This is a genomic window from Alloyangia pacifica, assembly GCF_900116195.1.
GTDB lineage: Bacteria > Pseudomonadota > Alphaproteobacteria > Rhodobacterales > Rhodobacteraceae > Salipiger > Salipiger pacificus.
In genome coordinates, this window is the sequence record NZ_FOZW01000002.1 from 561,580 (window position 1) to 609,269 (window position 47,690).

The window sequence follows — 47,690 nt, forward strand, 5'->3', positions numbered from 1 at the left end:
GGTCTCCCAGTGGCTCAGTGGGCCTTCACTCGCCGCTTACAGTTGCGGGGGCAGCACCGGCATTCCACCGGTTTCCCTCTTAGCGCCGCGCCGGGCCGTCGCCCGACTCGATGAACCGAAAAGCAACTACATCTAGACCATCCCGCCGGGATCACGTCAACATACAGTTACTCTTGACTTCACCTATTCCACCGATCTGCCCAAGGCTGCGGCAGGGCCGCAACGCTGCACCGCGCCGCATCCCTGTCACGCGGGGCGCTGAATGGCCACGGTCAAGGCCATGCATAAACGGCAAGCCGGCTCTGCAGGAATGTAGATTGTTCCCGGGCTGGTGGCTTCCTAGATAGCTCCTGTCGACGCGGCGACGCGTCAAAGGAATTTTCGGGGTCTTTCTCCTCCTCCCTCAGCCCCGGAAATCGGCGGCGGCCCTTCTCCTCCTCCCTTGGGGCCGCCGCATCCTTCCTCCCTTCCCGGATCGTAAGAAAGTGCCGCAGGGCCATGCCGTCTGGCTTTCGACCGCGCGCGCGCATATGCAGGCGTAACGCGCCGTCAATTTTCGTCCCGCAGGAGGTCCGCATGCCCCATATCGTTCTCGTCGCCACCGGCGGCACCATCGCCTCCTACGCCAAGACCGAGGGCGGCGCGGTGACCGCCGGGCTCAGCGGCGATGCCTTGCTCGAAAGCCTGCACGCGCCGCTGCCCGGGATCACCGTCGAGGTCGACAACATCGAGGCGGCGGGCAGCAACGCGCTGACGCTGGAGACGGTCCACAAGCTTTGCCGCCACATCGACGCGCGGCTGGCCGAGCCCGGCGTCGATGGCGTCGTGGTGACGCATGGCACCGACACCATGGAAGAGAGCGCCTTTCTTGCCCGCCTGCTGGTCACATCGGACAAGCCGGTGGTCTTTACCGGCGCGCAGCGCCACGCCGGCCAGCCCGACACCGACGGGCCGCGCAACATGCGCGACGCGCTGCTCACCGCGGCCACGCCCGAGCTGACCGGCGTCGGCCCGGTGATCGTCTTCGAAGGCGACATCCACGGCGCGCGCTACGTGAGCAAGGTGCACAGCTCGCGGGTGGACACCTTCCGCTCCAACGGTCACGGCAAGCTGGGCGAGGTGGACGAGGGCGAGGTGCATCTCTACACCCGCCCCGCGCGTCCGCGGCACATCCTCGACACGCCGTCCCTGGACGCTGACGTGGAACTTGTCGCCATCGGCCTCGGCAGCACGCCGCGCTATCTCGAGTGGTGCGTGGGTAACGGCGTCTCGGGCCTGGTGATCGAGGCCTTCGGCCGGGGCAATGCCCCCAAGGGCTTTGCCGAGGCCACCCGGAAGCTTGTCGCGGCGGGCATCCCGGTGATCCTCGCCACCCGCTGCTCCGAGGGCCGCACTCGCGCCATCTACGGTGCCGACAGCGGCGGCGTGACCATGGTCGAGGCCGGGGCCATCCTTGCCGGGGACCTGAGCGCCGCCAAGGCGCGGCTGCTGCTCGCGGCGCTGCTCCCGCTGCTGCCCGAGGGGGCAGGGCGCATGGAGGCCATCGTCGAGGCGATCACGAAGGTCTGATCGACCGGCCCCGGCGATTTCTCCGGAAATCCCGGGGCCCTGCGGGCAATACCGCGCTGGCTGCCTATCTAGATGGGAACGCAGGCAGAGCAGGACGCCCCATGACCCCCATTCCCGACCGTATCGGCCCGATCCTCTATTTCCGGGCCGCCGAGCCGGACGCGCTGCGCGTCGCCGCACTGGTTGCCCGCCCCGAGGGCGAGACGCCGGGCGACATGGAGGTCGCGGGCACGCCGGTCATTCCGCAGCTGCTTGCCACCTGCGAGGGCCGCGCGGTCTGGCGCTACGACCTGACGCTGCCGCATGGATCGCCCTTCTATGGCTTCGAGGGCGTCGAGCGGCGGGTCGTCACCGAACTGTCAGGTGACCTGCGCATCGCCTTCGTCTCCTGCAACGGCGAGGAGCACGGCGACCTGGGGCGCGATGCCTCCGAGCGCAACGTGATGTGGCAGCGCCTTCTCGGGCAGCACCAGGCTGCGCCCTATGCGCTGATGCTCATGGGCGGCGACCAGATCTATGCCGACGAGGCCACCCACGGTCACCCGCTTACCGAGGACTGGCCGGACCGGGTTCCCGACGCCACGCCCGCGCAGCTCGAAGAGCTTGAAACCCATCTGCGCGCCCGCTTCTTCGAACGCTACCTGCGGACCTTTTCCGCCCCCGGTTTCACCGAGGTCTCGGCCGAGGTCCCGGCGCTCTGCGTCTGGGATGACCACGACATCTGCGACGGCTGGGGCTCGCTCCGGCGCGATGCCACCTCGTCGGCCATCGGGCAGTTGCTGTTCCGCATTGCGCGCGAGACCTACCTGCTGTTCCAGCATGGCGCCACCGAGGCGGACATTCCCGACCTCTTCCTCGACCCAGAGGGCCGCAGCCTGTCGTGGCGTCACGAGCTGCCAGGGCTGACGCTGCTGGCACCCGACCTGCGCTCCGAGCGCGGGCGGCGGCAGGTGATGGGCACGGCGGGCTGGCACGGGGTCGAGACCACCAAGGGCGGCCCGCAGACCTTCGTCGTCTCTTCCGTGCCGCTGCTCGGCCCGCGCCTGTCACTGGTCGAGAGCCTGATGATGGCGATCCCCCGGATGCAGAAATACGAGGACGACCTGCGCGACCAGTGGCAGAGCCATGCCCACCGCGAGGAATGGCGGCGGATGCTCTCGGAGGTGCTGCGCATGCGCAAGGCCGGGCCGATTACCGTGCTGTCGGGCGAGATCCACCTCGCCACACGCGCCGAGATGGGCAGCGGGCCGGAGCAGATCCACCAGCTTGTCGCTTCGGGCATCTCGCACCGCGCGCCGCCGCAGGCCTATGCGCGCTGTCTCGGGGCGCTGGCCGGGCTGGGCGAGGCACCGCTGCCGGGCCGCCCGATCCGCATCCGTCCGTTGCCGGGGCAGGTCACCCGCTACGTCGCCGAGCGCAACTACCTGCGGCTCGAACGGCGCGGCGGTCAGTGGCGCGCGATCTGGGAGCTGGAGGAAAGCGGGCCGACACCTGCGATGGCACTCTGAGCCCCCGCACGCAAATGAGGCATTTCCAACGCATATTTCAGGCAGCGGCAGACTGCCGCACGCGCAACGTAAGCGGGTAAGAATCACCTGACCCCGTCGCCCCCTCTGGCTAGACTGCCCGTGCAGGAGGGACCTCGGCGGCGGCACAGGCGCATGCTCACGACCCGCGCCCGCCGCCCTGCCTTCGTCCCGCGCAAGGATGCTCATCCTATGGGAGAATTGACATGGACGGAAACGACGTTGGAACCGGCGGCAAATGCCCGGTGATGCACGGCGGCCTGACCGAGAGCGGAAATTCGGTGACCAGCTGGTGGCCGAAAAGCCTGAACCTCGACATCCTCAGCCAGCACGATCTCAAGACCAACCCGATGGGGCCGGACTTCAATTACCGTCAAGAGTTTGAAAAACTAGACGTGGAGGCGCTGAAGGATGACCTGCGCGCCCTGATGAAGGACAGCCAGGAGTGGTGGCCTGCAGACTGGGGCTCCTATGTCGGCATGTTCGCCCGTGTCGCCTGGCACGCGGCAGGCTCCTACCGCCTCGCCGATGGTCGTGGTGGCGGCGGCACCGGCAACCAGCGCTTCGCGCCGCTGAACAGCTGGCCGGACAACGTCAACACCGACAAGGGCCGCCGCCTGCTGTGGCCGATCAAGAAGAAGTACGGCAACAAGATCTCCTGGGCCGACCTGATGATCCTCTCGGGCACCATCGCCTACGAGGTCGCCGGCCTGAAGACCTTTGGCTTCGGCTTCGGCCGCGAGGACATCTGGCATCCGGAAAAGGACGTCTACTGGGGCGCCGAGAAGGAATGGCTCGCCGCCTCCGACAACCGCTATGACGACGTGGCCGATCCGGCGACCATGGAGAACCCGCTGGCTGCGGTGCAGATGGGCCTGATCTACGTGAACCCCGAGGGGGTGAACGGCCAGCCCGACCCGCAGAAGACCGCTGAACAGGTCCGCGAGACCTTCAAGCGCATGGCAATGGATGACGAGGAAACCGCGGCGCTCACCGCTGGCGGTCACACCATCGGCAAATGCCACGGCAACGGCCTTGCGGAAAACCTCAGCCCCGATCCCGAAGCCGCCGGCCCCGAGTACCAAGGCATCGGCTGGATGAACACCAAGGGCCGCAGCATCGGCCGTGACACGGTTGTCTCGGGCATCGAGGGCGCCTGGACCTCCAACCCCACGCAATGGGACATGGGCTGGTTCGACATGCTCTTCGGTCACGAGTGGGAGCTGAAGAAATCACCCGCCGGCGCCTGGCAGTGGATGCCCGTGGACATCAAGGAAGAGGACATGCCGGCCGACGTCGAGGACCCCTCGATGAAGACCATGCCGATCATGACCGACGCCGACATGGCGATGAAGGTCGACCCTGCCTACAACGCGATCTGCCAGAAGTTCATGGCCGATCCTGCTTATTTCGCCGACACCTTCGCCCGCGCCTGGTTCAAGCTGACCCACCGCGATCTCGGGCCGAAATCGCGCTATCTCGGCCCGGACGTGCCTGCCGAGGACCTGATCTGGCAGGATCCCATCCCCGCCGGGCCGACCGGATATGACGTCGGCGCGGTCAAGGCGAAGATCGCCGAGAGCGGGCTCAGCCTTGCGGAGATGATCTCCACCGCCTGGGACAGCGCCCGCACCTACCGCGGCTCGGACATGCGCGGCGGTGCCAACGGCGCGCGCATTCGTTTGGCCCCGCAGAAAGACTGGGAGGCCAACGAGCCCGAGCGTCTGGCGAAGGTGCTGTCGGTGCTCGAACCCATCGCCGCCGCGACCAGTGCCTCGCTTGCCGACGTGATCGTGCTGGCCGGCAACCTCGGGGTGGAGCAGGCCGCCAAGGCCGCGGGCCACACGCTGGAGCTGCCCTTTGCGCCGGGTCGCGGTGACGCCACGGACGAGATGACCGACGCCGAGAGCTTCGAGCCGCTCGAGCCGCTGGCCGATGGTTTCCGCAACTGGATGAAGCAGGACTACGTGGTCTCGGCCGAGGAGCTGATGCTCGACCGGGCGCAGCTCATGGGGCTGACGGCGCCCGAGATGGTGGTGCTCTTCGGCGGCATGCGCGCCATGGGCACCAACCACGGCGGCACCGCGCACGGCGTCTTCACCGAGACCGCGGGGGCGCTGACCAACGACGTCTTCGTCAACCTGGTGGACATGGGCTACACTTGGGTGCCCACCGGCGGCGGTCTCTACGAGATCCGCGACCGCAGGACCGGCGAGGTCAAATGGACGGCGACGCGGATGGACCTCGTCTTCGGCTCCAACTCCATCCTGCGCGCCTACGCCGAGGTCTACGCCCAGGACGACAACGCCGAGAAGTTCGTCGCCGATTTTGCAAAGGCCTGGACCAAGGTGATGAACGCCGACCGCTTCGACCTGAAGTGATCCCTATCGCAACATGAGGAAAGGCCCGCACGCTCTTGGCCTGCGGGCCTTTTCCCTGTCCCATCTGCGCGCTTCTTCTCTTTCCAAATACGCCGGGGGTGAATTGGCCACAGGCCAAGAGGGGGCGGAGCCCCCACCTTCACTCCACCTTCACCCAGGCTGCCCGGTCCGCGCCTTCAGGCGGTGCAGAACTTCCTCGACACCGGCTTCGCCTTCGAGCAGCTGCCAGCGTTCCAGCAACGGCTGGCCCGAGTTGCGGCAATGCTGCGCCATGGCCGCGCGTGCAGCCTCGGGATCGCCGGCGGACAGCGCCTCGACGATGGCGACATGTTCGTCGCCGTAGAAGCGCGCGATATCCTCAGAGCTCTGGCGGTTGTTGAGCCGCGTCCACTCCGGATAGCGCTGGCGCGCGTGCCAGAAATCCTCGACCATTGTGACGAAGAGTGAATTGCCGGTGGACCGCGCGATCACCAGGTGAAACTCGCGGTCATGCGCCTCGATCTTGTCAAAGGCCAGCCGGGTATCACACATGCCCTCGATGCAGCGGTTCAGCTGGGCGATCTGCCCCGGCGTGACGGTGCTGGCGGCGATGGCGGCGATCTCGGGCTCGATGACGAAACGCGCCTCGACCAGCTCGTAGAAGCCGGGCAGTCCCAGCGCCTCTTCCTGGGAGCTGGGCAGCGGGTCGGCAACGAAGGCGCCGGCGCCGTAGCGGGTGACCACGTAGCCCATCAACTCGAGCGCGATCATCGCCTCGCGCACCGTGGTGCGGCTGACCCCGAGCCGGGCGACCAGATCCTTGTCCGCGGGCATCTTGGCGCCGGGTGCGAAGTCGCCGGCGCGGATGCGCGCGGCGATCTCCTCGGCCACAAGCCGGTAGCGCGGGGTCTGGACGATCGGGGTCAGCATGGCATGCTCGGTCAAAGCCTCAGGCGGGGGTCTTCGCTTTCGGAAGGTCGTCTTCCATGTAGTAGCGCACGTTCTCTTCGAAGCTCGCGTCGGCTTCAAGCCCAAGCGCCAGCGCCTTGTCGAAGCGGTAGTCGAAGCGCCAGCCGCGCACGATCGCGGCGATCTCCGGCTGCTCTTCCCATTTGATCAGCTTCGCCGGCTCCGGGCCCGCGACCGCGGTAAGCGCGTCGATCATCTGGCGGATCGACAGGCGCTGGCCGGGCATGGTCATGCAGCGCTGCATGCCGAGATCCTCGGCGTCGAGTTCGGCGCCCTTGATCAGGTTCTCAACGCACCGTCGAGGCGAGAGGTAGAAATGCTCCTGCGCCTCGTCCACCGGGCAGATCGCCGGCTCGCCGTTCAGCGGCTCGCGGATGATCGAGGACATGAAGGACGAAGCGGCGCGGTTCGGCTTGCCCGGGCGCACCGAGATGGTCGGCAGGCGGAAACCTCGGCCGTCGACGTAGCCCTTGCGCGAGTAGTCGTTGAGCAGCAGCTCTCCGATCGCCTTCTGCATGCCGTAGGAGGTCTGCGGATTGGGGATGGTGAAATCGGTGATCGGGTCGGGCACCTCGCCGCCGAAGACCGCCAGCGAGGAGGTGAAGACCACGACGGGGCAGGTGCCGAGCGCGCGGCAGCGTTCCAGCACGTTGAGCGTGCCGTCGAGGTTGACCTTCATGCCGGCCTCGAAATCGGCCTCGGCATGGGCCGAGACCACGGCGGCGAAGTGGAAGATCACGTCGGTGTCACCGTCGATCAGCGCGTCGATCGAGGCGCGGTCGGTGATGTCGCAGGCGCGGGTCTCGACGGGGAAGGGGGCCTCGATGGTCTCGGGCGCGGCGATGTCGGCCAGCGTCAGCTTGTCGATGGGCTCGTCGCGCAGGTTGCCGCGCGCCGCGAGGCTTTGGGCGACCTTGCGGCCGATGAAGCCGCCGCCGCCGATGATCAGAACGTTCATCCCGTGTGTCTTTCGTATCTCTGGGGTGGGAGCGGGCGGCCCCTTCGGGTCGCCCGCCTCGGGTCACTGGGTGCGGGTCAGCTGTCGCTGTCCTGGCCGAGACCGATGCGTTTCAGGAAGGCCTTGTGGCTTTCTACCATCGTCTTGGCTTCCGGGGACTTTTCGGCCCAGACATCCCAGCGGCTGATCGCGGCCTTGCGGAAGGCGGCACGATCCTCTGCGGACCAGTCGTAGATCGTCACGCCTTTCTCAGGCAGCGCGGTCAGCGCCTCGCCGTTCTGCACGATGGTGCGCATCATCAGGTTCATCGCGAGGGTGTCCATCGCCGAGTGCAGGATCGCCTGCTGTGCCGGCTCGAGCCCGTCCCAAACGGTCTTGTTGCAGGCGAGGTGGTCCGAACTCATCGAGTGGAAGCCGGGGAAGGTGGTGTGCTTGGCGATGTCGTAGATGCCAAGGCCGACGTTGTTGGCCAGCGTCGAGGCATCGGCGCCGTCGATGATCTCTGTCTCGAGCGCTGTGAAGATCTCGGTGAAGTCCATCACGACCGGGGTCGCGCCCAGCTCGGCGAAGATCTCCGATTCCATGCCCGGCGGTGAACGGAACTTCCAGCCTTTCAGGTCCTCGATGCCGGCGATGGGCGCGGTGGAGTTCATCGACTCCTGTCCGCCGAGATAGGCGCCGACGAATTCCATGCCGTTGGCGTTGTAGAGTTCGTTGATCGCTTCGCGGCCGCCGCCCTGCGAGATCCAGCTCAGGTATTGCAGCGGCGTGTCGTAGCCGCCCATGGTGTCGGCGACGAACTGGAACGCCGGGTTGAGGCCGGTCTGGTAGCTGGCGTTTGTCATGTCGCAATCGAGGATGCCGGTGGCTGCCGCGCCGAAGGTCTCGGCCGAGGCAACGACGGCGGAGCTGTAGAACATCTCGATGTCGAGCGAGCCGCCCGACATGGCTTCCACCTGCTCGACGAACTCCCGGACCAGCTGGCCCGAGACGGATTCCGGCGACTGGTGGGTCTGGATGCGCAGCGTGGTCTGGGCGCTTGCGGCCCCCGCGAGCAGCGTTGCGCCCGCCAGGATGGCGGCGAGTTTCTTGGACATGTTTTCCTCCCTGTGAATCGTCCTCCGACGCCATCGGTAGCAGCTGGATCGCCCGATTGCCAGACAATCCGGCAAAGTGCCTCGGGAAGGGACATCCAGTCGCGCCGAGGCGATGCCTTCACAGGCCCGTCAGCAGGCCGCCTAAATACTTGACTGGAAAAGTCGGCTATCCTACGCAAGGGCCGACTGCGCCCCGTCGCAGAGCCACGGCGCCTTGGGTTGCCCAAGGGGCCGAGCCAGCTCATCGACATTTCGCGCGCGCTGCGGCCCGCGCCCTCAAAGGAGGACTTCCATGTCCGTTGTCACGGCACTCCGCTCCGGTGTCTGCGCCCTCGCATTTTCCACCCTGATGGCCGGCGCGGCCTTCAGCGAGCCCTTCACCGGTCTCGCGAAGGGGTTCGAAGGCCAGATGATCGCAGAGGGTCTGAACCGCGCGCCGATCACGGCAGGCAGCACCGCCGAGGTCCGCGGCAAGGGCTTCGTGCCCGGACAGACCGTCACCCTGCGCCAGAACGGCGTGGTGCTGAACGAGGGCGCACCGGTCACCGCCGACGAGAAGGGGGAATTCCGCACCGAGGTCGCGATTCCCGAAGGCGCCGAGCCCGGGCTTTATCCGGTGGTCGCCGAGGTCGCTGACCCGGCCTACGCGATGACGCTCGAGCTGAAGGTCTCGCCGGTGCTCGCCGACAGCGGCGCGCTGGAGGTCACCTCGCAGAAGCTGGCGCCGGGTCTCTACCAGGTCGCGCAGACCGCGGACGCGCTCTATGTCACCTCCGCCGTCGGACGGCCGCCGGTGACCGAGAGCAAGCTGATGAAACTCGATCCGCAGACGCTGGAAATCCTTGCGGAAGTCACCCCTGAAGAAGCCCCCGACCGGCCCGATGGGCGCGATGGCGGCGTCTTCGCTGTCTATGGCGTGGGCGTGGACGCGCAGGGGCAGGTCTGGGTGACCAACACCCGGCAGGACACGGTTGCAGTCTATTCGGCGGACGATCTGTCGCTGATCAAGCAGTTCGCACAGGGTGACGTGCCGCACCCGCGCGACGCACTGGCGCATGACGGCAAGGTCTATGTGACCGCCACCTTCGAGCCGACCATCCATGTCTTTGACGCGGCAACGCTCGAGGAACTGGCTCCGATCGAACTCAGCTCGGGCAAGCGCGGCGAACGCTTCGGCACCGCAAGCATGCACATCGACGAGGCCAGCGACACGCTCTACGTGGTCAGCCTCGACACCGACGAGGTGGCGACGGTCGACCTGACCACGGGTGAGGAAACCTCGGTCTACGCGCTGCCGCTCTCCAAGCGCACCATCGGTGTGGGCTATGACGCCAAGACCAACCGCATCTTCACTGCCGGCGTGAACACCGACAACGTGCTGATCGTGGATGCCGCCACCGGCGAGACGCTGCATGACGTTCCGGTCGGGGCAAACCCGCTGAACATCGCCTTCGACGCGACGAACGATCTCGCATGGGTCGCGGTGCGCGGATCGGATTCGTTGGTCGCGGTGTCGCCCGACGGCGAGGTGGTGGCCAAGACCCAGATCGGCAGCTTCCCGAACCATCTGATCGCCGCGGCAGACGGCGGTGTCTACGTGGTGAACAAGGCGCGGGGCGCCGAGGACGCGAGCGGCGATCACATCAGCCACGTGACGCTCAAGCCCTGAGGCACGTCGGGCAGGGCGGGCGGGCGCTTGGGCCCGCCGCGACAGGGGCCTGCCCGGCGAAGCTTCCGGGGGAGACGGCAGCGCGATTTGCGCTGCCGTTTTCCGTTGGTGTCAGCCGGTTCTGACGCGCCGTGCCCAGAGGTGGGTCAGCAGCATCACCACCAGCCAGCCGACGAAGAGCAGCGGCTGCCCGGCGAAGGCCAGCGGCAAGGCTGCGAGGCCATAGAAGATCGGAACCAGGTCCGAGGAGGACCAACCGTCGCGCAGCAAGTCGGGCAGAAGCCCTGCGGCGCTGCCGAAGAGGCCGGCGACCAGCGTGGCGATCACCGCGCCGAGAAAGCCGAGCACAAAGCCGCCAAGCCCGCTGCGGCCGAACATGCCCGCCAGCAACCAGCCGGCCAACGCCCCGCCGATCGCCATGGCGAGCAGGTAGCGCAGCATCAGGCCTTTTGGCAGGTCCGCCCAGGTCAATCCGCCCTGGGCGATCACATCCTCGGCCATGAAGGCAGCGATGAGCAGCACCCCGATCAGGGCCATCATCAGGGTCGTGACGTATTTCGGAGAGCGCCGGTGTCGTGCCATGGCAAAAATCCTCACCTTGTCAAAGTCGGTCTTGGTCAAATGCTGTCGCGGTCAAATCTGCGCCTTGGCCGTCTGGCGAGGCCCGGAAAAAGCGGGCAGGGCGGGTCGGTCTGCAATCGGTGCCGAGCCTAGCACAGCAAATCCGGCACGTCGCCCCCGCTGCGCGCATGCATCGCATTGGCACCCCTTGGCAAATCTGCGCCGACGCCGGAGAGCGTCAGCTTGCCCGCTCCGGATCCTTGGGCCATCATTGCAATGACGGATGATCCCCGCTCGGAGGGTGCCGGGACCCGTCCGGGCCGCGCTCCCGGCGCGACCTCATCCGCAAGGAGTAGCCAGATGCGCAAAGACCACCCGACGTTTCGACGTCTCGCCAGGCCGCTTGGCCTCATCGCCCTGATCGCCAGCCTCGGAGGAGCGCCCGCCATGGCCGAAACGGTGGACATGCCCGTCGTCGTCCGCATCGCCGAGGACGCAAGCCTGCCGCCCGAGGCCATGCTGGAGGTCGAACTGCTCGACGTCTCGCGCGCGGATGCTCCGGCGAAGGTCATCGCGGCGCACCGCTATCGGATCGAGACGCTGCCGGCCATCATCAAGCTGCCTTACGACGACGCCGGCATCGATCCCCGCATGAGCTACGTGGTCTCCGCCAAGGTCCGCGCGGGCGAGACCGTTCTGCTGCGCACCACCACCGCCTATCCCGCGATCACCCGCGACGCGCCGGAGCGCCCCGAGATCACGCTCGAGCAGACCGGCACCATGCCGGTTGCGGACATGCCGAGGATCACCGGCGTCGAATGGGCCGCCTTCGAAATCGGTGGTCGCATGCTGGTGACCGAGGACCCGCCCAGCATGACCTTCGGCGAGGACGGCAAGTTCGCGATGTACGGTGGTTGCAACCGCTTCACCGGACAGGCCGAGATCGGTGACGGGACGCTGACCATTCTGCAGCCGCTGGCCGGCACCCGCCGCGCCTGTCCCGAGCCGCGCATGAACCTCGACAAGGCGATGGTGGCGGCGCTGGAAAAAACCACAGGATTCGTGCGTTACGGCACAAACCTGAGCCTTACCAACGACGCGGGTGTCACCGTCCTGCGGCTGAGAGAGCGGCCCGAGTAGGCCGCCGCAGCACAGCGCCACCGCCCGGGCCAAGTCTCGAGGCTCCGTTGCGTCAATTTCGCCTCGGGGTCTCAAACCGCGGCACGCACTCCCTATATCTGCGGGACCGGCGACTCCGCGCTTTCTTCTCCCGACCGAACCTGTCAGGGAGGCGCGGACCGCCCCGAGGAGGCCGCGAAAAGTCCCGCATGGAAAAGATCACCCTGACCGAGCGCCCCGGCTGGCGCGAGAAGGCCGAGGAGCTCGGCTTCACTTTCGCCGACATGCATGGCGAACCCTACTGGGACGAAAGCTCGGCCTATCGTTTCACCCTGCGTGAGATCGAGGATGACATCGAGGACCCGGCGACCGAGTTGCACGGCATGTGCCGCGCCGCCGCCGCCGAGATCGTGCAGAGCGAGGAGCTGCTGACCCGGCTCGGCATCCCGCAGGCGCATTGGGACCTCGTGTCCGACAGCTGGCAGCGCGGCGATCCCGAGATCTACGGGCGCTTCGATTTTGCCTATGACGGGCAGGGGCCTGCCAAGCTGCTGGAATACAACGCCGATACGCCGACATCTCTTTACGAGAGCGCGTCCTTCCAATGGCTCTGGCTCGAAGACCAGATCGAGGCCGGAGTGCTGCGCGATGGCGACGACCAGTTCAACGGCATCCACGAGGCGCTGGTCGAGCGCTTCCGCGCGCTGTTCGCGCCGGGCACCGACCTGCACTTCGCGGCGGCAGGTGGCAACGCCGAGGATTACGGCACCGTCGAAGCCATGGGCTGGGCCGCGCGCGAGGCAGAGCTCGGTGCGCACTACAGCGATCTCGAGAAGATCGGGATTAGCACCGATGGCCAATTCCTCGACGCCGAGGACCGGGTGATCGGCACGCTGTTCAAGCTCTACCCTTGGGAAGACCTTTTGCGCGACGACTATGCGCAGCACCTGCGCACCGCAGGCTGCCTGATGCTCGAGCCCGCGTGGAAGGCCGTGGTGTCGAACAAGGGGCTGCTGCCTGTGCTCTGGCGCATGTTCGAGGGGCACCCGAACCTGCTGCCTGCCTTCTTCGAGGACGAGGTTTCTGAGGCGCTGGCGGGACGCGGAGCCGTTCCCGAGGCGTTCGCCCGCGCGGCGGATGCCTTCGCTGCCGGGCATGTCAGCAAGCCGATCTTTTCCCGCGAGGGCGCCTCGGTTCGGATCTTCGAAAACGGCAACCTGCTGGAAGCCGCGCCGGATGCAGGCTACGAGGAACATCCGCGCGTGGTGCAGGCCTACCAACCGCTGCCGCTCTTCGACGGGTTCCGCCCGGTGGTCGGTGCCTGGGTGATCGGAGACGCTTGCGCCGGGATTGGCATGCGTGAGGACCGCGCCCGCATCACGCAGGACCTGTCGCGGTTCAAGCCGCACTTCATTCGCGACTGACAGTCGAGACATTTGGGAGAACACGATGCGTAAACGTTCCAGAACCGTCGCACTGGCGATTGTCGGCGCCGCGTCCTTCAGCCTTGCGGGCTGCCGTGAAGAACAGGTCGACGCGCAGGCGTTCCCCGATCTCGAAAGCTGCCGAAGTGCCGCGCTCACGGGGGGCATGTTCTCGGCCCGGGATTGCGACGCGGCCTTCGCCGAGGCCGAGACGCTGCACGTGGAATCCGCGCCGCGCTACGACAGCCTGCAGGTCTGCGAGGAGCAGCACGGCGAAGGCGCCTGCGGCAGCGAGGCCCAGCAGGTGCAGGGCGGCTCGGGCGGCATCTTTATGCCGCTGCTGGCTGGCTACCTGATCGGCAACATGCTCGGCGGTCGTTCGGGTCTCGCGGCGTCTCAACCGCTCTATCGGACGCCCGACGGACGTTTCACCAATGCGACCGGTGCCAGCACCTATTCGAGCAATTCCGGGCGCGCGAAATTGGGTGCGAGCATGTTCTCGAAACCGCCGACCACCGCCGGCAAACCGCCAATGAGCCGGGCGGCAGTGGCCTCGCGCGGGGGATTCGGGCGTACTGGCGCGGCACGGGGCAGCTTTGGCGGCTGAATTTGCGCGAGACCGCCGCTGAACAATTGGATCGCCTTGGTTGGGCGTCGGAATTGGAAGTGAGATTACCGAATAGTTGCCGAATGTTAACGAACTGACTTAAAGTCAAAACTCATTGTTCACGCAATTGTTCGCCATATCGCGAAAAATTCGCTAACCTGAAGATGTTGCCCCTACGTTAACGCGCGGCCCTCGGAAGTTTTTCTTTACTTGGCGTCAGGTTGTGTTAGCGCCAGCGAGCGCAAACTTAGAGCGAACACTTTCAGGAAGGGAGGCGCATGGATCACAAGCCCAAAGAACCCGAAGAAGGCCACGTCATTTCATCGGGTGGCGGTTTCGTGATTGCATGTCTTTCGGGAATTATCGGTGTTCTAGCGGGAGTTGTGCTCTGGAATTCAGGCGCACATCCGGTGATCGCGGTGCTGGTTTACATGGCCATTCCCGCGATCATGATCCTTGCGCTCTACGTCCTGTCCATGCGCAATGCAAAGGCCCAACGCGCAGTTTCCGAGAAGGACGAGGTCGCGATCAAACCGCGCCACGGCAGCGGACAAGTCTGAAACGCTGCTCAGAGATGCGGGCTCGAGTGCAAGGTCCGTAAGCCAGGCTGGGAAGGCGATCCCGAGTGCTCGGAAGAAGCGGTCCACGGCCCAGAGGAGTGATGATCCATTTCTAAGTGGACGCTCCACACACAAATCCTGGCATCCTGTTCGTCGTCGAGGCCATGGAGCGGCAACGCTCGGATTCTCAACTCGCCGACCTATTAAATTAACATAATCATACTTATACGCTCTGCGAGCGGATTGCTCCAGATGCCCCGCAGCCCGTCGTATCGCAGGTTTTGCACGCCAGCATTTCCGCGCTATCTGCTAGGATGAGCCCGACCTTCATTCAGAGGACAAGATGGACCGCCGGCCCACCTCAAGCCCTTCGACGCCCCGTTCCGGAGGCTTGCGCGTCCTGTGGCTGACGCTGGGCGGACTCGCGCTTTTTGCAGGGACGATTGGTATCGTCCTGCCGCTGCTGCCGACCACACCCTTCGTGATCCTCGCGGCCTTCGCGTTCTCGAAGAGCTCGCCAAGGCTTCATGACTATCTCACCCGGCACCCGAGGTTCGGGCCGATGATCGCCGACTGGCGGAGCCACGGTGCGATCGCGCCACGCTACAAGGCTTTGGCCGTAAGCATGATGATCGCCGCCATGGCACTCAGCCTCGTGCTGGCCGTACCGACGCGCGTTCTTCTGATCCAGGCTCTGTGCATGGCCGGAGCTTCTGCCTTTGTGCTGAGCCGGCCCAATGGACCAAGGCGGACGCCCGGAGATTGACCTGGCACGGAGCCGATATTTTCAATTGAACATCGTTCTATTGATGGGCTATTGCGGGACGGACATCCGCAGGACCCAACCGATGACCGCGCTTCGCACCCTAGCCATCCCCCAGACACGCATCCGGCCCCGCCAATTCGCGCGGCCTCTGTCGCGATGAACGACGTACCCGCAACCCGGAGCGGTCGCGCGCCCCGCGGACGGGCTGCGGCGGTCGGCCTGAGCCGCGAGCAGGTTATTTCGGCCGCCATCGCGCAGATCGACGCAAAGGGACTGTCGGCGTTTTCGCTGCGCGAACTGGCACGTGGTCTCGGCGTGTCCCCGGCGGTGATCTACTGGCATGTCGGCGGGTCCAAGGAAGACCTCTTCGCGGCCATTGCCGCGACAATCACCGGCCAGCTCGCGGCCGCGCAGGACCCGCTTGCGCCCTGGACCGACCGGCTGCGGCAGGTGTTTCTTGCGTATCGCGCCTCGGTGCATCGCCATCCCAATGTCTCGCCGCTGCTCGGCGCGCAGATGAAGTCGAACGGCGTTGCCAACCTCGACTGGATCGAGATCGTGCTTGCGGCGCTCTCCGATGGCGGCTTCCAGGGAGATGCGCTGAGGAACGCGTTCAACGCGCTGATCGGCGGGCTCTGCGGTTTCGTGACCGTCGAACTTGCGCCGGCACCGTCCTCGGAGGATGGCGCATGGCAGGACCGTGTCGCGGCACGCATGGCCGAGGTTGATCCCGAAGCCTACCCGCTGACCCATGCCGCGCTGCCGGAGCTGGCCAACCGCATCTTCGTGCTGCGCTGGCAGAACGGCGCACAGGTTCCCTACGACGACAGCTACACGGTGCTGCTCGACCTGCTGATCGACGGGCTGGCCGCGCGTGCCCGATCCTCCGCCACACTCGAAACTCCGGAGCCCCTGCATGGCTGAAATCCTCGTTCTCGGTGCCGGTATGGTCGGCGTGTCCACCGCGCTGGCACTGCAGGCGCGCGGCCATTCCGTGAGCCTTGTCGACCGTGGCGCACCGGGCCGCGAGACATCCTTCGGCAATGCCGGGATCATCCAGGCCGAGGCCGCCGAGCCCTACGGGCTGCCGCGCGATCTGGGCACGCTCTGGTCGATGGTCACCGGCCGCAGCAATGACGTCACCTGGTCGATGCGCGGCGTCACCCAGATGGCCCCGGCGCTCTGGTCCTACTTCCTTCAGTCCGCGCCCCGTCGCCACGCCGAGATCTCCCGCACCTACGCGCAACTGACCGCGCGCGCGACCGCAGACCACGCGCCGCTGATCGAGGCCGCCGGTGCGGACAACCTGATCGCCCGCGAGGGCATGGTGCAGCTCTACCGCAGCGCCGCCGCCTTCGAAGCCGACGTCGCCGATGCCGAACGGCTCGCGCGGGACTACGGCGTGCGCCATCGGGCCGTTTCGGGAGCCGACTACCGGCGCGAGGACCCTGCCCTGCAGCGCGATCCCGCCGGTGTCCTGCACTGGACCGACAGCTGGAGCTGCAGCGCGCCCGGTTGCCTTGTGCATTCCTACGCCAAGCTCTTCGCCAGTCGCGGCGGTCGTCTTCTGGAGGGAGACGCGGCGAGCCTCGCACAATCCGGCGCAGGCTGGCGGGTGACCACGGCGGCCGAACGGGTCACGGCGGAGCATGTGGTCGTCGCGCTCGGCCCGTGGTCGCCGACGCTGCTGCGCCGCCTCGGTTACCGGATTCCGATGATCTACAAGCGCGGCTACCACGGTCACTTCGAGACGAAGCGCCCGCCGCTGCGCCCTATCGTCGACATGGACAATGGCGTGGTCGCCGGGCAGATGCAGGCCGGGCTGCGCATCGCCACGGGCGCGGCGCTTGTCACGCGCAAGGCCCCGGTGGACCTGCGCCAGCTCGACCGGGGCCGCGCGGCGATCTCGGACATGCTGGAGATCGGCGGACGCGTCGACGAGCCGCAATGGTCCGGCACGCGGCCCTGCCTGCCCGACATGCTGCCGCTGGTTGGTGAGGCCCCGCGCCACAAGGGCCTGTGGTTTCATTTCGGTCACGGCCACCAGGGGTTCACCCTCGGTCCGACCACCGGCGCGCTGCTCGCCGCGGCGCTGGACGGCGAGACCTCGGAAATCGCCCGCGCCCTCGCCCCGGCGCATCGCATCTGACCGCCCTGCCCCGATACACGCAAACACGACGCCTCGCTGGAGACCTCGCAAGATGAAGTTCAAAACCCCGATCTCGCTCTACGACGCGCAGGGCATCGCCTTCGGCATCCTCATGGCCAGCCTGAGCGTCGTCTTCCTCAAGGCCGCCGGGCTGATCACCGGCCAGACCGCCGGAGCATCGGTGCTGCTGTCCTACATGCTGCCGCTCGATTTCGGCGCCATCTTCCTGCTGGTCAGCCTGCCGTTTTTCTGGCTGTCGTGGAAACGCCGGGGCCGGAGCTTCACCCTGCGCACCATCGCCGCGGTCGTCGGGATCTCGGTCACCACGCCGCTGTTGCAGAGCTGGGTGTCCTTCGACCACCTGCCGCCGCTGGTTGCCGCGATCCTCGCCGGGGCCAGCGCCGGGGCCGGGCTGATTGCGCTCTTTCGGCACAACGCCTCGGCCGGCGGGCTGGGCGTGCTGGCGCTGATCGTCGAGGAAAAGACCGGCTTCAAGACCGGCTGGTTCCAGATGAGCTTCGACGCGGTGATCTTCCTCGTGTCGTGCTTTGTCCTGCCGCTTGACCTAGTGGCCTATTCCTTCGTTGGTGCAGCCGTGCTGAACGCGGTGATCGCCTGGAACTTCCGTATCCAGCAGGCCGGTGCCTCCGCCGCGGCCGGGGCCGCCTAGGCAGCTTAGGTCTTGCGCGCGTTGCGCCGGCCGTCGTCCAGCTGATCTTCGTCGGCCTGCGCCACTTCGTTCTTCACCTGGCCCCAGGTGACCAGCGTGAAGATCGCCGTGCCGCCGACGACGTTGCCCGCCAGCACCGGCAGGAAGAAGCCAAAGAGCGCGTGGTGTACCGGCATATCGCCATGCCAGACCAGCAGCCCGGCCTCCACCGATCCGGCGATCACATGCGCAAAGCCCGCCGCCGCCAGCAGCCAGGTCATGGCGAGCACGATGAGCAGCGACTCGCCGCGCGCGCCGGGCATGATCCAGACCAGCGCGGCGATCAGCACGCCAGCGGGCATGGCGCGCACGAAGTTGCCCCCGGCCGTGCCCTCGACCGCATGGCGGGCCACGGCCAGCAGGCTCTCGGTCAGCTCCGGCGGCAGCACGCCCGGCAACAGCAGGAACCCCGAGGCGACAATCGCCCCGACGACATTCGCCGCCAGCACGATGGCCCACAGCCGCAGCATCTTGCGCAGACACGTTGCCGAGCGCTGCGCCACCACCGGCATGACGGTTGTGATGGTGTTCTCGGTAAAGAGCTGCATGCGGCCGTAGATCACCACGATGAAACCGAGCGAATACCCGAGGCTTTCTACCAGCACTGCCCAGCCAGCCTCCGGCAGATAGGCCTTGAGCACCGCCTGGGCGATCACCGACAGGCTGATCAGGATCCCCGCCGCGAGCCCGGACCAGATCAACGAGACCGCCGGGCGGTTCAGCTCTTCCTCGCCGTCCCGGCGGACCACCTCGTAGATCAACCGGGCGGACAGCCGCGACGCGCTGTCCACCGAGCGCTCCTCTGCAGGGCGGTGGATCGTCTCGCTGGACGAAAACGGCGGGCGGGTCAGGTCGGTGTGCTGATTCATGGGGAAGGAACCAATTGCCGCCGCAAGGGTTCCGTCCCGACACAGCTTAGCAACTCCGTGGTCCCTAAACACTCCGGGTTCCTTCCCGTGATAGCTTTAGATTATCTCAATTCAAAATAAATCGTATTTCCGTTTATCATCATGGGCCGGTACTTCATCCCTGCGCGGTGTCTGATCACCCCATCCGGCCCGGCCGGACGGCGGGAGGAGATCGCCCGGAGAAACCAACGCAGCGAATGCCGGAGCCAACGATGGACGGAAATGATGTGAAACCCACGGGCGGATGCCCGGTGATGCACGGCGGTCAGACCTCGACCGCCACCTCGGTGACCAGCTGGTGGCCGAACGCGCTCAACCTCGACATCCTGCATCAGCATGACAGCAAGACGAAGCCCTTCGCGCCGGCCTTCGATTACCGCGAAGAGCTGAAGAAGCTGGACGTGGAAGCGCTCAAGGACGACCTGCGTCAGCTGATGAAGGACAGCCAGGAGTGGTGGCCCGCGGATTGGGGCTCTTACGTCGGCATGTTCGCCCGCGTCGCATGGCACGCGGCGGGCTCCTACCGCCTCGCAGATGGCCGCGGTGGCGGTGGCACCGGCAACCAGCGCTTCGCACCGCTGAACAGCTGGCCGGACAACGTCAACACCGACAAGGGCCGCCGCCTGCTGTGGCCGATCAAGAAGAAGTACGGCAACAAGATCTCTTGGGCCGACCTGATGATCCTCTCGGGCACCATCGCCTATGAGGTCGCGGGCCTGAAGACCTTTGGCTTTGCCTTCGGCCGCGAAGACATCTGGCACCCGGAAAAGGATGTCTACTGGGGCGCCGAGAAGGAATGGCTCGCGCCGTCCGACACGCGCTACGGTGACGTCGCCGATCCCGCCTCGCTCGAGAACCCGCTCTCGGCAGTGCAGATGGGCCTGATCTACGTGAACCCCGAGGGCGTGAACGGCCAGCCGGACCCGATGCGCACCGCAGCGATGGTCCGCGAGACCTTTGCCCGCATGGCAATGAACGACGAGGAAACCGCGGCGCTGACCGCCGGTGGCCACACCATCGGAAAGGCCCACGGCAACGGCGATGCGGCGAACCTGTCGGAAGATCCCGAAGCCGCCGACGTGACCGCGCAGGGCATGGGCTGGATGAACACCAAGGGCCGCGGCATCGGTCGTGACACCGTGGTGTCCGGCATCGAGGGTGCCTGGACCAAGAACCCCACCCAGTGGGACATGGGCTGGTTCGAGCTGCTCTTCGGCTACGAGTGGGAGCTCAAGAAGTCGCCGGCCGGCGCATGGCAGTGGATGCCCATCGACATCCGCGAGGAAGACATGCCGGCCGACGTCGAGGATCCTTCGATCAAGTGCATGCCGATCATGACCGATGCGGACATGGCGATGAAGGTTGATCCGATCTACAACGCGATCTGCCAGAAGTTCATGGCCGATCCGGAGTATTTCTCGGACGTCTTCGCCCGTGCCTGGTTCAAGCTGACCCACCGCGACATGGGCCCGAAGGTGCGCTACGTCGGCCCCGACGTGCCCGCCGAGGATCTGATCTGGCAGGATCCGATCCCCGCCGGCACCACCGGCTACGACATCGGCGGCCTCAAGGCCAAGATCGCGGCCTCGGGCCTGAGCGTGTCGGACCTCGTGTCGACCGCATGGGACAGCGCCCGTACCTTCCGCGGCTCCGACATGCGCGGCGGTGCCAACGGTGCACGCATCCGTCTCGCCCCGCAGAAGGACTGGGAGGGCAACGAGCCCGAGCGTCTGGCCCGCGTGCTGAACGTGCTCGAGCCGCTGGCGAACGCTACCGGTGCGAGCCTCGCGGATACCATCGTCCTTGCCGGCAACGTCGGCGTGGAACTGGCGGCCAAGGCGGCCGGTCACGACATCTCGGTGCCCTTCGCACCGGGCCGTGGTGACGCGACCGACGAGATGACCGACGCAGGCAGCTTCGATCCGCTCGAGCCGGTGGCCGACGGCTTCCGCAACTGGAAGAAGAAGGACTACGCGGTCTCCTCCGAAGAGATGCTGCTCGACCGGGCACAGCTGCTCGGCCTCACGGCGAACGAGATGACCGTTTTGCTGGGCGGCATGCGCGCCATGGACACCAACCACGGTGGCAGCAAGCACGGCGTCTTCACGGGCCGCCCTGGCGCGCTGACCACGGACTATTTCGTCAACCTGACGGACATGGCCTACAGCTGGGTTCCGGCGGGCAAGGACCTCTACGAGATCCGCGATCGCAAGACTGGCGAGGTGAAATGGACCGCGACCCGCGTCGACCTGGTGTTCGGCTCGAACTCGATCCTGCGCGCCTATGCAGAGATCTACGCCCAGGACGACGGAACAGAGACCTTCCTGGCCGCCTTCGTGGATGCCTGGACCAAGGTGATGAACGCCGACCGCTTCGACCTGAAGTGATCCGCTTCAAAGCTTGAAGACCGGCCCGCACCTTTCAAAAGGTGCGGGCCTTTTCGCGTCTGCGCGGGCTTTATCTGCTGGACATTGGCACCGCGGCGGCAGAACGGAGCCTCCACCACAGGACCGGTGTCCCCGCCCCTCAGTCCGGATCGCGGAACAGCGCGGCGTAGCGCGGCGCGAAAAACCTGGTGAAGGCTTTCACCTCGGGCCGACGCCAGGCCTCGGGTGAAATCAGCATCAGGTGTTGCGCCGTCATCTCCTCGGGCGGCGCGAAGCAGCGGATCAGCCGCCCCGCGGCTTCGTCGGCCTCGGCCATCCGCAGGTTCAGCACGCCTAGCCCATGCCCCGATAGGATCGCCGCCTCATGCAGACCGATCTCGGTGAACGACAGTACGATTTGCGCGGGCGCAACGCGCGGGCGCAGCCAGTCGTGGTAGACCGAGGGGATGGTCTCGGGCTCGTATGTCACGAAGACATGGCCGCCCATCTCGCCGGGCGAGGACGGCAGACCGTGACGCGCGGCGTAGCTCGGTGCGCCGTAAAGCGTGAAACGGGCGGTGCTGATCTTGCGGCAGATGAGCTCCGGCTCCGGCGTGCTGCGGGTGATCCGCAGCGCGATGTCGGCCTCTCCGCCCAGAAGGTCGAGCGGCTTCACTCCCGGCAGGAACTCGAAGCGCACCTCCGGGTGCTCCGCCGAGAAAGCGCTGAACACCTGCGTCACACGCGGCGAGAAATTGGCCGAGAACGCGGTGATCCGGATCGGCCGGGGCCTGCCTTGCGCCTCGGCGCAGTCGGCCATCGCCTCGGCGGCCGCCTCCATTGCCTCGGCATGCGGGCGCAGCGCCTGCGCTGCGGCGGTGGGCCGGAAGCCGCGGGTGTCGCGATCGAAGAGCACGAGGCCGAGCTCATGTTCCAGCGCCTCTATGCGCCGCGCGACGGTGGGCTGGGCAAGGCCGAGCCGGCGCGAGGCGGCGAGGGTCGAGCCTTCCCGCAGCACCGCGAGGAAGGTCCGAACGTCCGTCCAGCTGCGGAATCGGCTCTTCATTTATGTAGAGCAGCACAACACCGGCGCCGATACCAGCGCGGCGGCCCTGCGCGCTATGCTGAAGTCAGGTCACACCCCTGCAGTCCAGCCCCTGAAAGGACACGGCAATGGCTTTCTCCGCATCCCTCCCCGCCCGCTTCCGCCTGACCCTTCCGCGGCTGTCCCTGTCGCGAGTGTCCCGGCTTTGGCTGTCCTTACGCGCGCCCCGCCGCGAGCCGGCCAGCACGCCCGAGGAGGCTCGCGCGCGCAGGGACTTCATCCGCGAGATGATGGCGCGCAGCCCGGAGGCCTTCTCCGGCGACCTCGACGTGCAGAGCTTCATGCTGCACTTCCCGCACCGATTCTGAGCGCTACAGGTGGGACCGCGCGCGGCGGCCCACCACCCGCGATCAGCTCAGCCCGTCTCGCAGGACGCAGCTTTTCAGAAGTTTCCCCTCGAAGGGATCCACCAGCCCCAGGTCGCTGAGCCGCGGCCCGGCGTTGCAGACCAGGGACGCCCCGAAGAGCGCCTTGAAGACGAGATAAGGCGGCTGCCAGCCGACCAGCCCGTCAAGCGTCGCGCGAAGCGCGGCAAAGCTCTCGGCCACCTGCCCCAGCGGCGCATCGCTCATCAGCCCGGCGAGCGGCAGCGGCAGGCAATGCAGCACCTTGCCGCGCGAGGCCACCGCGACACCGCCCCCGGCCTCGCGCACCGCATTCGCAGCGGCGGCCATATCCTCGGGGCGGCGACCGAAGACCGTCAGGTTGTGACTGTCATGCGAGACGGTGGTGGCAAAGGCGCAGCGCCAGTCCCCCCAGTTCTCGAGGAAGGCCATTCGCATGGGGGTGCCCGCGCCATGGCGGTTGATGATGCCCATGCGGATCATGTCCTCCGGCAGCACCAGCCTGCCCTCCTCGACGGCGACCTTGCGCTCGCCCCAGACCGGGAAGCGCGGCTTGCTCAGCGTGGCGATGCGCGCCTGCGGCCCGGTGGCCCGGATCTCGAAATCCTCGGCGCGCAGCGGCGCAAGTTGCATGGTTGCCCGCAGCGGTGCGGGCACGTCTGCGGCCTCTGGGCGGGCGATGAGCCTGCGGCCTTCGGCGACCACACACCCGTCGGCGATCACCGTCTCGGCGCGCACCTCTTCGAGGTCCGACAGCAGCACCAGATCGGCGCGGCGGCCGGGTGCGACGAGGCCGAGATCGGGCCGTCCGATGCGGCTCGCGGCGTTGAGCGTGGCGGCGCGATAGGCCCAGACCGGCGGCATCCCGCAGTCGATGAGCATGCGGATCACCCCGTCGAGCCCGCCCTTGCGGAGCAGATCGTCGGGGAAGATGTCGTCGGTGCAGAGCGTGACCGTCTGCGGCAGCTCTCCGAGTTCGACCAGCGCTTCGGCGAACTCAGGCAGGAGATGCTCGTGCGATCCACGCAGCTCGATGGTGAAGCCCGCCTCGAGCTTGGCCATGAGATCCGCCGCGCTGGTCAGCTCGTGGTCGGTCTCGACCCCGGCGGCGGCAAAGCCGGCGAGATCGCCACCGGTGAGCCCGCGCGCATGGCCGCAGACTCGCTTGCCCGCGTCGAGTCCGGCCTGCACGATCCCGGCGACGCGCGCATCGCCCTCGAGCAGCGGGCGCATGGTCATCAGCTCGGCGGCGCCGTGAATGTCGTCGCGCGCCAGCCAGCGGGCAACGATCTCGGGCGTGAAATCTCCGCCGGAGGCTTCAAACCCCGGGGCCGAGGGCACGCAGGTCGGCACCAGGGGCAGCAGGCGTAGCGGCAGGTCCCTGGCGGCGTCGCAGGCATAGCCGAGCCCCGCCTCGCCCGAGACATTCGCCAACTCGTGCGGATCCCAGAGCGCCGTGGTCACCCCGCCCGGCACGACGGCGGCGGCATATTCCGCCGCGGTGATCATCGAGCTTTCGACATGCATGTGGCTGTCGATGAACCCCGGCACGATGGTCATGCCACGCGCGCCGATCCGCGCCTTGGCGGGGCGCGCCGGGTCCGGCGCGTGGACGCTGGCGATCAGCGGACCGATGATACCGACGTCGGCCTTGCGCGCGCGCCCGGTTACCATGTCGAGCACCGTGCCCCCCTCGATCAGCAGGTCGAAAGGTGTCTCGCCTCGGGCGGCCCTTACGGCACGGGCGCGCAGTTCGGCATCGTTGAGATCACTCGGAAAGGCCATGCGAAGCCTCCTGTCGCAGCGCGTCGAGGCAGAGACGCGCGATGTCTTCAAGGGGGGCTGTCGGCAGGCGGGTCAGCCCCTGCGGGTCGGGCCTGAAACGGGTCGCGCCGTAGGTTTCGTTCGGTGTGGTCGAGACGGTGAGGCTCTGGCGCTCGAAGGCGAAGGCCGAGGGGCGGACCATGGCGAGCGCCGCGACCGGATCGTAGATCGCCATGCCGGCGCGCCCGCGTTTCAGCCCGATGTCGAGATAGCCGCCAAGCAGGTCGGCAGTGAGCGGATCCGTCTGCGGCATGTCTTCTGGGCCGAAGATTGCCTGCCGGCAGATCATCAGGTCGATCACGTCGAGCGGCAGCCCCGCACCGGCAACGATGGCCGCCGCCTCGGGATCGCAGAGCGCGTTGAACTCGGCGAGCGGCGAATGGTTGCCCGGCCCGTTGCTTCCACCCATCCAGACCAGCCGGGTGATGCGCGCGGCGGCCTCTGGGAAACGTTGCACCAGCAGCGCGATATTGGTCAGAGGACCGAGTGCGAGCACCTCGCGCCGTCCGTCCTGCATCAGCCATGCGGCCAGCGCCTCCACGGCATCGGCAGGCGGCTGAGCTCTGTCGACTTCGGGCAGGAAACGGCCACGGCTGTCCATGCCCTTCTCGCCGAGGATCTCCTGCGCGGTCTCGACCTCTCGCACCAACGCCTTGTCGGCCCCTGCGTGCAATGGCGCGCCCAGCTCGTAAGCCTCGGCTGCACCGAGCGCGTTGGCGATGACCTGCGGCAGCGGCGTGTTGCCGGCGACCAGCGAGATACCTTCGACCGTCGCCCCGTAGTGGCGGAGTAGCAGCAGCGCCCAGAGGTCGTCGAAGCCGAAGTCGGTGTCGACCCAGAGTCTCATGCCGCGAGGCCCCTCGCGGTGGCAAGCGGCAGGTCGAAGCGGATCGCCTCTCCCAGCGGCACCTCGGGCAACGTGATGGCGGCATCTGCCTTGATCGGGCCGAGGGCTGAATCGATGACATACTCGCGGTGAGCCCCGGCGAAGCTGCAGGCGGCGACCCGGCCTTCGTGCGGTCCGCTGCCCACGGTCACCGCGTCCGGGCGCCAGGCGAGGATCGGGCTCTCCGGGCGGGCCTCCAGAGGAAGACGCCCAGAAGTTGTCACTATCTCTTCTCCCTCTACCTTAAAGATATTCTCGAAGCCCATGAATTCGGCGGCGAAAGCCGTCTCGGGCCGGGCATAGAGGTCGGCGGGCGTCCCGAGTTGCTCGATCTTCCCGTCTTTCATCAGCACGATGCGGTCGGCGAGCGCCAGTGCCTCGGCCTGGTCGTGGGTGACGAAGACCATGGTGATGCCGGTCTCCTTCTGCACCCGCTGCAGTTCGGTGCGCATCTCGAGGCGCAGCCGGGCGTCGAGGTTCGAGAGCGGCTCGTCGAGCAGCAGCACCTTGGGACGCATCACCAGCGATCGGGCCAGCGCCACGCGCTGCTGCTGGCCGCCGGACATCTCGGCGGGCTTGCGCTTCTCGAAGCCGGTGAGGCCGACGGTCGCCAGCCCTTCCTCGGTACGCTGTTTGATCTCGGCCTCGGGCAGTTTCTGCAGGCGCAGGCCGAAGGCGACGTTCTCGAAGGCCGTCAGATGCGGGAAGAGCGCGTAGCTTTGGAACACCAGCCCGATGCCGCGCTTGTTGGCGGGCACGCGGGTCACGTCTCGCCCGTCGATGGTGATGGTCCCGCCGGTGGGAGAGAGCAGCCCGGCAATGGCGCGCATGGTGGTGGTCTTGCCGCAGCCCGAGGGCCCCAGCAGCGCAATCAGCTCGCCCTCGCGGATCGAGAGGTCAAGGTTCGGCACGGCGACCGATTTGCCGTAGCTGAGGGTGAGGTCGGAGAGTTGGACGAAGGCGTCAGACATAGCGAGAGAATCCCAGCAGGCGTTCGGCGGTGAAGACGATGGCGAGCGACATGAAGGCCAGCAGCGCCGAGAGCGCGGCGACAGAAGGATCGAAGGTGATCTCCATGTAGGCCAGCATGTCGATGGGCAGGGTGCGAACCCCGGGGCCAGAGAGGAACAGCGAGACCGGCACCTGGTTGAAGGAGGTGACGAAGCCGAGAATGAAGGCGGCGAGGACCCCGCCGCGGATGTTCGGCAGCACCACCTTGGTGAAGGCCTGCAGGCGCGAACAGCCGAGCAGCACCGCGGCCTCTTCCATATCGGCCCGAAGGTTGGTCATCGACGAGGAGACAACCCGCACCGCGTAGGGCAACACCAGCGCCGTGTGCGCCATGAAGAGCGCCAGCGTGACGGTCACTCCGGTGGGCACCACCATGTAGCGCAAGAGGGCGAGGCCGACGATGATCCCGGGCACGATGATCGGGGCTGCGACGATGGTGCGCACGGTCTCGGCCATCGGCAGGTCGTAGCGGTTGAGCGCATAGGCCGCGGGCACGCCAAGCAGCAGCGCCGCCAGCGTGCCGAAGACCGCCAGCGCCATCGACAGCAGGAAAGAGGCGCGGAAGCTCTCGACGGTGAAGACCTTGAGGTACCACTTGAGGGTCAGCCCCTCGGGCGGGAAGGCGAGATATTCGGTGTTCGAGGCCCCGGCGAGGATGATGATCAAGAACGGCCCGATCAGGAAGGTCAGCGTCAGACCCAGAATGGACCAGTTGGCGAGGTGGCGCATGGAGGTGTTCATGAGGTCAGTTCCGGGCGGTGGCGATGCGCTTCAGCAGCAGGTTCGCCGAGAAGGACATGACGATGAGGATCATGGCGATGACGCTGGCCGAGACGAAATCGTTCGACACGTTGACGCGCTGGTAGAGCAGCGTTTCCAGCATCAGCACCTTCGAGCCGCCGAGGATCGCCGGGGTGATGTAGGCCGTCAGCGCACCGGTGAAGACCAGCGTGCCGCCGATGACGAGCCCTTCCTTGGTCAGCGGTAGGATCACCTTGAAGAAGACCTCGATCCAACTCGCGCCAAGCACCCGGGCGGCGGGGATCACGTCTCGCGGGATGTTCTCCATGGCCGACACGAGGCTGATGATCATCAGCGGCAGGAAGAGCTGCAGAAGGCCGAGGAAGACGGCGGTCTCGGTGAACAGCAGCCGCAGCGGCGTGTCCGACAGGCCGAGGCCGGTGATCGCCTCGTTGACGATGCCGGTGCGGCCGAGGATGACGATCCAGGCGTAGGTCCGGGCGACGGGCGAGATCATCAGCGGCAGCACGACCATGCCGAAGACCTTGCCACGCGACTTCGGCCCTAGGTTGACGATGCAGAAGGCGGCGGCATAGCCGATCACCGCCGCCGTGCCCGCGACCAGCGCGCCAAGTTTCAGCGTGCGCAGGAACACCGTGCGGTTCAGCGGCGTCGAGAAGAAATCGATGTACCCCTGCAGGGACCATCCGCCCGAGGTGCCCCGGAAAGCTTCGGAGAGCAGGATGGCCACCGGGACCAGAAAGAGAAGCGTTGAGAAGATGGCGGCCGGTAGCGCCAGCGCCAGCCCCTCGCGGGTGTTGCGAAACATGATGCGTGTTCCCCTCTGTCTGGGGCGGGTGTCGGAATGCGCCCGGCCCGCGGGGCGGAGCGCTCGGATCGCAGGGGCCCGTCTTGGAGCCGCATGGGATCATGGAGTTCGGGGGCCATGGGCGCCGGAAAGGGGGCGGCGTCCATGGCCAGTCGCGGGGGCTGCAAGGGAGGGAGAGTGCCCCCGGCGATATGCTTACTGGATCACCTCGGCGTTCCACTGCTCGACCCAGCCCTCGCGCTTGTCGAGCACTTCGGCGGCCGGCATGATGTTCAGAGATTCAATGACATCCGCGCCATAGGTGAGGTTTTCGGCGGCCTCTGCGCTGAGCTCGACCTCCTTGTTGGCCGGGCTGTCGATCAGCATTTCGCCGATCTTGGTCTGTACCTCGGTCGAGAGCCAGTAATCCATGAACTGGTAGGCCAGCTCCTCGTTGCCGTTGCCCTTGGTCATGACCATCACGTTCATGCCGCCGGCCTGGCCTTCCTCGGGCTCGGCCCAGGCGAAGGGCAGGCCGGCGTCCTTGAAGCTGCCCCAGGCGAAGCGGCCCACGGGGGCGGCGATGACTTCCTGCTGGTTCATCAGCTGAACCAGTTCGGACGAGCGCGAGAAGAAGGTCACGATGTCGTCGGAATGCGCGCCGATCTCGGAGATCACCGGCGACAGGTCACCCTCGATTCCCTCGGATTTGCCGAGCATCATGAGCGTCAGCGGGCCCTGCGTGGTGGTGATGTTGGGAAGAGCGACCTGCCCGGCCATCTCCTCGCCCAACAGATCGCCCCAGCTGGAAATATCCACGAGATCAGAGCGGTAAACGATGGAGCTCGCGTAGAACGTGTAGCCGACGGCCATATTATCGCCAATGGGGTCCTTGGCGCTGTCGTAGAGCTTGTCGAAGTTGCTCAGCTTGGCGCTGTCGAGCGGTTGGATCAGGTCCTTGCGGGCCAGTGCCAGCGCGTCCTGCGTGGAGATCACAGCCATGTCGATCACCGGATCGGCGGCATTGGCTTCGATCTTTGCCATGCGCTCGACGCTGTTGCCGGTCTCGACGACCAGCTTGCAGCCGCAGATCGCCTCGAAGGGATCGTAGAGCGCTTCGCGGTACTCGTCCTGCGCGAAGGAATAGACCGAGATGGTCAGCGTCTTGTCGGCCGCATGGGCGGCGGAGCCGAAGAAGCTGGCCAGCGCGAGGATCGAAAGGGTGGATTTCATGGCAGTCACTCCGTGTTGGTCGGGATCGTGGGTGGTTATCTCGGGGCGGCGGTGGAGGCGCGCGGCACCAGTTGCATGGGCACCGCGTGACCGGTTTCGGGGCGCTCCGCACCGGCGATCAGACCGGTCAGAACCTCGAGTGCGTGTTCGGCGATGGCGCTCACGTCCTGCGCCGTGGTGGTCAGCGCCGGGTGCATGGCGGTGGCAAAGGGCAGGTCGTCGAAACCGGTGAGGCTGACGTCTTCCGGCACCGAAAATCCAGCGCGGGACAGCTCGGACAGCGCGGAAAGCGCAAGCAGATCCGAGGTCGCGAGGATCGCCGTCGCACCCTGCCCCACCAGTCCCGGCAGCGCCGTCAGCCCGGCATCGCCCCAGGCCGTTTCACTCCGAACGCTCGGGCCCAAACCCTCGCGCATGCCGCGCATGCGGTCCTGCTGCACGTCCGAGACCCGGTCACCGCCGAGCAGAACGACGTGACCGTGTCCCAGTTCGCGGATATGCGCGCCGATCAAGGCACCGCCGCCGATGTGATCGGCCGAAACGGTGTTGCGCGGGTCGCGCGCGGTGTTGATCGTCACCATCGGCAGGCCGGGCGCCTCGGGCGAGGTGCCCTTCTGCGGCACGACAACCACCCCGTCGACCCCGCGTCCCACAAGCTGTTGCAGAGCCTCGGTCTGGCGGGTCTCGCTGCCGCGCGAGTCGGCGATGAGAATGCCGAGACCGCGCGCCTCGGCGGCGATCGACAGGTTCTGCGCGATGCGCGGGAACAGCGGGTTGGTTAGATCGGGCATGACGAGGCCGATGATACCACTTTGGCCGGTCTTCAGTGCGCGCGCGGCGCTGCTGGGCCGATAGCCGAGTTCATCTGCCCGGGCGCGGATGCGGTCGGCCAGATCCTTCGACACGCGCCCCTTGCCGGTGAGCGCGTTCGAGACCGTGGCGGCCGAAACCCCGATATCCTGTGCGATCTGCTTGATGCTGGCCATTCCGTATCCTCTTTGGTGAAACGATTAATCAGCGAGTTTTCCGCCGGTCAATGGGTAATTAATCGTTTAATCAACCTCGAAGCGCTTCGGCTGCGCATTTGCACAAAAATCGTGCGGAACTTGCCAAAGGCGGCATCCTCCCAGCGCCCGCGGCACCCTGCCCAGAGAGCTCAAGCACCTGTCCGGACGGCGCCTGAAAGCCGTGCCCCGCGTCAAAGCGCCCGTGCCCGCCCTGTGGATTGGGCTGGCGAAACGAAGCAAAACCTTTCAAAATGAAAAAGATAGGCGGGAGTGCGGCGGCCCATGGGTACGCAGGGTTTGCAAGTCGAGCGAGGAGAATCGGGGCCCGAGGAGGTGATCGGCCTTTCCGGTGCGCTGACCGTGCAGCACCTTGCGGCTCTGCATGCAGAGCTGGAGGTCGCACCGCCACACGCGCTCATCGACCTGACGGGCGTCACCAGGATCGACACCGCCGGAGCCTGGGCGCTTGCCGAGTTCGAGCAGCGCGTCTCGGCGGCGGGGGGCGCGGTGCAATACCGCGGCGCCACCGAGGGTGCCGAATTGCTGCTGAGCACCGTGCGCCGCGCGATGCCGATCGCGGAAGAGCTCCCGGCCCGGCCCGGCGGTATCCATGCACTGCTCGAGACGACCGGGCGCCGGGTCATGGGCGCGGCGGGTTTTCTCGGCGGGTTGCTCGAATACCTCGGGCTGTTTCTCGCCGGACTGTTCCGCGTCATGCGGCATCCACGTGAGTTTCGCTTCACCTCGCTCGTCGCCCATTGCGACGACGTGGGGCTCAAAGCGGTGCCGATCGTCTCGCTCATGGCCTTCCTGATCGGTGTGGTACTGGCCTTTCAGGGCGCGACCCAGCTGCGGCAGTTCGGAGCCGAGGTCTTTGTGGTCGATCTCATCGCCATCTCGGTGCTGCGCGAGCTGGGGATCCTGCTCACCGCGATCATCGTCGCGGGGCGCACGGCCTCGGCCTTCACCGCTGCCATCGGCTCGATGAAAATGCGGCAAGAGATCGACGCCATGCGCACGCTCGGGCTCGATCCGGTGACCGTGCTCTTCGTGCCGCGCATCCTCGCCCTGCTGCTGATGCTGCCGATCCTCGGGCTGATCGCGGATCTCATGGGGCTGTTCGGCGGCGCGCTGATGTCTTGGATCGAGCTCGGCATCTCGCCATCGATGTTCCGTACCCGGCTGGTCGCCGATGTCGACGTGAGCAACGTGATCGTCGGGCTGGTCAAGGCGCCGGTCTTCGCGGTGATCATCGGCGTGGTCGGCTGCCACGCCGGAATGCAGGTGAAGGGTGACGCGGAATCGCTGGGCCGGATGACCTCGAGCGCGGTGGTCACGGCGATCTTCGCAGTGATCGTCGCGGATGCGCTTTTCTCGATCTTCTTTGCCGAGGTGGGGCTGTGACCACCGCCGAGGCAAACGACACGATCATCCGTGTGCGCGGGCTGCGCACGCAGTTCGGCAGCCACGTGGTGCACGACGGTCTCGATCTCGACGTGCGGCGCGGCGAGATCCTCGGCGTGGTCGGCGGCTCGGGCACCGGCAAATCGGTGCTGCTGCGCGCCATCACCGGTCTGGACAGGCCGGCGGCGGGCCGGATCGAGGCCTTCGGGACCGAGGTGCTGGACGCCTCCGCCGAAGAGCGTGCCCGGCTCGACGACCGCTGGGGGGTGATGTTCCAGGACGGCGCGCTGTTTTCCTCGCTCACCGTGCGCGAAAACGTCGAGGTGCCCTTGCGCCGCATTCCGGATCTGTCGCCCGAACTCCGCCGCGCACTGGCGGAGCTCAAGATTTCCCTCGTCGGGCTGCCCTACCGCGCCGGTGACGCCTACCCGTCCGAACTGTCGGGCGGCATGCGCAAGCGTGCGGGCCTGGCGCGGGCGCTGGCGCTCGACCCCGAGATCGTCTTTCTCGACGAGCCCACCGCCGGTCTCGACCCCATCGGCGCCTCGGCCTTCGACGCGCTGATCAACACGTTGAGCGAGTCCCTGGGTCTGACCGTCTTTCTGGTCACCCATGATCTCGACACGCTTTACGCAACCTGCGACCGTGTCGCCGTTCTGGCCGAGAAGCGCGTGCTGGTGACCGGAACGCTGGCGGATATGCTGGAGGTCGACCACCCCTGGGTGCAGGAATATTTCACCGGTCCGCGTGCACGGCTCGCGCGCGCTGCGGACCGGCCCAACGCAGAGACCGAGGCTGACTGACCATGGAAACCCGCGCAAACTACGTGCTTGTCGGAGCCTTCGCCATCGCGGGGTTCCTGGGCCTGCTCGGCTTCCTGCTGTGGTTCGCCAATGTCGAGCTGGACCGGCAGTTCGACTATTACGACATCGACTTTTCCTCGGTCTCGGGGCTGTCCGTGGCGTCCGAGGTGCGGTTTGCCGGGCTCCCCGTGGGACAGGTGGTGACACTCGGTCTTTCGCCCGAACAGGACGGCAGGGTTCGGGTCCGCATCGAGGTCGCTGCAGGTACGCCGGTCCGCAGCAACAGCACCGCCACGATCGAGGCGCAGGGTGTCACCGGTGTCGGCTATGTGAGCATCACTCCGGGCAGCCCCGGCGCGCGGCTGCTTTCGGACCAGGGCGGCGAAGCTGTGCCGAAGATCGAGGCGGGCCAGTCGGCGCTGCAGTCGCTGACCGAGTCCGGTCCCGAGATCCTCGACGAGACGCTCGAGCTGGTGCGCGGGCTGCGCCGTATGCTGGGCAACGAGAACCAGCAGCGGGTCTCGACGATCCTTCTCAATGTCGAACAGGCGTCCGGTGAGCTGTCGGAGACGCTGCAGGATATCTCCAGCGTGACCGGCGCGGTCTCGACCTTCGCCGACCAGATGGATCGCTTCAACCAGAGCATCGACGGCATGACCGGCGATGTCGCGGGCGTGATGACCGAGGCGCAGGAGGCGCTGGCCTCGATCCGGGCGCTGTCGGAGGATGCGCGTGGTCTGGTCACCCAGGGCACCGGCACAGCTCAGGCCGCCGAGGCCTATATCACCGACCGGCTCGGCCCAGCGACCGACCAGCTGCAATCCTCGGTGGCGGAGATCGAAACCCGTTTTGCCGCGCTCAGCGCCCGCGCCGAGACACTCGCGGAAACCTTCACCGAGACCGGCACCGCCGCCACCGCACGACTGAACGAGGCGCAGCAGACGCTGGCCTCGGTCGACGGGCTGATCGCCGAGCTGTCGCAGACCTCGCGCAGCGTCGATGGCGCGGCGCAGCGTCTCGACGGGCTGCTGGCCGGCGACACCGCCGCGCTGATCGCCGAGCTGCGCACCGCCACCACCGAGGCCACCGAGGTGATCCGCGGCTTCGGCGACACCACGGGCGCTGATCTGACCGCCATCTTCGAGGACATCCGCAGCGCGACGCGCTCCGCCGTGCAGACCATCGACACAGTGGGGGCCGACCTCAGCTCGGCCTCCGGGCAGCTCGACGGGCTGGCGGGACAGGCCTCCGCGACGCTGGAAGCCGCACGCTCGACCTTTGCCGCCGCCAACGAGACGCTCTCGGCGATCAATGGCACGCTGGAGACCGGCGACCGGGCGCTCTCGGCAGCCGAGCGTGCATTTGACGGGGCCGACCGCGTGATCAACGAGGAGGCCCTGCAGATCACCGCGCAGCTGCGCCAGACGCTCGCCGCGCTGGAAACGGCGGTCGGCGCGGTGTCGGAGCAGATCCCCGAGATCACCGGCGAGCTGCGCGCCGCCAGCCGCTCGGCGGCGGCGGCCTTCGCCGGGCTCGAGGGCGCAGTGGGCGACACCCGCCCCGCGCTGCGCGACTTCAGTGCCACCGCCCTGCCCCAGTTTGCCCGGCTCGCGGCCGAGGCGCGCGCCCTGATCGATAACCTCGATGCGCTGACCACGCAGCTGCGCCGCGATCCGAGCCGTTTCTTCCTCGATGACCGCGCCCCCGAATACCGAAGGTAACGCCATGCTCCCGAGATCTTTCCTGCCCGCCCTCCTGCTTGCCCTCGGCACCTCCGGCTGCGCCGCGATCTCGGCGCTCGACAGCGCCTCCGAGCCGCTGGACATCTACGAGTTGCAGACCCCGGTCATCGAGGGGGCCGCGCGGCGCGGCTGGGCCGAACTGGTGGTCGAGGAGCCGATCGCCAGCGGCGCACTGAGCACCGACCGGATCATGATCCGGCCCGGCCCGCTGCAGGCGCAGTACCTGCCCGGCGCGCGCTGGTCCGACGAGACGCCCGCGATGCTGCAGACGCTGCTGGTGCGCAGCATCTCCGAGACCGGAGCCTTCGCCTCGGTGGGACGCGCGCCGCTCGGCGGTCAGGGCGACTACGCGCTGCTTGGAGAGCTGACCGATTTCCAGGCCGAGAGCTATGGCACGGACGCCCCCGTCACCGTGCACCTGCGCTTGATGCTGCGGCTGGTGCGGGAACGCGATTCCTCGGTGGTGGCGAGCCGGACCTTTGAGGTGCGCCAGCCTGCGGCCGATGACGAGACTGCCAGCCTCGTGCCGGCCTTCGACCTCGCCGCCCGGAAGATGGTGTCGGAGATCCTGCCCTGGGCGGCGCGGGCCGGCGGCGGCGCCTGAGCTTCACGGCCCATCACGAATTTTCCCTGCGTCACTTGGCGTGGCTGACAGAACCGCGGCGACGCCCTATACTGGAGACCTGTCGAGACAGAGGCTTTTCCTGGGGAGGAGACGCATGGCTTCCGCATCACGACGACTTCTGATGAAAACTTACGCCGCCTGGATCGAGGCGGACGAGGCGTTCCGCGCGGCGCAGCGCAATCTCCGCGGGTTCTTTCCCGGCACGCAGAGCCATCTGTCGGTGCAGATCGGCAATCGCGGCTCGCGGGTCCGGCAACTCTACAACGCCCGACAGAGGGCGCTGGAGAAATTGCAGCTCGCGCGACGGCAGGCCCTGATGGAGCGCGAAGCGCGGCGCGGTGGCGCGCGCGTGCACCTTTTGCTGGTCTACGCGGGCTGAGCGCCGCGCAGATCCACCAGCACAGCCAAAGCCAGAGGGTGCCCGCCAGCCTGCCGGTTCTCTTAAGATGCCGGTTTAACGGGGCACCTTTATATGAGCACTCAAAAAGAGAGGCGCAGCCCGAGCCGCGCCTCCTTGCCACGTCGAAAGCGACGGAAGCCCTACTGCGCCACCAACCGTTCCAGCAGCGTCGCCGGGGTCACCGCGCCGACGCGCACCCCGCCCCGCGTCACCGCCACCGGCGCATTGCGCGCAGTCATCGCGGCGGCGAACTCCAGCACCGGTGTATCCTCGTCCACCTCGACCTCGGCCGAGGCGTCGAGCGGTTGCATCACGTCCTTGGCCCGCAGGAAGCTGAGCGGGTTCGAATGCGCCACGAACTCCGCCACATAGTCGTTGGCCGGATCTCCCGCGATCTGGTTCGGCGTGCCGCATTGCACGATGCGCCCGCCCTCCATGATCGCGATCCGGTTGCCGATCTTGAACGCCTCGTCGAGGTCGTGGCTGACGAAGATGATCGTGCGCTTGAGCTTGGCCTGCAGCTCCAGCAGCTCGTCCTGCAGTTTGCTGCGGATCAGCGGGTCGAGCGCCGAGAAGGGCTCGTCCATGAGCAGGATCGGCGCCTCGGTGGCAAAGGCTCGGGCAAGACCCACGCGCTGCTGCATGCCGCCGGAAAGCTCGCCGACCTTGTTGTCGGCCCAGTTGGTCAGGCCCACCAGTTCGAGTTGCTCCATCACCTTGGCGCGGCGGTCCGCCTTGCCCATGCCGCCCAGCTCCAGGCCAAGCCCGACATTCTCGGCAACCGAGCGCCAGGGCAGCAGGCCGAACTGCTGGAACACCATGGCCACGCGCTCGCGGCGGATCCGGCGCAGGTCGGCCGAGGAGGCGTCGGTGACGTTGACCATGCGGTCGCCCTCGCGGACATGCACACCGCCGCGCACAACCGGGTTGAGCCCGTTGATGCCGCGCAGCAGGGTCGACTTGCCCGAGCCCGACAGGCCCATGAGCACGAGGATCTCGCCCTCTTCGACCTCGAGGTTGCAGTCGTGCACGCCAAGCACCTGATCTGTCTTCTTCTGGATCGTCGCGCGATCCAGCCCCTGGTCCATCAGCGGCAGCGCCTCTTCCGGCTCGTCGCCGAAGACGATGGACACATTGTCGATCTTCACGGCTACGGTCATTTCTTGTCGCCTCCGAGGTTGAGCAGACGGTCGAGCAGGATGGCCACGACCACGATCACCAGGCCACTCTCGAAACCGAGCGATGTGTTCACCTGGTTGAGCGCGCGCACCACCGGCACGCCAAGGCCATCGGCACCGACCAGCGCGGCGATCACCACCATCGAGAGCGCCAGCATGATGGTCTGGTTGAGGCCGGCCATGATCTGCGGCAGCGCGTAGGGCAGTTCGGCCTTCATCAGCACGTCGCGGTTGGTGCCGCCGAAGGCACGCACGGCCTCGGTCAGCTGCTCCGGGGTCGACGAGATGCCGAGCTGGGTCAGGCGGATCGGCGCGGGCAGCACGAAGATCACCGTCGCGATGAGGCCGGGCACCATGCCGATGCCGAAGAAGACGATCGCCGGGATCAGGTAGACGAAGGTCGGCAGCGTCTGCATCAGGTCGAGGATCGGGCGCAACACGGCATAGAGTCGGGGCCGGTGCGCGGCGGCGATCCCCACCGGCACGCCGATGGCCATGCAGACGACACAGGCCGAAAGCACCAGAGTCAGGCTTTCCGTGGTCTCCTCCCAGTAGCCCTGGTTGAGGATGAACAGGAAGCCGAGCGCGACGAAGGCACAGACCTTCCAGCTGCGCTGCAGCAGCCAGGCGATCAGCATGAAGGCGGCGATGATGAAGAACGGGTTGGGTTCCTGCAGAACCCAGAGGATGCCCTCGATCATCGTTTCCAGAACGACGGAGAGCAGATCGAGCAGACCTTCGGCGTGGTCACGGATGCCTTCGAAGATGAAGGCCGCGAAGTCGCCGACGGGGATCTTGTATGAAGTGAGCCAATCCAAGGCTGCGCTCCTTTCGGTGAGCATTCAACTGTAGGATGCCTGTCAGCCCCGCGCCGGAGCGCGGAGCCGGGGTGCACCGGTTCGGATCAGAGGCCGAGCGCCGCTTTCACCGCGGGGAGCGCCGGCTCGCCATCCAGCGTGGTCACACCTTCGAGCCAGCCGTCAAGGGCGTCGGGGTTCGCGGTCAGCCACGCCGCGGCCGCGTCATCGGCCTTTTCCCCGTCGTTGAGGATCGCGCCCATGATCTCGTTTTCCATCTCGAGCGAGAATTCGAGGTTGGTCAGCAGCTTGCCGACATTGGGGCATTCCTCGACGTAGCCGGCACGGGTGTTGGTGTAGACCGTGGCGCCGCCAAAGTCCGGGCCGAACCACTCGTCGCCGCCCGAGAGGTAGGTCAGGTCGAAGTTGGCGTTCATCGGGTGCGGCTCCCAGCCGAGGAAGACGATCGGCTCGTCCTTCTTCGACAGGCGCGAGACCTGGCTCAGCATGCCCTGCTCGGAGCTCTCCTTGACGTCGAAGCCGTCGAGATCGAAGGCGTTCGCCTCGATCATGTCCATGATCAGCCGGTTGCCGTCGTTGCCGGGCTCGATGCCGTAGATGGTCTCGTCCAGCTCATCGGCGTGGGCGGCGATGTCGGCGAAATCGGTGATGCCGAGCGCGGCGCCGGCGGCGTTGGTGGCCAGCGTGTACTTCGCCCCTTCGAGGTTGGCGCGCACGGTGTCGACGGTGCCCGCCTCGCGGTACGGCGCGATGTCGGCTTCCATCGTGGGCATCCAGTTGCCGAGGAAAACATCCATGTCGCCCTCTTCCAGTGACACATAGGTCACCGGCACCGAGAGCACGCTGATCTCGGTATCGTACCCCATCGCCTGCAGCACGGTCGTGGTCGCGGCCGTGGTGGCGGTGATGTCCGTCCATCCCACGTCCGAGAACCTGACTTTGGAGCAATCCGCAGCGGCGGCGCTGGCGCAAAGGGCGATGGCGGAGGTGGTCAGTACGAGTTTCATAGGGTCCCCTTTGGAGGTTAGCGTGATGAAGTCTGAGTTATTGATTGACGAGTCAATTAATGACGGGCTATTCCAGAAAAGCAACCAAAAATCTGTGGGAGCTCCGCATGGCACGCAAATCCGAGGAAGAAAGACGCAGGGATCTGATCGCTGCGACGATCCGCGAGATCGGTGCGTCCGGCACGCTCAACGTCACCACCAGCCAGATCGCCAAGAGCGCCGGTGTCTCGCCCGGGCTGGCGTTCCACTACTTCCACGACAAGGACACGCTCTTTCTCGCCGCGATGCGCTCTATCCTGTCGGAATATAAGGCAGACGTGACCCAGGCCCTTGCAGGCGCCGCGACCCCCGAGGCCCGCGTGAACGCCATCGTTCAGGCCAGCTTCGGAATGGGCAGCTTCCGCCGCGAAGCGATCTCGGCATGGGTTAATTTTTATGCGCTCGCGCTGCGCTCGGAAGAGGCACGGCGGTTGCTGTACCTCTATCAGCGCCGCCTGCACAGCAATCTGGTCTATGCGCTGCGCCCCCGGATCGGTGAGCGCGCTCCGGACGTGGCACGGCGAATCGGTGGCCTGATCGACGGTCTCTACCTGCGCTATGCGCTCGACACCAAGATGCTGCGCCCGCCCGAAGAGGCGGTCGGCGCCGTCGACGGCTCGGAGGGTGCCCAGCACGTGCTGCGCGCCATCGCCGCCGAATGCACCGAAGTTCACGAAAACGACGACATCTCCATGGCGGACGCCGACCCGGCGCCCATGGCCCCCCTTGCAGGACCTCAGGAGTAATCATGACCACTGCCTACCAACCCGCTGGAAGCCACTTCATCAACGGCGCCTATGTCGATGACACCGCAGGCGAGAAGATCGAGGTGATCTACCCCCACACCGGCGAGGTGATCGCCACCCTGCACGCCGCCACCCCGGCGATCATCGAGCAGGCGCTGGCCTCGGCCAAGGCCGCCCAGAAGGACTGGGGCGCGCTGTCGGGCACCGAGCGCGGCCGCGTGCTGCGCAAGGCGGCCGACCTGCTGCGCGAACGCAACCGCGCGCTGTCCGAGATCGAGACCCATGACACCGGCAAGCCGATGTCCGAGACGCTGATCGCCGATGCCGCCTCCGGGGCCGACGCGCTGGAGTATTTCGGCGGCCTCGCCGGCACGCTGACCGGTGAGCACATCCCGGTGGCGGGCGGCGATTTCGTCTACACCCGCCGCGAGCCGCTTGGTGTCTGCGTCGGCATCGGGGCCTGGAACTACCCGATCCAGATCGCCAGCTGGAAGGCCGCCCCGGCGCTGGCCTGCGGCAACGCGATGATCTTCAAGCCCTCCGAGATGACGCCGCTGACGGCGCTGAAGCTCGCGGAGATCCTGATCGAAGCGGGCGCGCCCGCGGGCCTGTTCAACGTGGTGCAGGGCTACGGGGCGGTCGGCGCCGCGCTGATCACCGATCCGCGCGTCGACAAGGTCTCGCTCACCGGCTCGGTGCCCACCGGCCGCAAGGTATATGCCGCCGCCGCAGAAGGCATGCGCCACGTCACCATGGAACTGGGCGGCAAGTCCCCGATCGTGATCTTCGACGATGCCGATCTGGAAAGCGCCGTCTCTGCCGCGATCAACGGCAACTTCTACTCCACCGGCCAGATCTGCTCGAACGGCACCCGCGTCTTCGTGCAGGAAGGGCTGTACGATCGGTTCGTGGCCCGCGTCGCCGAGCGCATGGACAATGCGGTGATCGGCGATCCGATGGATGAGTCCACCACCATCGGTCCGATGGTCTCGGCCCGCCAGCGCGGGATCGTCGAGGGCTTCATCAAGAAGGGCGTCGAGGAAGGCGCGCGGCTGGTAAAGGGCGGCAAGGTCATCGACGGCGCGGGCTTCTACATCGAGCCCACCCTCTTTGCAGATGTCACCGACGAGATGACCATCGCGCGCGAGGAGATCTTCGGCCCGGTCATGTCGGTGCTGAAATTCTCCACCGAGGAAGAGGCGCTGGCTCGGGCAAACGACACGCAATTCGGCCTCGCCGCCGGCGTGTTCACCGCCGACCTCACCCGGGCGCACCGAATGGCGGCGGGCTTCGAGGCGGGCACCTGCTACATCAACGCCTACAACCTGACACCCGTGGAAGCGCCCTTCGGCGGCTCGAAGATGTCTGGCGTCGGCCGCGAGAACTCCAAGGCCGCCATTGCGCACTACAGCCAGGTGAAATCCGTCTACGTCGGCATGAATCCGACCGAAGCGCCGTTCTGAGGGAGGCTTTGATGCAGGCAGATTACATCATCGTCGGCGCGGGCTCGGCAGGCTGCGCCATCGCCTACCGGCTCGCCGAGGCGGGCAAGAAGGTGATCGTCGTGGAGTTCGGCGGCACCGACGCCGGCCCCTTCATCCAGATGCCCGGCGCGCTTTCGTACCCGATGAACATGAAGCGCTACGACTGGGGGTTCGAATCCGAACCCGAGCCGCATCTCGGCGGGCGCCGTCTCGCCACGCCGCGTGGCAAGGTGCTGGGCGGCTCCTCGTCGATCAACGGCATGGTCTACGTGCGCGGCCACGCCCGCGACTTCGATACGTGGGAAGAGATGGGGGCGCAGGGCTGGGCCTATGCCGACGTGCTGCCCTACTACAAGCGCTTGGAGACTTGGCACGAGAACGGCCACGGCGGCGATGCCGACTGGCGCGGCAAGTCCGGTCCGCTGCATGTTTCGCGCGGCAAGCGTGACAACCCGCTGACCCGCGCCTTCGTCGAGGCCGGGGTGCAGGCGGGCTACGAGGCCACCGACGACTACAACGGCGAGAAGCAGGAGGGCTTCGGCCCCTTCGAGGCCACCATCCACAAGGGCGAACGCTGGTCGGCCTACAAGGCCTACCTCAAGCCCGCCATCGCCACCGGCAATGTCGAGGTGGTGCGCGGCTTCGCCCGCAAGGTGGTGATCGAGAACGGTCGCGCCACCGGCCTCGAGATCGAGCGCAAGGGCAAGGTCGAGGTGATCGGCGCCACGCGCGAGGTGATCCTCGCCGCCTCCTCGATCAACTCGCCGAAGCTGCTTCTGCTCTCGGGCGTCGGCCCCGCCGCACACCTCAAGGAGCATGGCATCGAGGTTGTCGCCGACCGTCCGGGCGTCGGGCAGAACCTGCAGGACCACCTCGAGCTCTACATCCAGCAGGCGGCGACGCAGCCGGTGTCGCTGTTCAAGTACTGGAACCTCTTCGGCAAGGCCTATGTCGGCGCGCAATGGCTGTTCACCCGCAAGGGTCCGGGGGCCTCGAACCAGTTCGAGAGCTGCGCCTTCGTGCGCTCCAAGCCCGGCGTCGAATATCCCGACATCCAGTACCACTTCCTGCCCATCGCCGTACGCTACGACGGCAAGGCGGCAGCAGAGGGTCACGGCTTCCAGGCCCATGTCGGCCCGATGCGCTCGAAGTCGCGCGGCGCAGTGTCCCTGAAGTCGGCGGATCCCAAGGATGCGCCCAGCATCTTCTTCAACTACATGTCGCATGAAGATGACTGGAGCGATTTCCGGACCTGCATCCGCCTGACGCGCGAGATTTTCGGGCAGGAGGCCTTTGCCCCCTATCGCGGCCACGAGATCCAGCCCGGCGACTCCGTGCAGTCGGACGAGGAGCTTGATGCCTTCATCCGCGAGCACGCCGAAAGCGCCTATCACCCCTGCGGTTCCTGCCGGATGGGGGCTGCGACCGACCCGATGGCGGTGGTCGATCCCGAGTGCCGGGTGATCGGCGTCGAGGGGTTGCGGGTGGCCGACAGTTCGATCTTCCCGCAGATCACCAACGGCAACCTCAACGCGCCGTCGATCATGACCGGCGAGAAGGCCGCGGACCATATCCTCGGCAAGCAGCCCCTGCCCCGCGACAACGCGCAGCCGTGGATTCATCCCGACTGGCGGAGCGCGCAGCGCTGAACCCGGCCCCGCGCTGCCTGTCCGGCGGCGCGGGCGCACCCGTTGGGCGTGACCCGACGTTGCACAACTACATCATGCGGTGAATCGAAAATCGCGTTACGCTCTTTTCAGGCAAGAGCAGGACAAGAAGATGATCACCACATCCCCCAGACCATGGGTCCGGGCGGGCGCGCTGATCGTCGCACTCGCGGCAACCCTCGGCGGTTGCGGCAGTTCGGCGCCACGCACCGCGACCCTTTCCGCCAGCGAAACGCAGGCGCTCTACATCCGAGAGAACCGCGCCTCCGGAATCCCCCGACGCTTCGGCGACACCAAGCCCCACGACTGGGGCGCGATCAGCCCGCAGCGCTACCCGGTGCACGGGCTCGACGCCGCGCGCTACCAGGGTGTGATCAACTGGCACGAGGCCCGCGACGCCGGCATTCGTTTCGGCTATCTCAAGGCCACCGAAGGCGGCGATGTGCTCGATCCGGCCTTTGTGCAGAACGCGGCGGGTGCGCGCGCCGCGGGGGTGCCGGTGGGCGCGTATCATTTCTACTACTTCTGCCGCCCCGCGCATGAACAGGCAGCCTGGTTCATCGCCAATGTGCCCAAGCGGCGCGGCGACCTGCCTCCGATCCTCGACATGGAGTGGAACCACCTCTCGCCGACCTGCCGCATCCGGCCGCCCGCCGCGGAGGTGCGCGCCAGCATCCGCGAATTCTCCCGCATCGTCGAACGCCACTACGGCACCGCGCCGGTGATCTACACCACGCCGGATTTCTACGCCCGCAACGACCTGGGCAGCCTGCGCGGAACGGAGTTCTGGCTGCGCTCGGTCACCGCCCACCCCTCGGAGCGCTACCCAGACGAGCGCTGGAGCTTCTGGCAGTACACCGGCACCGGGCTGGTGCCCGGCGTGCGCGGGCCGGTGGATCTGAACGCCTTCGCCGGAAACGAGGCGAACTGGCAGCGCTGGCTTGCGGCGCGCAGCCAGGGATAGCGGCGCGATTTCTGCATCCCGGCCCGGGGCGACCAGTCCCGGGCCGCGCCTGCCCCCCCTCCGGGTGGCTGCACTGGCTACGCCTCTCCTCAACTCGCTTGTCGCAAGGACTTGCGAGATAGATCGCGCGGAACCAGCCCTGCAAGGCGCCCACCCAGGCTCGGGCACAGCCCTCATCGCTCAGCCACCGGCAAAAAGAACATCCTCCGGCCAGCCACGCCGCGTGGCGAACAAGCTGTACGCGCTATGCCACAAGCCGGAACACCCTCCTGCCTCTCCGACATGGTACACTCCGCAGCACCGCGCCGCTGCGCCTGCAAGCGCCCGGCAGGGCTTGCGTCCGCGGCGCATATCCGGTCTATCGCGCCGCGGGAGGAGGCCGGACGGAAACAAGAGACTCGGATGGCCGACGTAGAGACATCAGGTGCCGCGATCACCTTCGACAAGCTGGGCAAGTCCTTCGAAAAGAAGGGCTCCGGTCAAGTCATGGCGCTCGAGGATGTGAACCTCGACGTCGCCCCCGGCACAATCACCGGGATCATCGGGCGTTCCGGCGCCGGCAAATCCACCCTGCTGCGCATGGTCAACGGGCTCGAGCAGCCGACCTCGGGCACGGTCACCGTCGCCGGGCATGACGTCGGCCGCGCCGGTGCCGCGGAGCTGCGCCGCATCCGCCGCGACGTCGGGATGATCTTCCAGCATTTCAACCTGCTGAGCTCGCGCACGGTCTACGGCAACGTCGCCCTGCCGCTCGAGATCGCAGGCGTGCCCGGTGCCGAGATCAAGCGCCGCGTCAACGATCTCATCGGACGCGTCGGCCTCGAGCAGTTCAGCAACCGCTACCCGGCAGAGCTTTCAGGCGGGCAGAAGCAGCGCGTCGGCATCGCCCGCGCGCTCGCCACGCAGCCCAAAGTGCTGCTCTCGGACGAGGCGACCTCGGCGCTCGACCCCGAGACCACGCAGACCGTGCTGAAGCTGCTGGCCGACATCAACCGCGACCTTGGGCTGACCATCCTGCTGATCACACACGAGATGGCCGTGGTGCGCGACATCGCCAGCCACGTCGCGGTGATCGACGGCGGCAAGATTGTCGAGGCGGGCTCGACCTACGAGGTCTTCGCCGCCCCGCAGCACCCGACCACGCGCTCGTTCCTGTCGGGCATCACCGGCATCACCCTGCCGAGCTTCATCGCCGGCAAGCTGCAGGCCGAGCGTCCGCAGGGCGACAGCCAGGAGGTGATCCGCATCACCTTCGCCGGGCAGCACGCCACCGACCCGATGCTCGCCAAGCTCACGTCGGAGCTCGGCATTCCGGTGAACATCCTTGCCGGTGCCATCGAAGAGATCGGCCCGCATCCCTTCGGCAACCTGCTGGTCTCGGTCGAGGCCACCCGCGGCGCCGAGGCCCGCGCCTATCTTGAACGTCACGAGCTGCTCACGGAGGTGCTGGGCTATGTCGGCTAACCTCATCAACCTGCTGATCGAAGCCACGCTTCAGACCCTCTACATGGTCGCCATCTCGGGCGCGATCGGCACGCTCTTCGGTCTGCCCATCGGCGTCTACCTCGCGGTCTCGCAACGCGGCGAGCTGCTGTCGTCCCCCTGGGTGAACAAGGTGCTGGGGCTCATCGTCAACGCGACGCGTTCGGTGCCCTTCATCATCCTCGTGGTGGCGATCATCCCCTTCACCCGACTGATTGCCGGCACCTCGATCGGCACCAGTGCCGCGATCGTGCCACTGACCATCGCGGCTGTGCCCTTCATCGCGCGGTTGGTGGAGAACGCCATCCGAGAGGTCGACAGCGGCCTCATCGAGGCCGCCCGCGCCATGGGCGCGACGCCGCTGCAGATCATCCGCAAGGTGCTGATCCCCGAGGCGCTGCCCGGCATCACGCTCGGCCTGACGCTCGCTTTGGTCAGCCTCATCGGCTACTCGGCCATGGTCGGCGCCGTGGGCGGCGAGGGCCTCGGCGATCTCGGCATCCGCTACGGCTACCAGCGCTTCATGCCCGAGGTGATGCTGGCGGTGGTCGTGATCCTGATCGTGCTGGTCCAGCTCGTGCAGTCCCTCGGCGAGGGGCTGGCCAGACTGGTCGACAAGCGCGCGCCGCGCAACCGCGGCCGCTGACCCGATAATAAGAACGCAATTGGAAGGAGATTTCCCATGAAGCGTATGATCCCCCTCGTCTCCGCCCTGGCCCTGATCGCCGGCACCGCGAGCGCCGAAGACATCAAGGTTGGTGTCTCGCCCGGCGAGCACGCCGAGATCATGGAAGAAGTGGCCAAGATCGCCGAGCCCATGGGCCTCAACATCGACGTGGTCGAGTTCTCCGACTACGTGGTGCCGAACCAGGCGCTGGCCGATGGCGACATCGAGGCGAACTCGTTCCAGCACGAGCCCTACCTCGACAACCAGATGAAGGACCGCGGCTTCGAGCTGGCGCCGATCGCGACCACCATCACCACCCCGATGGGCGTCTACTCGGACAAGGTCACCTCGATGGACGACTTCCCCGAGGGCGGCTCCATGGGCATCCCGAATGATCCGACCAACGGCGGCCGCGCCCTGCTGGTGCTGCAGCAGCTCGGGCTGATCAAGCTCGCCGAGGGCACCGGGCTCGTGCCGACCGTTCTGGACGTGGTCGAGAACCCCAAGGACATGCGCTTCCAGGAGCTCGACGCGGCGCAGCTGCCGCGCTCGCTGGCCGATCTCGACGCCGCGCTGATCAACACCAACTACGCGATCGCCTCGGGCCTGAACCCCAAGGAAGACTCGATCGCCATGGAAAGCGCCGACAACCCCTACGTGAACATCATCGTGGTGCGTAAGGGTGACGAGGAGCAGCCCTGGGTGAAGCCGCTGATCGACGCCTACCACAGCCCCGAGATCAAGGCCTTCATCGAAGAGAAGTACCACGGCACCGTGCTGACCTCCTGGTAAGCACCGGTGGGCGGGCACCCTGCCCGCCTTGCCCGGAAACACAAAGGCCTGCCGCGGGATGCGCGGCAGGCCTTTTTCATAGCCGTCGTCGCTGGGGTCAGCCCATGCGCTCCGAGGCATACTCACCAGGGCTCGCCGGGAAGACCACGGTCTTGTTGCCATTGATGAAAACCCGGCGGTGGATATGCGCATGGATCGCCCGCGACAGCACCTGGCTTTCCACGTCGCGGCCCAAGGACACGTAGTCCGAGGCACTCTGCGCATGGGTCACGCGGATCACGTCCTGCTCGATGATCGGACCCTCGTCGAGATCGGCGGTCACGTAATGCGCCGTCGCGCCGATCAGCATCACCCCGCGCTCATAGGCCTGCTTGTAGGGATTGGCGCCCTTGAAGCTCGGCAGGAAGGAGTGGTGGATGTTGATGATCCGCCCCGACATCTCGGTGCACATTTCGTCGCTCAGAACCTGCATGTAGCGGGCCAGAACCACCAGCTCGGCACCACTTTCGCGCAGGATGCGCATCTGCTCGGCCTCGGCCTCGGGCTTGTTCTCGCGGGTGACCTTGATGCAGTGGAACGGGATGTCGTGGTTCACCACAACCTTCTGGTAGTCGAGGTGGTTCGAGATCACCGCGACGATCTCCACCGGCAGCGCGCCGATGCGCGAGCGGTAGAGCAGGTCGTTCAGGCAATGCCCGAAGCGGCTGACCATGATCGCGACCCGGGTCTTGCGGCTGGGATCATGGAAGGCAAAGTCCATTTCCATCTCGTCCGCGATCCCCGCAAAGCCCGCCTCCAGCGCCTCGCGGCTCCGGCCTGCTTCCGAACGGAAGCTCAGCCGCATGAAGAACCGGTCATTGGCGAGATCCGAGAATTGCGCGCTGTCATGGATGTTGCAGCCCTGCTCGGCGAGGTAGCCCGAAATCGCCGCGACGATGCCGCTGCGCATCGGGCAGGACACGGTGAGCAGGTAGGACATGGTCTGGGTCCCCTCCGGTGCGACCGGAGCTGCAGCGGCCTTCACGTCTGTCAAAACGCCCATGGATCAAACACTTTCAGCAGCGAGTTCACGTGCGCCGATCTGGAGGAGGTGCAGCAGGTGTGGGGCGAAGCTGTTCCAGACGTCGATGCGGAAGCGGGTTTCGGCGTCGCGCCAGAGGGTGACGGTGGCGCCGTCGAAGAGGGTGCGGCGGGCGGAGCCCACGGCAATGGCGTCGATGTCGCGGGCGCAGCCGATGGTCATCAGCTCAGGCGCGCGCGGGCCCTCGATGACGAAGGTCACCTCGCGGGCGGTGATCTCCACCAGGCTGTGCGGCAGGGCCGCGTAGACGCCAGCACAGGCATCTGCCACCGGCGCGGCCTCGGCGGCCAGAACCAGCCATTCGTCGGGACCGAGGCAGGCGACCTCGACGGCCCCCTTCACGGTCTCGCCGATCCCGCGCGGCAGCGCCACGCCGAGCGCCTGCTCGAGCGGCGCGAGATCGCCGCGGGCGCGCAGCGAGAAGCGCACCTTGGGCAGGATCGAGCTCACCTTGGCGGCCGGGGTCTCGACCTGCGTGGCGGGCGGGAAGGCGGAAAGCGGAGCGTTCATCGTGG

The 47,690-nt window shown here is 66.8% G+C and carries 44 protein-coding genes and 1 riboswitch (1 of these 45 running past the window's edge); of the genes, 26 read left to right on the plus strand and 18 right to left on the minus strand.

The window, feature by feature from the left end:
* A riboswitch (cobalamin riboswitch) is annotated at positions 1-135 on the minus strand; it reaches 66 nt to the left of the window's first position.
* A gap of 441 nt (positions 136-576) precedes the next feature.
* The 3 genes from BM397_RS07130 to katG (BM397_RS07140) all read left to right on the plus strand — a co-directional run bounded on the left by BM397_RS07130 (position 577) and on the right by katG (BM397_RS07140) (position 5,476).
* Positions 577-1,569, plus strand: coding sequence for an asparaginase (locus BM397_RS07130; protein WP_092420400.1), 993 nt, complete (start codon positions 577-579; stop codon positions 1,567-1,569).
* A 101-nt stretch (positions 1,570-1,670) separates the two neighbouring features.
* On the plus strand, positions 1,671-3,077 hold the full coding sequence (locus BM397_RS07135; protein ID WP_092420404.1) for an alkaline phosphatase D family protein: 1,407 nt from the start codon (positions 1,671-1,673) through the stop codon (positions 3,075-3,077).
* Between the two features lie 224 nt (positions 3,078-3,301).
* The gene (gene katG / locus BM397_RS07140) at positions 3,302-5,476 is read left to right on the plus strand and encodes a catalase/peroxidase HPI (protein ID WP_092420407.1); all 2,175 of its coding nucleotides are present in this window, start codon (positions 3,302-3,304) and stop codon (positions 5,474-5,476) included.
* A 150-nt stretch (positions 5,477-5,626) separates the two neighbouring features.
* Here katG (BM397_RS07140) and BM397_RS07145 read toward each other — a convergent pair whose 3' ends face one another.
* The 3 genes from BM397_RS07145 to BM397_RS07155 form a co-directional block, all read right to left on the minus strand.
* Positions 5,627-6,385 carry a FadR/GntR family transcriptional regulator gene (locus BM397_RS07145; RefSeq protein ID WP_143187056.1) on the minus strand — a complete coding sequence of 253 codons (759 nt, stop codon included), beginning with the start codon at positions 6,383-6,385 and terminating at the stop codon, positions 5,627-5,629.
* A 19-nt stretch (positions 6,386-6,404) separates the two neighbouring features.
* Positions 6,405-7,382 carry a D-erythronate dehydrogenase gene (denD, locus tag BM397_RS07150; protein ID WP_092420413.1) on the minus strand — a complete coding sequence of 326 codons (978 nt, stop codon included), beginning with the start codon at positions 7,380-7,382 and terminating at the stop codon, positions 6,405-6,407.
* Between the two features lie 77 nt (positions 7,383-7,459).
* Positions 7,460-8,479, minus strand: coding sequence for a TRAP transporter substrate-binding protein (locus BM397_RS07155; protein ID WP_092420416.1), 1,020 nt, complete (start codon positions 8,477-8,479; stop codon positions 7,460-7,462).
* Between the two features lie 292 nt (positions 8,480-8,771).
* Here BM397_RS07155 and BM397_RS07160 point away from each other — a divergent pair, with 292 nt between their 5' ends.
* Positions 8,772-10,148: a YncE family protein gene (locus BM397_RS07160; protein ID WP_092420419.1), complete on the plus strand. Its 1,377-nt coding sequence runs from the start codon at positions 8,772-8,774 to the stop codon at positions 10,146-10,148.
* A gap of 111 nt (positions 10,149-10,259) precedes the next feature.
* Here BM397_RS07160 and BM397_RS07165 read toward each other — a convergent pair whose 3' ends face one another.
* Positions 10,260-10,730, minus strand: a complete 471-nt coding sequence (locus BM397_RS07165) for a hypothetical protein (RefSeq protein WP_143015331.1) — start codon at positions 10,728-10,730, stop codon at positions 10,260-10,262.
* A gap of 339 nt (positions 10,731-11,069) precedes the next feature.
* Here BM397_RS07165 and BM397_RS07170 point away from each other — a divergent pair, with 339 nt between their 5' ends.
* The 8 genes from BM397_RS07170 to BM397_RS07200 all read left to right on the plus strand — a co-directional run bounded on the left by BM397_RS07170 (position 11,070) and on the right by BM397_RS07200 (position 18,004).
* The gene (locus tag BM397_RS07170) at positions 11,070-11,849 is read left to right on the plus strand and encodes an META domain-containing protein (protein ID WP_092420425.1); all 780 of its coding nucleotides are present in this window, start codon (positions 11,070-11,072) and stop codon (positions 11,847-11,849) included.
* Between the two features lie 188 nt (positions 11,850-12,037).
* Positions 12,038-13,252, plus strand: a complete 1,215-nt coding sequence (locus tag BM397_RS07175) for a glutathionylspermidine synthase family protein (RefSeq protein WP_092420428.1) — start codon at positions 12,038-12,040, stop codon at positions 13,250-13,252.
* A 25-nt stretch (positions 13,253-13,277) separates the two neighbouring features.
* Positions 13,278-13,859, plus strand: coding sequence for a DUF1190 domain-containing protein (locus BM397_RS07180; protein ID WP_092420431.1), 582 nt, complete (start codon positions 13,278-13,280; stop codon positions 13,857-13,859).
* A gap of 278 nt (positions 13,860-14,137) precedes the next feature.
* Positions 14,138-14,419: a hypothetical protein gene (locus BM397_RS28935; RefSeq protein WP_143015332.1), complete on the plus strand. Its 282-nt coding sequence runs from the start codon at positions 14,138-14,140 to the stop codon at positions 14,417-14,419.
* A gap of 391 nt (positions 14,420-14,810) precedes the next feature.
* Entirely contained in the window at positions 14,811-15,185 is a 375-nt protein-coding gene (locus BM397_RS07185; RefSeq protein WP_176806499.1) for a YbaN family protein, read from the plus strand.
* A 156-nt stretch (positions 15,186-15,341) separates the two neighbouring features.
* The gene (locus tag BM397_RS07190) at positions 15,342-16,109 is read left to right on the plus strand and encodes a TetR/AcrR family transcriptional regulator (protein ID WP_092420437.1); all 768 of its coding nucleotides are present in this window, start codon (positions 15,342-15,344) and stop codon (positions 16,107-16,109) included.
* Entirely contained in the window at positions 16,102-17,334 is a 1,233-nt protein-coding gene (locus tag BM397_RS07195; protein ID WP_092420440.1) for an NAD(P)/FAD-dependent oxidoreductase, read from the plus strand. The genes BM397_RS07190 and BM397_RS07195 overlap by 8 nt, the downstream gene beginning before the upstream one ends.
* Positions 17,335-17,386: 52 nt before the next feature.
* Positions 17,387-18,004, plus strand: coding sequence for a YitT family protein (locus BM397_RS07200; protein ID WP_092420444.1), 618 nt, complete (start codon positions 17,387-17,389; stop codon positions 18,002-18,004).
* A gap of 5 nt (positions 18,005-18,009) precedes the next feature.
* On the opposite strand, the gene BM397_RS07205 is transcribed toward BM397_RS07200, so the two are convergent.
* On the minus strand, positions 18,010-18,912 hold the full coding sequence (locus tag BM397_RS07205; RefSeq protein ID WP_092420447.1) for a formate/nitrite transporter family protein: 903 nt from the start codon (positions 18,910-18,912) through the stop codon (positions 18,010-18,012).
* Positions 18,913-19,163: 251 nt separating this feature from the next.
* Here BM397_RS07205 and katG (BM397_RS07210) point away from each other — a divergent pair, with 251 nt between their 5' ends.
* On the plus strand, positions 19,164-21,338 hold the full coding sequence (gene katG / locus BM397_RS07210; protein ID WP_092420450.1) for a catalase/peroxidase HPI: 2,175 nt from the start codon (positions 19,164-19,166) through the stop codon (positions 21,336-21,338).
* Positions 21,339-21,477: 139 nt separating this feature from the next.
* Here katG (BM397_RS07210) and BM397_RS07215 read toward each other — a convergent pair whose 3' ends face one another.
* A complete protein-coding gene (locus BM397_RS07215; RefSeq protein WP_092420454.1) occupies positions 21,478-22,383 on the minus strand; it encodes a LysR family transcriptional regulator in 906 nt (301 codons plus the stop codon).
* A gap of 107 nt (positions 22,384-22,490) precedes the next feature.
* On the opposite strand from BM397_RS07215, the gene BM397_RS07220 reads away from it, so the two are divergent.
* Positions 22,491-22,730, plus strand: a complete 240-nt coding sequence (locus tag BM397_RS07220) for a hypothetical protein (protein ID WP_092420457.1) — start codon at positions 22,491-22,493, stop codon at positions 22,728-22,730.
* Between the two features lie 42 nt (positions 22,731-22,772).
* Here BM397_RS07220 and BM397_RS07225 read toward each other — a convergent pair whose 3' ends face one another.
* From BM397_RS07225 to BM397_RS07255, 7 genes are all read right to left on the minus strand, one after another.
* Positions 22,773-24,551: an adenine deaminase gene (locus tag BM397_RS07225; protein WP_092420460.1), complete on the minus strand. Its 1,779-nt coding sequence runs from the start codon at positions 24,549-24,551 to the stop codon at positions 22,773-22,775.
* Positions 24,535-25,437 (minus strand): nucleoside hydrolase, encoded by a 903-nt coding sequence (locus tag BM397_RS07230; protein ID WP_092420463.1) that lies wholly within the window; start codon positions 25,435-25,437, stop codon positions 24,535-24,537. The genes BM397_RS07225 and BM397_RS07230 overlap by 17 nt, the downstream gene beginning before the upstream one ends.
* Positions 25,434-26,447, minus strand: a complete 1,014-nt coding sequence (locus BM397_RS07235; RefSeq protein WP_092420466.1) for an ABC transporter ATP-binding protein — start codon at positions 26,445-26,447, stop codon at positions 25,434-25,436. The genes BM397_RS07230 and BM397_RS07235 overlap by 4 nt, the downstream gene beginning before the upstream one ends.
* Complete coding sequence (locus BM397_RS07240) at positions 26,440-27,228, minus strand: ABC transporter permease (protein WP_218124844.1); 789 nt, start codon at positions 27,226-27,228, stop codon at positions 26,440-26,442. The genes BM397_RS07235 and BM397_RS07240 overlap by 8 nt, the downstream gene beginning before the upstream one ends.
* A 4-nt stretch (positions 27,229-27,232) precedes the next feature.
* Complete coding sequence (locus tag BM397_RS07245) at positions 27,233-28,057, minus strand: ABC transporter permease (RefSeq protein WP_092420470.1); 825 nt, start codon at positions 28,055-28,057, stop codon at positions 27,233-27,235.
* A gap of 195 nt (positions 28,058-28,252) precedes the next feature.
* A complete protein-coding gene (locus tag BM397_RS07250) occupies positions 28,253-29,269 on the minus strand; it encodes an ABC transporter substrate-binding protein (RefSeq protein ID WP_092420473.1) in 1,017 nt (338 codons plus the stop codon).
* 35 nt (positions 29,270-29,304) lie between these two features.
* Complete coding sequence (locus BM397_RS07255) at positions 29,305-30,255, minus strand: LacI family DNA-binding transcriptional regulator (RefSeq protein ID WP_092420475.1); 951 nt, start codon at positions 30,253-30,255, stop codon at positions 29,305-29,307.
* A 303-nt stretch (positions 30,256-30,558) separates the two neighbouring features.
* On the opposite strand from BM397_RS07255, the gene BM397_RS07260 reads away from it, so the two are divergent.
* From BM397_RS07260 to BM397_RS07280, 5 genes are all read left to right on the plus strand, one after another.
* Entirely contained in the window at positions 30,559-31,680 is a 1,122-nt protein-coding gene (locus tag BM397_RS07260) for an ABC transporter permease (RefSeq protein WP_092420477.1), read from the plus strand.
* Positions 31,677-32,483 carry an ABC transporter ATP-binding protein gene (locus tag BM397_RS07265; protein ID WP_092420480.1) on the plus strand — a complete coding sequence of 269 codons (807 nt, stop codon included), beginning with the start codon at positions 31,677-31,679 and terminating at the stop codon, positions 32,481-32,483. The genes BM397_RS07260 and BM397_RS07265 overlap by 4 nt, the downstream gene beginning before the upstream one ends.
* Before the next feature lie 2 nt (positions 32,484-32,485).
* Positions 32,486-34,204 (plus strand): MlaD family protein, encoded by a 1,719-nt coding sequence (locus BM397_RS07270; RefSeq protein ID WP_092420483.1) that lies wholly within the window; start codon positions 32,486-32,488, stop codon positions 34,202-34,204.
* A gap of 4 nt (positions 34,205-34,208) precedes the next feature.
* The gene (locus BM397_RS07275; RefSeq protein ID WP_092420486.1) at positions 34,209-34,829 is read left to right on the plus strand and encodes an ABC-type transport auxiliary lipoprotein family protein; all 621 of its coding nucleotides are present in this window, start codon (positions 34,209-34,211) and stop codon (positions 34,827-34,829) included.
* Between the two features lie 142 nt (positions 34,830-34,971).
* Positions 34,972-35,229 (plus strand): hypothetical protein, encoded by a 258-nt coding sequence (locus BM397_RS07280; RefSeq protein WP_092420489.1) that lies wholly within the window; start codon positions 34,972-34,974, stop codon positions 35,227-35,229.
* 161 nt (positions 35,230-35,390) lie between these two features.
* Here BM397_RS07280 and choV read toward each other — a convergent pair whose 3' ends face one another.
* The 3 genes from choV to choX all read right to left on the minus strand — a co-directional run bounded on the left by choV (position 35,391) and on the right by choX (position 38,253).
* The gene (choV, locus tag BM397_RS07285) at positions 35,391-36,410 is read right to left on the minus strand and encodes a choline ABC transporter ATP-binding protein (RefSeq protein WP_092420492.1); all 1,020 of its coding nucleotides are present in this window, start codon (positions 36,408-36,410) and stop codon (positions 35,391-35,393) included.
* A complete protein-coding gene (gene choW / locus BM397_RS07290) occupies positions 36,407-37,246 on the minus strand; it encodes a choline ABC transporter permease subunit (protein WP_092420495.1) in 840 nt (279 codons plus the stop codon). Before choW ends, choV begins: the two co-directional genes overlap by 4 nt.
* 86 nt (positions 37,247-37,332) lie before the next feature.
* On the minus strand, positions 37,333-38,253 hold the full coding sequence (gene choX, locus BM397_RS07295) for a choline ABC transporter substrate-binding protein (RefSeq protein ID WP_092420498.1): 921 nt from the start codon (positions 38,251-38,253) through the stop codon (positions 37,333-37,335).
* Between the two features lie 107 nt (positions 38,254-38,360).
* On the opposite strand from choX, the gene betI reads away from it, so the two are divergent.
* From betI to BM397_RS07330, 7 genes are all read left to right on the plus strand, one after another.
* Entirely contained in the window at positions 38,361-39,038 is a 678-nt protein-coding gene (betI, locus tag BM397_RS07300) for a transcriptional regulator BetI (protein ID WP_092420502.1), read from the plus strand.
* 2 nt (positions 39,039-39,040) lie between these two features.
* Positions 39,041-40,501, plus strand: coding sequence for a betaine-aldehyde dehydrogenase (gene betB / locus BM397_RS07305; RefSeq protein WP_092420505.1), 1,461 nt, complete (start codon positions 39,041-39,043; stop codon positions 40,499-40,501).
* An 11-nt stretch (positions 40,502-40,512) separates the two neighbouring features.
* Positions 40,513-42,171, plus strand: a complete 1,659-nt coding sequence (betA, locus tag BM397_RS07310) for a choline dehydrogenase (RefSeq protein ID WP_092420508.1) — start codon at positions 40,513-40,515, stop codon at positions 42,169-42,171.
* Positions 42,172-42,301: 130 nt separating this feature from the next.
* Positions 42,302-43,153: a glycoside hydrolase family 25 protein gene (locus BM397_RS07315; protein WP_092420511.1), complete on the plus strand. Its 852-nt coding sequence runs from the start codon at positions 42,302-42,304 to the stop codon at positions 43,151-43,153.
* Between the two features lie 402 nt (positions 43,154-43,555).
* Positions 43,556-44,617, plus strand: coding sequence for a methionine ABC transporter ATP-binding protein (locus BM397_RS07320; protein ID WP_092420514.1), 1,062 nt, complete (start codon positions 43,556-43,558; stop codon positions 44,615-44,617).
* Positions 44,607-45,281 carry a methionine ABC transporter permease gene (locus tag BM397_RS07325; RefSeq protein ID WP_092420517.1) on the plus strand — a complete coding sequence of 225 codons (675 nt, stop codon included), beginning with the start codon at positions 44,607-44,609 and terminating at the stop codon, positions 45,279-45,281. Before BM397_RS07320 ends, BM397_RS07325 begins: the two co-directional genes overlap by 11 nt.
* A 36-nt stretch (positions 45,282-45,317) precedes the next feature.
* A complete protein-coding gene (locus tag BM397_RS07330; RefSeq protein ID WP_092420519.1) occupies positions 45,318-46,094 on the plus strand; it encodes a MetQ/NlpA family ABC transporter substrate-binding protein in 777 nt (258 codons plus the stop codon).
* 97 nt (positions 46,095-46,191) lie between these two features.
* Here BM397_RS07330 and purU read toward each other — a convergent pair whose 3' ends face one another.
* Both purU and BM397_RS07340 read right to left on the minus strand, forming a co-directional pair.
* The gene (purU, locus tag BM397_RS07335) at positions 46,192-47,073 is read right to left on the minus strand and encodes a formyltetrahydrofolate deformylase (RefSeq protein ID WP_092420522.1); all 882 of its coding nucleotides are present in this window, start codon (positions 47,071-47,073) and stop codon (positions 46,192-46,194) included.
* Positions 47,074-47,139: 66 nt separating this feature from the next.
* A partial coding sequence (locus BM397_RS07340) for a sarcosine oxidase subunit gamma (RefSeq protein WP_256218741.1) occupies positions 47,140-47,690 on the minus strand: 551 nt, incomplete at its 5' end.

Bases quoted from the DNA above. Each gene is read 5' to 3' on its own strand.
- BM397_RS07130 (WP_092420400.1), top strand. From the start codon at position 577: ATGCCCCATATCGTTCTCGTCGCCACCGGCGGCACCATCGCCTCCTAC.
- BM397_RS07135 (WP_092420404.1), top strand. From the start codon at position 1,671: ATGACCCCCATTCCCGACCGTATCGGCCCGATCCTCTATTTCCGGGCC.
- katG (WP_092420407.1), top strand. From the start codon at position 3,302: ATGGACGGAAACGACGTTGGAACCGGCGGCAAATGCCCGGTGATGCAC.
- BM397_RS07145 (WP_143187056.1), bottom strand. From the start codon at position 6,385: ATGCTGACCCCGATCGTCCAGACCCCGCGCTACCGGCTTGTGGCCGAG.
- denD (WP_092420413.1), bottom strand. From the start codon at position 7,382: ATGAACGTTCTGATCATCGGCGGCGGCGGCTTCATCGGCCGCAAGGTC.
- BM397_RS07155 (WP_092420416.1), bottom strand. From the start codon at position 8,479: ATGTCCAAGAAACTCGCCGCCATCCTGGCGGGCGCAACGCTGCTCGCG.
- BM397_RS07160 (WP_092420419.1), top strand. From the start codon at position 8,772: ATGTCCGTTGTCACGGCACTCCGCTCCGGTGTCTGCGCCCTCGCATTT.
- BM397_RS07165 (WP_143015331.1), bottom strand. From the start codon at position 10,730: ATGGCACGACACCGGCGCTCTCCGAAATACGTCACGACCCTGATGATG.
- BM397_RS07170 (WP_092420425.1), top strand. From the start codon at position 11,070: ATGCGCAAAGACCACCCGACGTTTCGACGTCTCGCCAGGCCGCTTGGC.
- BM397_RS07175 (WP_092420428.1), top strand. From the start codon at position 12,038: ATGGAAAAGATCACCCTGACCGAGCGCCCCGGCTGGCGCGAGAAGGCC.
- BM397_RS07180 (WP_092420431.1), top strand. From the start codon at position 13,278: ATGCGTAAACGTTCCAGAACCGTCGCACTGGCGATTGTCGGCGCCGCG.
- BM397_RS28935 (WP_143015332.1), top strand. From the start codon at position 14,138: ATGGATCACAAGCCCAAAGAACCCGAAGAAGGCCACGTCATTTCATCG.
- BM397_RS07190 (WP_092420437.1), top strand. From the start codon at position 15,342: ATGAACGACGTACCCGCAACCCGGAGCGGTCGCGCGCCCCGCGGACGG.
- BM397_RS07195 (WP_092420440.1), top strand. From the start codon at position 16,102: ATGGCTGAAATCCTCGTTCTCGGTGCCGGTATGGTCGGCGTGTCCACC.
- BM397_RS07200 (WP_092420444.1), top strand. From the start codon at position 17,387: ATGAAGTTCAAAACCCCGATCTCGCTCTACGACGCGCAGGGCATCGCC.
- BM397_RS07205 (WP_092420447.1), bottom strand. From the start codon at position 18,912: ATGAATCAGCACACCGACCTGACCCGCCCGCCGTTTTCGTCCAGCGAG.
- katG (WP_092420450.1), top strand. From the start codon at position 19,164: ATGGACGGAAATGATGTGAAACCCACGGGCGGATGCCCGGTGATGCAC.
- BM397_RS07215 (WP_092420454.1), bottom strand. From the start codon at position 22,383: ATGAAGAGCCGATTCCGCAGCTGGACGGACGTTCGGACCTTCCTCGCG.
- BM397_RS07220 (WP_092420457.1), top strand. From the start codon at position 22,491: ATGGCTTTCTCCGCATCCCTCCCCGCCCGCTTCCGCCTGACCCTTCCG.
- BM397_RS07225 (WP_092420460.1), bottom strand. From the start codon at position 24,551: ATGGCCTTTCCGAGTGATCTCAACGATGCCGAACTGCGCGCCCGTGCC.
- BM397_RS07230 (WP_092420463.1), bottom strand. From the start codon at position 25,437: ATGAGACTCTGGGTCGACACCGACTTCGGCTTCGACGACCTCTGGGCG.
- BM397_RS07235 (WP_092420466.1), bottom strand. From the start codon at position 26,447: ATGTCTGACGCCTTCGTCCAACTCTCCGACCTCACCCTCAGCTACGGC.
- BM397_RS07240 (WP_218124844.1), bottom strand. From the start codon at position 27,228: ATGAACACCTCCATGCGCCACCTCGCCAACTGGTCCATTCTGGGTCTG.
- BM397_RS07245 (WP_092420470.1), bottom strand. From the start codon at position 28,057: ATGTTTCGCAACACCCGCGAGGGGCTGGCGCTGGCGCTACCGGCCGCC.
- BM397_RS07250 (WP_092420473.1), bottom strand. From the start codon at position 29,269: ATGAAATCCACCCTTTCGATCCTCGCGCTGGCCAGCTTCTTCGGCTCC.
- BM397_RS07255 (WP_092420475.1), bottom strand. From the start codon at position 30,255: ATGGCCAGCATCAAGCAGATCGCACAGGATATCGGGGTTTCGGCCGCC.
- BM397_RS07260 (WP_092420477.1), top strand. From the start codon at position 30,559: ATGGGTACGCAGGGTTTGCAAGTCGAGCGAGGAGAATCGGGGCCCGAG.
- BM397_RS07270 (WP_092420483.1), top strand. From the start codon at position 32,486: ATGGAAACCCGCGCAAACTACGTGCTTGTCGGAGCCTTCGCCATCGCG.
- BM397_RS07275 (WP_092420486.1), top strand. From the start codon at position 34,209: ATGCTCCCGAGATCTTTCCTGCCCGCCCTCCTGCTTGCCCTCGGCACC.
- BM397_RS07280 (WP_092420489.1), top strand. From the start codon at position 34,972: ATGAAAACTTACGCCGCCTGGATCGAGGCGGACGAGGCGTTCCGCGCG.
- choV (WP_092420492.1), bottom strand. From the start codon at position 36,410: ATGACCGTAGCCGTGAAGATCGACAATGTGTCCATCGTCTTCGGCGAC.
- choX (WP_092420498.1), bottom strand. From the start codon at position 38,253: ATGAAACTCGTACTGACCACCTCCGCCATCGCCCTTTGCGCCAGCGCC.
- betI (WP_092420502.1), top strand. From the start codon at position 38,361: ATGGCACGCAAATCCGAGGAAGAAAGACGCAGGGATCTGATCGCTGCG.
- betB (WP_092420505.1), top strand. From the start codon at position 39,041: ATGACCACTGCCTACCAACCCGCTGGAAGCCACTTCATCAACGGCGCC.
- betA (WP_092420508.1), top strand. From the start codon at position 40,513: ATGCAGGCAGATTACATCATCGTCGGCGCGGGCTCGGCAGGCTGCGCC.
- BM397_RS07315 (WP_092420511.1), top strand. From the start codon at position 42,302: ATGATCACCACATCCCCCAGACCATGGGTCCGGGCGGGCGCGCTGATC.
- BM397_RS07320 (WP_092420514.1), top strand. From the start codon at position 43,556: ATGGCCGACGTAGAGACATCAGGTGCCGCGATCACCTTCGACAAGCTG.
- BM397_RS07325 (WP_092420517.1), top strand. From the start codon at position 44,607: ATGTCGGCTAACCTCATCAACCTGCTGATCGAAGCCACGCTTCAGACC.
- BM397_RS07330 (WP_092420519.1), top strand. From the start codon at position 45,318: ATGAAGCGTATGATCCCCCTCGTCTCCGCCCTGGCCCTGATCGCCGGC.
- purU (WP_092420522.1), bottom strand. From the start codon at position 47,073: ATGTCCTACCTGCTCACCGTGTCCTGCCCGATGCGCAGCGGCATCGTC.